Source organism: Bradyrhizobium sp. 1200_D9_N1_1, assembly GCF_052075915.1.
GTDB lineage: Bacteria > Pseudomonadota > Alphaproteobacteria > Rhizobiales > Xanthobacteraceae > Bradyrhizobium > Bradyrhizobium diazoefficiens.
Genome location: NZ_CP197226.1, coordinates 2,603,343 through 2,658,042, shown reverse-complemented (window position 1 = coordinate 2,658,042; position 54,700 = coordinate 2,603,343). Strand labels below are relative to the sequence as shown.

Genomic DNA, 54,700 nt, shown 5'->3' with positions numbered 1-54,700 from the left:
ACCGTGCTCGCCACCGCGCTGGTGTTGCAGACGGCATCTGGCCTCGTCGCCTTCAAGGTGGTCTGGCTCGCGCTGGTCGCGTTTCCCGGCACGTTGATCGGCGCATGGGCCGGTGCACGCGTCTATCACGCGCTGAGCGACAAGCACTTTGGCGATGTCGTGCTCGGCCTGCTGTTCCTGTCGGGGCTCGGCCTCGTCTGGAACAGCCTTGGTGCGCATTAGCCTTCCTTGCGTCGGCAGGTCACAAGCCGTCGCTACGCAGGGACGCGCGCAGGAGGCGTGACGGGCTCGGGCTCGACCTGCTTCGAAGCCTCGTCCTGCCGGAGCGGCGCCAGGCGTTTTTCGAACTCGCGGCGCAGCAGCCACAGGCTCAAGCCCGCCTGGAGCGTGGTCGCCGCGATCGACAGGTACCAGACGTACTCCATGCGGAAGCCCGGACGCGTCGAGAGCCAGATCGCCGGCAGCGAATAGGTGAACACGCGCGTCGCCGAGCTCAGCAGCACCGGCTTGGTATTGCCGAGACCCTGGAACATGCTCGAGCAGGTGAAGATCAGGCCCTGCGCCACCATGTTGAGCGAGATGATCCGCAGGAACAGATAGGCGATCGCCATCGTCTCCCGGTCGTTCGAGAATCCGGCGAGCAGCAGCTCCGGCTTCGTTTGCGCCAGGATCATGAAGCCGATCATCACGGCGGAGGTGATCAACGCCGACTTGACGAAGGTCTCCCGCACGCGCGCCCCGTTGGCAGCGCCGACGTTCTGGCCGGCGATCGGCCCCGCGGCCAGCGCAACGGCAAGCGCCGGCATCTGGATCAGGGCCAGCACGCGCTGGCCGATGCCGAATCCCGCCTGCGCCGCGGCGCCGAAATCGCCCAGCACGTAGTAAACCACCGCCATGAAGATGAACATCATCGCGAACTCGCCGCCGGCCGGCAGGCCGACATTGAGGATGCGCTTCAAGTGATGCGGCTGAGGACGCCACTGCACCGGGTTGAAGGCGACGTAGCGCTCGGCCTTGCGGAAATGCGCCAGCAGAATCACGACGCCGATGGCCACCGCGATCGAGCTCGCCAAGCCCGCTCCGGCGACACCAAGCGCATGGCCGGTGCCCCAGCCCGAGATCAGCACGGGCGCGAGTGCGATGTTGATGGCGACAGCGAGCACCCGCACCAGCATTGCGGGGCGCACGATGCCGGTCGCCCGCAGCGCCGATGCCAGCACTTGCATCGCGAATTCCAGAGCGAGCGCCGGCATGAACCATAGCAGATAAGTGGTCCCCGCCTCGATCGTGGGCTGGTCCGCGGCGATCGCACGCATGTAGGGGCGCGACAGCGCCGCGCCCATGACCAGGGTCAGCACGCCGAACAGCACCGACAGCGCGATCGCCTGGTTGAAGATCAGATTGGCATCCGGCCGATCCTTGCGGCCCACGGCATGCGCGATCAGCGCCACCGTGCCGACGCCGAGCACCTGCATCAGCGCGTTGATGAGAAAGCCGGCATTGCCGGCCGCGGCGACGCCCGCAACGGCGGCATCGCCCAGTCCCGACACGAAGTACAAATCGACCAGCTGGCAGATCATGATCGTGACCATGCCGACCATGATCGGGGGCGCCATGGCCAGGATGTGTCGCACGATGGAGCCGTTCGTCAGGTCTTTCATCTCATTCCATCCTTGGCGCATTCCGTGGGCGGCGTGACGGCGGGACTTTCGTCCCGCCGCCGCGCGCCTCTCATTCCGCTGCTGCGAGGTGCCCGAGGTCCACCACCTGGCGCTCGAACAGGCCGCGATAGATGCCGCCGGGCTTGCCTGCGAGCACGGCGTGGGTGCCCTGCTCGACGATCTCGCCGCGGTCGAACACCAGTATCCGATCGAGGCTGCGCACCGTCGACAGCCGGTGCGCGATCACGATCGAGGTGCGCCCCTTCATCAGACGCTCCATCGCCTGCTGGATCAGCGCTTCGGATTCCGAATCGAGGCTCGACGTCGCCTCGTCCAGGATCAGCACCGGCGCATCCGCCAGGAAGGCGCGCGCCAGCGCCACGCGCTGCCGCTCGCCGCCCGACAGCTTCACGCCGCGCTCGCCGACGAGCGTGCCGTAGCCCTTGGGCAGACGCAGGATGAAGTCGTGCGCATTGGCCAGCCGCGCCGCCTGCTCGATCGCCTCCAGGCTGGCGCCGGGCCGGCCATAGGCGATGTTCTCGGCGAGCGAGCGGTGAAACAGGATCGGGTCCTGCTGCACGATCGCGATCTGGCTGCGAAGCGATTGCTGCGTAGCGAGCGCGATGTCCTGGCCGTCGATCAGCACGCGACCACCGGAGACGTCGTAGAGCCGCTGCACCAGCTTGACGAAGGTGGTCTTGCCGGAGCCGGAGCGGCCGACCAGGCCGACCCGTTCGCCGGCGCGGATCGTGACCGACAGGCCGTCGTACAGCGGCGCGCGGTGGCCGCCATAGTGGAACGTGACGTCGTCGAACGCGATCTCGCCGCCCTCGATCGCGATCGGCCGCGCGTCCGGCGCATCGACAATCCCGATCGGCTCATCATGGATCGCCACCAGTTCGTCCATGTCGTTGACCGAGCGCTGGAGGTTGTTGATGTGCATGCCGACGTCGCGCAGATATGCGTGGATGACGTAGTAGCTCGTCAGCACATAGGTGACGTCGCCGGGCGAGGCATGCCCGCTCATCCACAGCAGCACCGAGCCGCCGATCACGGACGCACGCAAGCATAGCAGCAGCGAGAGCTGCGCCATGGCCGTGTAGTTGTAGCGAAACCAGGTCCGCCGCACCCGAACGCGCCAGCGGTTGATGACGCGGGCGAGCCGCGTATCCTCGCGCAGCTCGGCGCCGAAGGATTTCACCACGGCGTTGCAGGTCAGCGCGTCCGCCAGCGTGCCGCCGACCTTGGTGTCCCAGGCGTTGGAGATTCGCGCGGCCGGCGCGATGTAGCGCGTCGAGAACAGCACGGTGATGGCGACGTAGAAGAGCGCTCCCACCGCGATCACCGCGCCGAGCGAGGCCCAGTGCAGGCCGATCAGGACCATGGAGCCGATCAACACCAGCAGAGACGGCGCCAACGCCATCAGGATGGTGTCGTTGAGCAGGTCGAGCGCCCACATGCCGCGGGTGATCTTGCGCACCGTGGAGCCGGCAAAGGAGTTGGCGTGCCAGTCGGTCGAGAAGCGCTGCACGCGCGTGAAGGCGCCCTGGGCGACATCCGACATGATCTTGAGCGTGAACGGGACGATCGCCTGGAGACCGATCAACCTCAGCACCACGGAGGCCGCACCGAGCGCCACGATGGCGCCGAACGCAACCAGCGCCGCGTGGCGCGCGTCAGGATCGGACGAACCGCGTGTCAGCGCATCGACCAGATGTCCGGAGAAGACCGGCATGAACAGGTCGGCGACGGTCGCGCCCAGCAGGCCACCGGCCACGATCAAGCCGCGACCGGGCTGGTTCAGCCAGTGCCGGAACACGAAGGGCAACACCACGCGTATCGCCGCGGGCCTTTTTGAGAGAGAGGTCATGACATCATCCAGCCGCTTTTGGCGCGGGCCGGCTCCATCAACGGACGCAAGTCGGCCACGAAGGGCAGACGGCGTCACTCACAGGTGATTTTGACTTGGGGAAGTGGGGCGATCGGGACTCGTGACCCGATCGAATCTGGCGGAAGAGGCCTCTAACAGGCCGCCGACATACCGAACCAGAACAACGAACGCGGGCGAACGATCTGCGAATGCGACGAAATCATGCAAATCCCTCCCGGTTCGATTGAATGAGGTGCGCTTTATAGATGTGCCGTTCGCGGTTTGCAACGGGGCCCGCGCGAGATCACGAACGAGTGTTGCAATTTGGTTCGCGGCTGCCGTCGATCTCATCTTCCACTGTCATGCCCCGCGAAGGCGGGGCATCCAGTACGCCGCGGCTTCTCGGCTCAACCACTACCGTCCCGGGCGACGACAGCGTGCGTGGCGTCAGTGCGCGTCGCCGCCGCCGGTCATCGAGGCCGGCTTGTTCAGCAGCGTGACCAACAGGCTGAGGCCGAGATAGAACAGCGTCAGCATGAAGAAGGCATCGCCGAAGCTCATCACCACGGCCTGGCGGTGCACCAGCTGCGAGAGCTGCCTCATCGCCATCAGCGCGGAATCGCCGAGCCCCTGGAACTTCTGCATGAACATGGTCAGGGTTTCGGTCGCGGTCGCGTTGCCCCAGGTCACGCGCTCCTGGAGGCGCGTGATGTGCAGGTCGGTACGGTTGTTGAGCACGGTGTTGATGACGGCGAGCCCGACCGCGCCGCCGAGATTGCGCATCAGGTTGAACAGGCCCGAGGCGTTCTTCACCCTGTCAGGGGCCAGCGTGCCGAGCGCGATGTTGTTGGTCGGCACCATCGCGAACATCATGCCGACGCCGCGCAGGATCTGCGGCACCAGCAACTCGTAGAAATCGTAGTCGCGGGTGATCCAGGTCATCTGGTAGGAGCCGATCGCGAACACGACGAGGCCGAAGGCGATCATGTAGCGCATGTCGATCTTCACCATGAGACGACCGACCAGCGGCGCGACCAGGAACATGGTGATGCCCGACACGAACATGGTCTCGCCGATCATCAGCGCGCTGTAGCCGCGCACCTCGGCGAGATAGCGCGGATAGATGTAGGTCAGGCCGTAGAGGCCGATGCCGATGCAGAATTGGAGCACGCAGCCGACCGCAAAGTTGCGGTTGGAGAAGGTGCGCAGGTTGACGATCGGCTCGGCCGCCGTGAAGACGCGCCAGAAGAACGCGATCGCCGAGATGGCGCAGATCCAGGCGCAGATCGCCACTGTCGTGTCCTGCAGCCATTCATATTGCGGGCCTTCCTCCAGCACGTATTCCAGCGTGCCAAGGAAGCCGGCCATGAACAGCAGGCCCCACCAGTCGAAGCGGTCGAGCAATTCGAAATGCGGCTCGTCGAAATCGACCAGCGCCAGCACGCCCAAGGTAATGGCGATGCCGGGCACGACGTTGATGAAGAACAGCCAGTTCCACGACATCAGGTCGGTGATGTAGCCGCCGACGGTCGGCCCGATCGTGGGAGCCAGGGTCGCGACCAGCCCGATGATGGGACCGACGATGTGGAATTTCGAGCGCGGGAACACGGTGTAGGCCGAGGCGAACACGGTCGGGATCATGCCGGCGCCGAGAAAGCCCTGGAGCGCGCGCCAGAGGATCATCTCCTCGATGGTGGTGGCGAAGCCGCAGAGCAGGCTCGAGGCGGTGAAGCCCGCGGCCGAGATCGCGAACAAGAGCCGCGTGCCGAAGGCGCGCGACAGGAAACCCGACAGCGGGATCGCGATGACTTCGGCGATCAGATAGGCGGTCTGGACCCAGGAGACTTCGCTCGAGCTCGCCGACAGGCCGGCCTGGATTTCACTGAGGGACGCCGAGACGATCTGGATGTCCAGGATCGACATGAACATCCCGAACACCATGATGATGAAGGCGAACAGCCGCTTCGGCGCGATGCGCTCCGAAGCGGGGGCCGCCATCATCTCAGGTGAAGCAGTCGTGGCATTGGCCATAGTCCGACCTCGCAGCGTTTAAGGTGCTCTTACTGCGGATGGATCATTGTGGGATCGTCGAGATCGACCTCGCTGTCGGCGTCGGCCGCGCCCTTGTTGGTGTCGACGGTCGCGTAGACCGACATGCCGGCGCGGAGCAGGTTCTGCTTCGCCACCGACTTCGGCACGCGGATGCGGACCGGCACGCGTTGCACGATCTTGGTGAAGTTGCCGGTGGCGTTGTCAGGCGGAAGCAGCGTGAACACCGAGCCCGCGCCCGCCGCGATGCTGTCGACGACGCCGGAGAACTTGCGCATGCCATAGGCATCGACCTTGATCGTCACCGGCTGGCCGGGGCGGATGCGCTTGAGCTGCGTTTCCTTGAAGTTGGCGTCGATATAGACGTCGTCGAGCGGCACGACGTTGCCGAGGCGCTGGCCGACCGCGACGAAGTCGCCGGCGCTGACGAGGCGATTCGAGAACGTGCCGTTGACCGGCGCGCGCACCGCGGTGAAGGCGAGATCGCGCTCGGCCTTGGCGAGCGAGGTCTTGAGCTCCGCAAGCTGGGCCTGGGCTTCGGCCTGCTGCGCCTTGGTGACGTCGACGTTGCTGACGGCGACGTCATAGGCGGCCTGCGCGGCCTTGACCGCGGCGGCGCCCTGGTCGCGTCCGGCTTCCGAGCTCTCGAAGGTGGCGCGCGAGGCAAAGCCCTTGCTGCTCAGCGCCTGCTGGCGCTCATAATCGAGGTCGGCGCGCTTGAGGCCCGCTTCAGCCGAGACGAGCTGCGCCTTGGCCTGGGCAACCTGGCTCTCGAGCGCCGCGATCTGGCGACCGATGCGATCGATGGTGGCCTGCTGGGTCGCGATCCTGGTCGCGGCGGCATCGACCGCGATCTTGTAGTCGCCGTCGTCGATGTGGAAGATGACGTCGCCGGCGCGCACCGTCGTGTTGTCGCCAGCAAGGATCGAGGAAATGTGGCCGGCAACGCGCGCGCCGAGCATGGTGTTGTTGGCGCGGACATAGGCGTCGTCGGTGGCGATGTAGAAGCGGCCGACCAGCGTGTAATAGCCGGCATAGCCGGCTGCCGCGAGCGCCAGCACGAGACCGACGCCCATCAGGACGAATTTGCGCTTGCCGGATTTCGGCGTGCCGCTGGCAGCGGGCGCGTCTGACCCGGGTGTGGCCGGCTTGTCGGTCACGGGCTTCCCCGGCGCCTCGTTGCGGCGCTTCGCTTCCTCGGCCACATGGGAGCGCAACTGCTCGGCGAGAACGGCGGACGTCTCGGTCACAGGTTCACCGTTCGCCGAATTCGTCTCCACCGCTTCCTGGTGAAGCACGCGCGCAGCCTGGTCTCTCGATACGGCCATAAAGGCCTCCTCAAAAAAAGCGCGATGAAGGACGGCCGCTCGCGGCGTGTTCCCCTCGCTTAACTTACCTCAAATATCATTGACCGAACCGTTCGGTCAATATACATAATATCCAGCGTCGGACCCTACTGGCCCGAATCCTTTATTTGCGTTTCATAGTTCGGCACCTCGTCCAGAAACCTTCCGAGACCCTGAACCAATGGTTGTAGCTGCCAGCGAACATCTGCACGTCATCCAGGAGGAGGACAGCTCCAAGCGCCGCCAGATCCTGGACGGGGCCCGCAAGGTGTTCATGGATCTCGGCTTCGACGGCGCCAGCATGGGCGAGATCGCGCGCGCGGCGCAGGTCTCCAAGGGCACGCTCTATGTCTACTTCGCCGACAAATGCGCGCTGTTCGAAGCCATCCTCGAGCAGGAGGCGCTACAGCACGGTCAGGTCGTGTTCAATTTCGATCCCGCCCGCGATGCCGAGACCACGCTGAATGAGTTCGGCCGGGCCTACATCCATCTGCTCTGCCGGCCGGGCGGCGGATCGGCGATCCGCACCGTGATGGCGATCGCCGAGCGCATGCCCGATGTCGGCCGCCGCTACTACGCGCGGGTGCTGGACAAGACCATCAACCGCCTCTCCGATTATCTCAAAGCCCGCGCCGCCGCCGGCGATCTCACGATCGACGATTGCGACCTTGCCGCCTCGCAGTTCATGGAACTGTGCAAGGCCTCGCTCTTCCTGCCGTTCGTCTTCCAGGCCGCGCCCGCGCCGTCGGAAGAGCGCATGACCGAGGTGGTCGACAGCGCGACGCGGATGTTCCTGGCGGCGTACCGGGCGAAGTAACGGCAAGCACGCCACGCGTTGCGCATGCCGGTCTCGCGGCATTATATTTGCGGCCATGTCCCGTGATCTTCGCCCGCCTGTCGATATCCTCCATTATGAGATCGTCCAGGAACAGGCCTCAGCGCTTGGACGGATGGGCCGCACACTCGAGCAGAGCCTTGCGCGCTTGCGCGAGTTCGACGCCGCCCACGCAGCCTCGGGGACGCCGGCCTCGATGCAGGCGGCGAGGCGCAGGCTGGTGATGGAAGCCGGCCAGGCGCTCTGGATGCTCGTGGTGCAACGTGAGGCGTCCGGCTTGCGCGACAGCCGCCATATCATGCGCACCTACAACGTCCCCGGCGAGGTGCAGCTGTGCATGGGGGTGGTCCCCGCACCGTCGAAGCCCGGCGCGAAATGACTTTCTGACTGCGTAGAGCTACTGGCGAACGCGCCTAATCGTCGGCGTACTCGTCTTCTTCCTGCTTGCGCGTCGTTGCCTTGCGCGCTCCGAGCGAGCCGGTGACATAGGGATCGTGCCTGCCGGCGTAAGGCTTGCGCTGCTGCGCGCGCCCGGCGACCTCTTCGCCGGAGACGGCGGCCGGCTGGCAGATCAGCCGGCGGCTGGCCCGGCGCATCAGATCGACGTGGATGTGATCGTAGTGATAGACGTTCGAGCCCGGCGCGAGCACCGTGGTGAAATGCGCGCACGCCCCTGACTGCACGTCGCGCAGAAAGCCCTGCTCTTCCGGCATGCCGCGCCAGCCGTCCTTCACCGTGACGCGGCGGCCGTCGGCGAGCACGAAGGCGGCGATGTCGAGCGCGTTGCCGAAGGCATGCTCGGAAATGTGGGCGTGCGGATTGCCGTTCATGCCGCGGCAGGAATAGGCCGAGATCTGCTTGAGCTCGACGACGCGGGCGCCGAACCAACGCATCGCCGACGGCTGCACGGTGTCGGCGAGCCAGCGGTCGAGCTCGGACACGATCGGACAGGCCAGCGTCGCGGTCGGCTTCACCGCGACGGGGCCGACGGCGGTGACGGGATTGCCCTGCGCGGGACCGAGCCGCGGCAGCGGCTGCTGCGCGGGCGCCTGCGAATAAGGTGCGGGACCGGGCTGCCGCGCCGGATAGCTCGGCGCATTCATGTAGCGCGCCGCGCCCGCGGCATCGGTGCCCTCGGGCGGCAGGTCGATCTCGTCTTCCTCCGGCGCCACGCCGGGCGCGTTCAGTGACATCGGCCCGGACGAGGCGCCATAACCGGACGGCTGGCGCACGGCGCTCTCGGGATAGTTCGACCGCTGCGGATAGGAGGATGCCGGACTATTCTGGCTCTGCGGATAATTCGATCGCGGCTGCGCCACCGGCCAGCGCGGCTGGCTGCCGACATTGCCCGGCGGGCGCAGCTCCTCGTCGACAAAGCCGTAGCTGCTCGAGGCTTCGCCGATAGCGGCGACCTTGAGCGGAAACTCCGCGCCGCAACTGCCGGGCCCGGAGATCGGGTCGATGCGGACGATGTCCGCACTCTCTTTCACCGCGCCGGATTTCAGGCATGCGGCTTCCGCCTCGGCCCGCCACGGTTCACGTTCGGCCTGGAAGAAGCCGCGTCCGCAACCCGCTAGCGAAACAAGGACGATGGAGCCGACGAGATACAAACGAACTCCGCGCGTCATGCACGCACGTTCGGTGAATTTACTTAAAGACTCTTCAACGTGTTGATTTCAGCCTTCCTTAACCATGCCGGCCCCCGGCCGTGCGCCGGCTCCTGGGGATGAGCGACAGCAAGGCTGACTTTTTCACAACGTGACTTTCTGTTAACCATGTTGGTTGGGCGCGCGAGCGGCGGGAGCCTGCTCCAGCGGAGCATCCTCCAGCGCAGGATTCTTGGGAGCCAGGATTCTTGGAAGCCAGTATTCTTGGGAGCAACGGCATGACGTTCGCCGGGAGACTGAGCGTGATCACCGCGTACCTCGCCATGGCCTTCGTCGGCGCCATCGTACTCGGCATGATCTAGCGGCTATCGACCAACCACACAGGAGGCCGCTTACCTTCCCCTGGAGGGCGAGGTAAGCCGAGTGCATTGCTACGACCGCGCACCCCACTGCCGCGATGTCGTGGCCAACTGCTCCTGCGGCTCCTCAATGCGCATCCAGTCGTTGCCGGAGCACCAGAAGCGGCCGAGCGCGCAGGCCTCGACGTAGAGCTTGCCGGCGCTCTTCAGCGCCATTCTCGCATAATAAGTGTTGCCGGTGGAGCGGCTGTAGATGCTGCCGGTCCAGACGTCGTGCGATTTCTGCTTCATGTTGACGAGCACGCTCTCGCCCCTGCTCGACGCCTCGGTCAACGCATAGCCGCATAGCGCAGAGCCGCAGCGTTCGATGCGGACCGTGCCCTTGGCGCCGTCGCTTTCCCACTGCCCGAGCGGCATGCCGGGCGACTCGTCGTCACTGCGCTGTGCGATCGTGGTAGTCGGCTTGATCTCGAGCTTCGGCGCGACGACCGGCGGCTCCATGCGCGGCGGATCGAGCGCGATCGGCTTTGGCGGATCGACGCGCGACAGCTCGACCCGTGGCGGATTGGAGCTGAGGGCCTCGATCCTTGGTGCCTCGGATCTTGGCGCCGGCGGCAGCACAACGGGCTGCGACGTCGTCGCGGCGAGCACGGGCGGCGGCGCAGGTAGCGGCGCGACCGCAATCGCCTGTGGCGGCCGGGCCGGGGTTGCCGGATAGACCGGCAGCGGCGCCTGGACGACCGGCGGTGGGACAGGCGCAGCAGGCGTCGTGGCGACGTCCTCCGCCGGCCGAAAGCTGCGATTGGAGGAAATCGAGACGCAGGACGCGGACCGGCAATTCCTGGGCGCCTCGACATGGAACCGGTGGCCGCCGATCGAGAAGGAGTAGGAACCGGCCCGGGCTGAAGGCGCAACCGCCAGCAGCGCGATCAATATGCCAAGCGAAATCGCAAGCCGCGTCATCGGCGCCTCCCTCTCTCTGTCGCGACGAGGTTACGCGGGATGAAATGCGGCTGAGTGTGCGCTGGCTCACCCAGGCGCCACGGGTCCTTGTGATGTCCATCACGGAGGACGGGACGGGCCGGGCGTAGGGTCGAACCACGCTTCATCCACCAGCGACTTCAGTCCAGATCGGGACCACGCATTTTCCGGAGGTTGTCATGAACAAGCTCACCGTCGCCGCCACCGCACTCTTCCTCGCGTCGACCGCGGCCGCGCATGCCGGCAATTCGATCTCGTTCCAGATCGAGGGCCAGCACATCCGCATCGAGACGCCGCGCAACTGCGCCTCGCTCAACTGCGTGACCATCGTCGCACCGGGCCTGTCGGACAAGCCGATCAAGCTGAACAACATCAACCTCAAGGGCCTTGGCTCCAAGGACGATGACGTCGACACCACGCCGGCTCCGGTGCAGCCGCAGCCCGTGCAGCAGGCGCCGGTCCAGGCGAGCGCGCCGGCCGCGCCTGCGGTTGCCGCCCCCGCAGCTCCCGCCACGACGGTTGCCGCCGCTCCGTCCGTCGGCTTCGACAACACGGTGCAGCCCGCACCCGCCGCGGCTCCCGTTGCTGCGCCCGCGCCGGTCGCCGTTGCTCCCGCGCCCGCTCCGGCTCCGGTGGCCGCCGCGCCGGCGCCGGCCGCCAACACGCCGATCGGCGTCTGGGCGACCGAAGAGAACAAGGGCAATGTCCGCGTCGAGCAGTGCGGCGCTAGTGTGTGCGGCTACGCCGAGAAGACCAATGAGCGCATCCTGATCAACATGAAGCCCGAAGGCGCGAAGTGGAGCGGCCGCATCCACGACCCCGACTCAGGCCGCAACTACGACTCGACGATCGCGATGAAGGGCCCGAACGCGATGCGCGTGCAGGGCTGTGCCTTCGGCGGCATGTTCTGCGGCGGCCAGACCTGGAAGCGCGTGAGCTGACGCGCGGAGCGCGTCATCCCGGGGCGATGCGAAGCATCGAACTATGGTGCGCAATTGCGCACCTGAGGATCTCGCACCACAAACGCGCACCACAACTTCTAGATTCCGGGTTCGCGACGTTGTCGCGCCCCGGAATGACGAGCAAGAATAGACCGCCACGTCCCTGATGCGGGGACGTGGCGTTTGAACGTTCGCCCCGTCCATGCGACAGATGTTCATCCGCCATTCAGCTCAATCAGGCTGAAATCGGCCGATCTCGCCTCGCGTTTCTCACCGGGACTCCCTCGTGATTTCAATGGTGGCCTGGCGCCGCTTCGTATTCGCGCTTCCGCTGCTGGCCTTGCCGCTGGCCGGCGCGAGCGTGGCTTGTGCATCCGATGCAATCGAGCTCGCACAGGCGCAGCCGCAGGCACAGCCGGTGCCCGCCCCCTCCCCGACGCCCGCAGCTTCGCCGACACCGGCCGCGGACGCTCAATCCGCCGCCGTCGAGCCGATCGGCAACGTTGCGACCGTCACGGGGATCGCGACCGTGATCCGCGACAAGAATTCCTATCCGCTGCGCGTGCGCGACGACATCTATCTCAACGACGTCGTGCAGACCTCGTCGAACTCCTCGCTCGGCATCACCTTCAACGATGCGACCACGTTCAACCTCTCCGCCAGCGCCAGGATCACCATCGACAATTACGTCTATGAGGACGGCGGCAAGCAGAATTCGGCGATCTTCGACATCGGCAAGGGCACGGTTGCCTTCGTTGCGGCGGCGGTGGCAAAGACCGGCGACATGAAGATCGCGACGCCGACCGCGACGCTCGGCATCCGCGGCACCACCGGCGTCGTCGACGTGCCCGAGGGTGCGGCCGCGAGCAGCGCCAGCAACGTCAACATCAAGCTCTATCCCGACGCCGACGGCCGGGTCGGACACATCGAGGTCAACGACCGCACCAGCGGCACGCGGCTCGGCGCGCTGACGCAAGCCGCAAGCGGCTTTGCGATCCGGCCGGGCACCGGCGGCACAAGTGGCATGCGCTTTGCGGCCGTGCCGATCACCATTGCCCCGCAGCAGATCGCGCGCGACCGCAGCTTCGTCAGCCAGGTGCATCTGGCGCAGACCACGGGCCGCCAGATCGTCACCGAGCAGCGCGACTTCCGCCGCGCCAATCCGACCGCGATCAGCCGCATTCCACGACCGGCGCAGCCGCCGCAGCAGCAGCAATTGCGGCCGACGACGGCGCCGGGCCAACAGCCGCAGCGGCCGAACGGTCAGCCTGGCCAGAACAACCGTCCGGGTCAGCAGCAGCCGGGCACGCCAAACCGGCAAGGCGCTCAGCCGCCGCAGCGGCAGGGCCAGGGACAACAAGGACAAGGCGGCGCGGTGCAGCCGGGTACGCCGCGCGCGGGCCAGCAGCAGCAGGGTCAGCAGCAGGGTCAGCGGCAAGGTGCGGGCCGGCCCGCCGGCGCACCTCGCACCGGACCCAGCGTCCAACCCGGCGGCACGCCGCAAACCCAGCCGCCGCGCGCCGGCCAGACTCCCGCACAGCCGGGAGGAGCCGTGCCGCCGCAGCCGGGTACGACACCGCAGCCGCAAGCGCCGCGCACCGGATTGCAGCCGGGCCAGCCACCCGCAGTCCAGCAGCCCGGCGGCATCCAGCGCCAGGGCGGATTCCAGCAGCGCCCGCCCGCCGCACAACGCCCCGCAGCGCCGCGCAAGCCGGCGCCCGCTCCGAAGGAGAAGCAAGAGCGGCGGTAGGCATCGAGTGCGCCACATCGCCGGTGCGCTCCCTCGCCCCGTTCTTACGGGGGCGCGACGAGCTTCGCTCGCGCTGAGAGGGTTGAGGTGAGGGGCTGCTTCCGCGAGCTCGATTTCAATTGTCGGCGGAGCACCCAGCTCGATAATTGTCGTGCGTGTCGGATGGACTTCCATTTTTGCAACGGTGTGCCCTGACCCTCACCCGGATCGCTTGCGCGATCCGACCTCTCCCCGCTGAAGGGCGGGGAGAGGTAAGAAACGACAACTCACGCCTCGCCGCGCAGCCAGGCCTTCACCTTTTGCAACAGGCCGTGGCGCAGCTCTTCGACCGACGCAGCCTCGGCGGGCGTCAGCGTCTGCAAGGCTGCATCGACGTCGTCGCTCGCCGGCCGCGGCTCGGGTGCGGCCGAAGATGCAAGGCCGGCGGCGGCGATCGCGATCGGGCCGATCTGGATCAGGAAGGCGCGCTCGTATTCGCGCGACAGGCGCACGATCGCATCGTCCAGCGTCAACCAGTCGACCGCCTTGATGTCGTTCATCAGCTTGCGGACCGGACCGCCCTCGGCCTCCATGCGCCAGAAATGCACGACCTTGGAGCGGCCGCCCGACTGATAGACGAGCGTGCCCAGGAATTCGTGGATGGCGACCTCGTGACCGGTCTCTTCCAGCACCTCGCGGTGCGCGGCCTGTTTCGGCGTCTCGCCATCGTCGAGCTTGCCCTTCGGCAAGACCCATTCGTTGCGCTTGCGCTGGCGCACGACCGCGATCAGCGGCGGCGCGCCACGCCGCAGCACAATACCCCCCGCCGCCATCACCGGCGCCCGCGCCATCACCCAATCCGTATCGATCTATTCGTCCCCGCCGACCATATAGGCGGCGGGGACGGCGGATTGAAGGCTACTTTCTCCTGAGCAGCGCTTGACCGGCGCGAATGCGAGTGCCCTCGGCGATGCCGTCGCAAAACGCAAAATCGCCGGGCGCGAGGATGATGATGGTCGAGCCGTGCTCGAACCAGCCGAGCTCCTCGCCCTTGCTCACGTTGACGTCGCAGGGGAAGTTGACCGGGCCCTTCGTCTGCGCGTTCAGCACCATGTCGAGGAAGTGCAGGCGGATGCTCGCGACCAGAATCGCTGCGACCGGCACCAGCGTCACCGCCTCGCCGGTGGACAGATGCGTGCGGATCACCGCGCGCTCGTTCTTGCAGAACAGACGCTCGACCCGCTTCAGCGCGATCGGGTTGACGTTCCAGACGTCGCCATGGATCAGCGTGACCCGCTCGATATGCGCGTCATAGGGCGCATGGAAGCGATGATACATGCTCGAGGTCAGCCGCAGCGTGACGAAGGATCCGTTGCGGTGCTGGTCGACCAGGGCGGAATCGCCCAGCAGATCGAGCAGCGAATAGGGCGCGCCCTTGACCTGGAACAGCTCGGTATCCGCGATCCGGCCATGGGCGCCGACGATGCCGTCGGAGGGGCTGGCGACAATGGATGGGTCGGGATCAAACGGACGCAGGCCCGGCTTCAGCTCCCGGGTGAAGCAGTCGTGCAGGCTCTTGAAATGCGTTTTCCGCGCCTCGGACAGGTCGAGATCGGAGAACAGCTTCCACAGCGCGATCGAGAAATCCCGCACCAACGGATTCTCGATCTTGGAGAACCAGCCCATGAAGCGGGTCAACGCGGCGCGGGGGATGCGGTTGGTCAACAGGAAGTTGAGGTCTTCCTGCTGGGTGAAAGAGGCGATGAGGGCTTTGACTGTCATGAATCTGTCAGCTCGCAGTATTAGCGCTTGTTGTCATGGAAACGACACTCCCGATTCTCTCGATGTCCGTGGCCGCCGCAGCGTCCGCTGCCGCCGCCTTCCCGAAGCTCAAGGCGCGGATCGAACTCTCCCGCGCCAAGCACCGCTCGCTCGCCGGGCACTCCAAGATGTCGCGCCGGGTGGCCCGGCTGCTCCCGTTCTACGAGTTCGGAGAGAACGACTACTTCTCTTGCGACGGCGCGCCCGCGAACATCGCGGCCCAGCGCAAGGACGGCTTCTTCCGCCTCGCAAGCCTCTACGCCGAGCGCTACCCGAAGGGGCGCGCGATGACGAAGGAAGCCGCGGAAAAGATCTCCGACCTGAACTTCACCGAGAGCTACCGCGTGCCGTTCCAGTTCTCGCGCCTCGTCCGCGAGCATCTGGGCACCTCGACCTTCATGGAGTCTTCGCGCGGCGTCACCGTCACCGATGTCGACGGCAACACCTCCTACGATCTCACGGGGTCCTACGGCGTCAACATCTTCGGCAACGACTTCTACAAGGAGTGCATCGAGGGCTCCGAGAAGCGGGCGCACGCGCTGGGACCGGTGCTCGGCCCCTATCACCCCGTTATCCTCGAGAACGTGACCCGGCTGTGCCAGATCTCCGGCCTCGACGAGGTCTCGTTCCACATGTCCGGCACCGAGGCCGTGATGCAGGCGGTGCGGCTCGCGCGCTACCACACCAGGCGCACGCATCTCGTTCGCTTTGCGGGGGCCTATCACGGCTGGTGGGGCGACGTGCAGCCCGGCGTCGGCAATCCGATTCCCGCGCACGAGACTTATACCCTCGCCGAGATGTCGGAGAAGACGCTGCATGTCCTGCGCACGCGCAAGGACATCGCCTGCGTGCTGGTCAATCCGCTGCAGGGACTGCATCCCAACGCCAACGCGCCCGGCGATTCCTCGCTGGTCGATTCCTCCCGCGGCGGCAATTTCGATCGCGCGGCCTACACCGAGTGGCTCAAGAAGCTGCGCGAGGTCTGCACCGAGCGCGGCATCGTGCTGATCTTCGACGAGGTCTTCGTCGGCTTCCGCCTCGCCGCCGGCGGCGCCCAGGAATACTTTGGCGTGCGCGCCGACATGGTGACCTACGGCAAGAGCCTCGCCGGCGGCCTGCCGGTCGGCGTGGTGTGCGGCAAACGCGAGCTGATGCGCCGCTTCCGCGACGATCGTCCCGCCGACATCTGCTTCGCGCGCGGCACCTTCAACTCGCATCCCTACGTCATGACGGCGATGGACGAGTTCCTGAGCCGGCTCGCCAGCCCGAACTTCCGCGCCATCTACGACGGCCTGGACGCCACCTGGAACGGCCGCGCGCAAAAGCTCAACCAGATGATGGAGAGCGCCGACCTGCCGGTGCGGTTCGCCAACTTCTCGTCGATCTGGACGGTGAAATACACCACGCCGTCCCGCTACAACTGGATGCTGCAATACTATTTGCGCGCCGAGGGCCTGGCGCTGAGCTGGGTCGGCACCGGCCGGCTGATCTTCAGCCTGAACTACACCGACGCCGACTTCACCGAGGTCGCCGAACGCTTCGTCCGTGCGGCCGAGAAGATGAAGGCCGACGGCTTCTGGTGGCACGACGGCGCGCTCACCAACAAGAACATCAAGCGGCAGATTTTGAAAGAGATGCTGGCCAAGCGTTTTGGGCGCTGAGGCTTTTCGCTGCGCCCCGAACACCGCCCTATCCTCCCCCTCTCCCCGCTTGCGGGGAGAGGGTTGGGGTGAGGGGGACTCACCGCGAGCGCGGTGAGAGTTGGCGAGCGATCGGCTAGCCACGCCCCCGCGGAGAGCCCCCCTCACCCGCCGCGCTACGCGCGTCGGCCTCTCCCCGCGCGCGGGGAGAGGCGAAAAGGCCCCCAAGACGTGGATGCCCGGGACGAGCCCGGGCATGACGCAACCATCAGACATCGGAGCGTTGTGTGTACGCAGCGCGCTCAGGCGCGCTGCTCTTCGAGCGCGGGCTCGGAGATCAGGCCCAGCGTGTGCTCGGGGTTGAGGTGCAGGCCGGGGTCCATCAGCTCGCCGCGCATCAGGGCGAGCGGCGCGCTGCGATAGAGCATCAGATCGTGGAAGGGGTCGGTCAGGATCTTGGTCATCCAGACAAGGCCGGTCTCGACGTCGCGGATGAAGAACAGGTGCACGGTACGGAACAGAAGACCGCCGCCGCCGACCACGAGCCAGATCTTGGCGACCTGCCGCATGAAGTCGGTCGCGCTCGCCCAGGGCGTGAACAGGCCGAACAGCGTCGGATCGGCAAGCAACACCAGCGGCGAGGCCGCCCAGATCGCCATCAGCACCACCTTGCGCTGAAGGTTGTAGCCGACCTTGATCTCTTCCTTGTACTCGTGCGTCGCCTGGTTGATGTGGTCGTAAGTGTGCGGCTCGAAGAAGAAGTGACCGGCCTGGCGCGAGGTCATCGAGACCAGCCAGCCGACCAGCGCCGAGATCACGGGATCGACGAACAGCCAGACGTAGGCGAAGAGGAAGCTCAGTGCGCTGATGAAGTGCAGGCTCTGATTGATGCGGCTGTGGTGATAGTAGCGATGGTCGTCCCAGCGCTGGATCCGCAGCTGCTCGAGATAATTCTTGATCATGCTCTCCCCCAAAATGCTTTCGGGTACGGGATTACAGGGATTCGATGTACGCCGTGTGACATCATCATTTTGTCATGTGACGATGTGCAGCGGCGCGATGACGCACGTGTTACTCTCTCCCCTCATCCTGAGGAGCGCGGAACGCGCGTCTCGAAGGATGAAGGCCGAGGTGCGGCAGCACGGGCCTTCATTGTTCTCCGAGCGATGCGAAGCATCGTCCGGGAGACGGCGCTACGCGCCTCCTCACCATGAGGAGCAGCAGTCACGCGGCCTTGGCGACGTCGACCTTGCGGAAGCGCACCAGCGAGAAATGGCCGAGCGGCGGAATCAGGCGGCGCTCGGCGAGCTCGATGCCGGGGGCGCCGGCCAGCCACTTGGCATAGCGCGACCAGGCGAACTCGGCGGTGCGGAAGCCGAGCGGACGCACCACCGGCTGCAGCTTCTGCTCGATGAAACGGCGCATGCCGGCATCGGCGCTGACGCGGGTCAGGATGATCAGTTCGCCGCCCGGACGCAGCACGCGGGCGAATTCGTCCAGCGCCTTCTCCGGGTTCGGCACGGCGGTGACGACATATTGCGCCATTACGACGTCGAAGGAATTGTCGGGAAATTCGAGCTTCTCGGCATCCATCACCGCGAGGCCTTCGACGTTCTTCAGCTTGCCTTCGGCGACGCGCTGGCGCGCCTTGTCGAGCATCGCTTCCGAAATGTCGGTGCCGAAGATGCGCAGGTTCGGGGCGTAGAGCGGCAGCGAGATGCCGGTGCCGACGCCGACCTCGAGCACGCGGCCGCCGATCTTGTTGGTGGCTGCGATCGCGGCCTGCCGGCCCTTGGCGAACACGCCGCCGAACACGAGATCGTAGACGGGCGCCCAGCGATCGTAGGCCTGCTCGACCGTGCCGCGGGTGAGGTCGAGCTGCTGGGTGCCGTCAAGGTTCATGATCTTAGCCATCGGTGAGGTTCTCGCTGGGATTCAAAGGGTGGATCAACCGCGCACCGGCCGCCGCGCCATCACCGGCGAGGCGCGCAAGGCGCGGCTGGGCTGAAGTGAAGTGAGATTTCCGACGAACTGGCGCGCGCTGTTCTCCCAGGAGCGCTCCAGCGCAAAATTGCGGCAGGTCTCGCGCGACATGGTGAGCGCGCGGAGGCACGCGGTGCGCAGATCGTGGTCGATCGCACCGATCGGATGATCGGCGATGACGTCCTTCGGGCCCGTCACCGGGAACGCCGCAACCGGCGTGCCGCAGGCGAGCGCCTCCAACTGCACCACGCCGAACGTGTCGGTCAGGCTCGGAAACACGAAGACGTCGGCAGCCGCGAGGTGCGCCGTGAGATCCGCGCCCTTCTTCTCACCGAGGAAGACCGCGCCCGGATATTTCTTTTCGAGCGCCGCCTTCTGCGGGCCGTCGCCGACGACGACCTTGGTGCCGGGCAGATCGAGCGCGAGGAACGCTTCGAGATTCTTCTCCACCGCCACCCGGCCCATGGTCATGAAGATCGGGCGCGGCAGATCGAGCTTGGCCGGAGAGTCCGGGTGGAACAGCTCGGTGTTGACGCCGCGCGTCCAGAAGCCGAGCCGCTTGAAGCCGCGCTCGGACAGCTCCTGCCGCAGCGAGGGCGTCGCCACCATGGTCATGGCGGCGGCATCGTGGAAGTGGCGCAGCACGGCATAGCCGACGCTCGCGGGGATGCCGGTCCGCACCGAGACATATTCCGGAAAGCGCGTGGTGTAGGAGGTGGTGAAGGCGAGCCGGTTGCGGCGGCAATAGGCCCGCGCGGCCCAGCCGATCGGCCCTTCGGTCGCGATGTGCAGCGCTTCCGGTGCGGCCTTCTCGATCCGCCGCGCGATCTCCTTAGCGCTCGGCAGCGCAATACGCAGGCCCGGATAGGTCGGCAGCGGCCACGACGGAAAGCCTTCCGGCGTGAGGAAGTCGATCTCGACGTCGAGGGCCTTGGCGGCGCCCGCCAGCGAGGTGAGCGTCCGGACCACCCCGTTAACCTGCGGATGCCAGGCGTCAGTCGCGATTAATACCCGCATGGGGAAATCCCGAGAGTTTGATGATTCTCGGCTTTGGACCATCAACCACGGATATTTCAGGCGTGTGACGTCACAGAAGTGTCGGCCCGGTGTTTTGTTCGTTAACGGACCCACGCGGCCACGAAACTGTCATGAAACAATCCTTGCCGCGATGAAACCGTTTTCGGTTTTCCGCGCAAACGTCCCGAAACTTCTTTCCGTTAGTGATCCAGGCAACAGAGCACCGCAACGGTGCCGGGGTGACCACGAACACCCGCGCAAACAGGGGCGACCACATGTTCAATCTGGACACGTTCAAGACGTACTCGCGCGCCGTTGCTTTCAGCGCAGTGGCGATCTCCGCAATCGCATTCGCAGGTCCGGCCAAGGCCGCGCCGGTGCAGCTCTTCCCCTTCTTCCAGCCGCTGCCCCCGATGGCCGCGCCGCAGCCGATCCAGCCCTATCAGCCCTACCAGGCGCCGACCTATCAGAGCGCGCCCTCCGAGGACCAGGACGCGGTCGAGATGCCGGCCCGCTTCCGCCGCCAGACCGTCTCCTACGCGACGCGCGAAGCGCCGGGCACCATCATCATCGATACGCCCAACACCTATCTCTACTACGTGCTGGGCAACGGCCAGGCCGTTCGTTACGGCATCGGCGTCGGCCGCGACGGCTTCACCTGGTCCGGCATCCAGTCGGTGACCAAGAAGGCCGAGTGGCCGGATTGGACCCCGCCGCCGGAGATGATCGCCCGCCAGCCCTATCTGCCGCGCCACATGGCCGGCGGCCCCGGCAACCCGTTAGGGGCCCGCGCCATGTATCTCGGCGGCACCATCTACCGGATCCACGGCACCAACGCGCCGGACACGATCGGCAAGCACGTCTCCTCAGGCTGCATCCGCCTGACCAACGACGACGTCACCGACCTCTACTCCCGCGTCAGCGTCGGCACCAAGGTGATCGTGTTGCCGATGACCGAGCGACGCGCAGAGCTCGGCGCCGCGACCCGCTAAAGCGACAGGACATTGTGACGCAAACGGCCCCGGAACCCACCGGGGCCGTTTTCGTTGGCCCTCGACATCCCGATGCGCGCCTGTTGCGGCGCGATCCCCGATGGAGGCGCAGATGCAATCCCGCCTGCAAACATCGCCAAGCAGATGGCTGCGCCCGATCGCCCGCGCCGGGGCATTGACGCTGCTCCTGTCCGCGCCCTCTTCGCGCGCCCAGCAACCGGCGAACGACGAGGCAGCTCAGCAGGCGTTCAACAATTCCTGCCGCACCTGCCACTCGGTGAAGGAGGGCGACAATCGCCTGGGCCCCAATCTCAGCAAGATTGTGGGACGGAAGGCAGGCTCGCTGCCCGACTACAACTACTCTCCGTCGATGAAGGAAGCCGGCTTCGTCTGGGACCAGGACAAGCTCACCCGCTTCATGGTCAAGCCGGATGAAGTTGTCTCCGGCAACAAGATGCAGCCCTATGGCGGCGTCTCCGCGGACGAAGCAGCCAAGGTGATTGCGTATCTGCAGGCGGCGGGCGCGCAATAGCGGCGCCGGTGCCACGTGTTGAGGCCCGCATCGGAAATCGCAGCGCATCCTTCGAGACGCCCACCTTCGGCGGGCCCTCGGGATGAGGACTGAGTGTTTGGCTTCAAATAATTCCCGAGGCGTCCGTTAGCTCGAACAACCACGACTCATCTCTTGCACCAAGCCGCAGATGCCAGTTAGCCTCATCCTGAGGAGACCGCGAAGCGGTCGTCTCGAAGGACGAGGCGCGCACGATGACTGAAGGCGTGTGGCTCTACATTCTCAGATGCACCGATGGCAGCTACTACATCGGTACAACACGAACCGAACTCGAAATCAGGATCGCGCAGCACAACACCGGCGCGTTCGCGGGCTATACAAAGTCACGCAGGCCAGTGACGCTCGTATTCTCGCAATGGTTCGACAGGGTCACGGACGCGATCGAATGCGAACGCAAACTCAAGAAATGGAGCCGCGCCAAGAAGGAAGCCTTCATGCGCGGCGATTTTGCCGAGCTGCATGAATTGGCGAAGCGCGGATCACATCATCCTTCGAGACGCCCGCCTGCGGCGGGCCTTCAGGATGAGGGCTGAGTGTGCGGCGACACTTTGCTGAAGCACGGATGCCAGTTGATCCTCATCCTGAGGAGCCGCGTCAGCGGCGTCTCGAAGGCCGAGGCGTGCACGGGATAGCCTCTCACCCGCCTCTCACCCGCCGCCCGCCCCTCGCCGCTCCGCGATCAGCCTCAGCCACGCCGCCGAATGAAACGCGCTCATCAAGAGATACATCGGCACCATGCCGCCGAGCAGAGAGCCCTGCCCGGCACCGCACAGCATGTCCGCCGGGCCGCCGCCGAGCGCGGCGGTCAGCATGGCCATGACCGCGAAGGTCGGCGTCGCCGCCAAGGCCAGCCATCTGGCGAGGCGGCGCGCGGCAGTCACGCCATCGCAGCTGGCGGGCGCAGTTGCGCTGACGGGACTAGTCACGACCCTCCGCGGCCTCCTCGCGAAACGCCTTCTCGCCGGCGTCCGTGACCTCGACCCATCGCTTGTCGGGCGCAGCGCCCTCGACATAGCTGTCGTGCCAGTTCCACCATTTGTAGGTCGGCGTCTGCGGATAGCCCTTGGGTGAATCCTCCCAGACCTCCTGCCGGCCGAGCGGCGTGATGTCGAGATAGTTCCAGGTGCCGCCCATCTGCTCGTCGCCGCGGCTCTTGACGAAATAGGTGCGGAAGATGCGCGTCCCGTCGCGGTAGAACACGTTGGTGCCGTGCCACTCGTCCACGCCGAAATCGGCATCGAAGCTGTCGGTGATGGTGACCCACGGCATGGTCCAGCCCATCCGCTTCTTCAGCCTGGCGATATCGGCCTGCGGCGCGCGCGAGGCGAAGACCAGCGTGGTGTCGCGGGCGTTCAGGTGCGCGACATGGGCGACCTGGTCGGCGACCATCGAGCAGCCGCGGCAGGCATGATCCGGCCAGCCGAACACGCCCGGCTCGAAGAAGGCCCGGTAGACGATCAGCTGCCGCCGGCCCTGGAACAGGTCGAGCAAACTGACCTTGCCGCCGGGCCCCTCGAACGCATAGGTTTTGTCGACGACCATCCAGGGCATGCGCCGGCGCTCGGCGGCCAGCGCGTCGCGGGCGCGGGTATGCGCCTTTTCCTTCACGAGCAGTTGCTGACGGGCTGCCTCCCAGTCCTGCGGCGACACCACCGGCGGTGTTTGCATGGCGGCCTGTCCGTTACTTCCTGCTTTTTCTGCTGATGTCATCATGGCTCTCCAAACCTCTCTCCTGGGCGCTCATTCCGCGTCGCGCTATGACAGACGTGGAACCGCTCGCCCCTCACCGCACATTGTCGGCCGTCAACGATTTCTGGCACCAAGCGGTTGCGTGGTGGGAGTAACAAGTGTGGCGGGATTGAAATGGAGTCGCTGATCACGGCCGCCGCCCGCGCGCTCGAAGCCGGCGATCCGCTCGGCGCGCTGAACCGTGTCGCCTTGCGCAACGATGCCCCGTCGCTGGCGCTGCGCGGCATCGCGATGGCGCAGCTCGGCGATCTCGCCAAGGCGAAGACGCTGCTGCGGAGCGCCGCGCGTGCCTTCGGTCCGAGAGAGGCGGTCGCACGCGCAAGATGCGTCGTGGCGGAAGCCGAGATCGCGCTCGTCTCGCGCGACCTGAGCTGGCCTGCGAAGACGCTCGCGGCCGCGCGGGCGACGCTCGAAAAGCACGGCGATCTCGCCAATGCCGCCCATGCCGGCCACATCGAGGCGCGCCGTCTCCTCCTCCTCGGGCGCATCGACGAGGCCGAGCGCACGCTGGCCGAGGTCGGCAGCGCATCGCTCCCGCCTGCGTCCCAGGTCGCGCGCGAGCTGGTGATCGCGGGCATCGCGATCCGACGGCTTAGGACGGAAACCGCGCGCACGGCACTCAGCCGCGCGGCAGAAGCAGCGCGGCTGGCAGGGATCCCGGCTCTCTCTGCCGAGGTCGACAGCGCGAACCGCATCCTCGACACGCCGGCCGCGCGCCTGATCGCGCGCGGCAGCGAACACCCGCTGTTGCTCGGGGAGGTCGAAAGACTGGCGACCTCGACGGCGCTCGTCGTGGACACCTTCCATCATGTCGTGCGCAGGCAAGGCGTTGCCGTGTCGCTCGGAACGCGCCCGGTGCTGTTCGCGCTGGCCCGCCTTCTGGCGCAAGCCTGGCCCGCGGATGTCTCGCGAGAGGTGCTGATATCAGGTGCGTTCCGGGCGAAGCACGCCGATGAATCGCATCGCGCGCGATTGCGCGTCGAGATCGGGCGGCTCCGCACCCAGCTCAAGCCGCTGGCCGAAATCAGCGCGACAAAGCAGGGTTTTGTGCTGGCGCCGCGCAAGACGCGCGACGTCCTCGTGCTGGCCCGGCCCGTCGAGGAGAAGCACGCCGCCGTCCTCGCCTTCCTCTCCGATGGCGAGCCGTGGTCGAGCTCGGCGCTCGCGCTGGCGCTCCGAACGAGCGCGCGCACCGTGCAGCGCGCGCTCGAGGAGCTCGCGCGATCGAACAAGGTGCAGTCGTTCGGACACGGACGGGCGCGCCGCTGGATGACCCCGCCCGTCCCGGGCTTCCCGACAGGCTTGTTACTCCCCACGCCGCTGCTGAAGACGTAAGGTGGATCAGTTCACAGGGATCAAGCACATGAAACGTTCAGCCGCCGAGATCGTCAGGGAGTACGGGCCCTTTCCGGGCGTCGAGGCCGTGCACGGCGTGACCTATGACGGCACGCATGTCTGGTTCGCATCCGGCGACAAACTGAACGCGGTCGATCCGGCCAGCGGCAAGCTCACACGCTCGATCGATGTCGCCGCGCACGCCGGGACGGCGTTCGACGGCCGGCACCTGTTCCAGATCGCCGAGGACCGCATCCAGAAGATCGACGCAGCGACCGGCAAGGTGGTGAACACCATCCCGGCGCCCGGCGGCGGTGGCGATTCCGGACTCGCCTGGGCGGAGGGTTCGCTGTGGGTCGGCCAATATCGGGAGCGCAAGATCCATCAAATCGATCCGGAGACCGGGGCGGTGCTCCGCACCATCGAGAGCAAGCGCTTCGTGACCGGGGTGACGTGGGTCGACGGCGAGCTCTGGCACGGCACCTGGGAGGGCGATGACAGTGACATCAGGCGGATCGACCCGGAGAGCGGCAAGGTGCTGGAGCAGCTCGACCTGCCGGCGGGCACGATGGTCTCGGGCCTGGAGTCCGATGGCGGTGACCGTTTCTACTGCGGTGGCGGAGATCGCGGCAATGTGAGAGCGGTCCGCCGTCCGCGGCGCGGCTAGCCCCGCGATGACGGCCTGAATGTGCGGCAACGGCGCGCACGCGGCCGTTAACACATTCGCCCCAATTCCACCCCATCGATGCGCTCTAGCGCCCTCCTCTCCCGCCCTGTAGAATCCCTCGCGGGCGGCCTGGGGGTGAGATGCGTCTGGCGTTGAATTTCAAGACTATCCTGATTGCCGTGGCGGTGCTCGCGGCGTCGTTCTTCATCAGCCTGAAGGCGATGGACAGGCTGTCGCCGCGCGCGACCAATTCCGCGCCCCCGGTCGCACAGCTGCCGCCGCTGCCGCCGGCCTCGAAGAGCTCGATCGTGGTCGCGCCGGTCGCCATCGCGATCTCGGCGATCCGCGAGCAGGCCGAGAAGGCCGCGCCGCGCAATTTCGCCGGCAAGGCCGACAATCCGATCTCGCAGATCCTGGAGAACGCCGACATCGGTTGGTCCGCCGTGCGCGGACCGATGGCGGCTGCCGGCGACAAGGACGTGCTGACCATCTCGACGCCGCTCAGCGGCAAGCTGAACGTGACGGGCTCGCTGTCCGCCAAAGCCACGGGCGCACTCGGCGACGCGCTCGGCAGCGTGCTCGGCGGTGACGCGGCGAAACGGATCGGCGCGGTCAACATCAAGAATCTGAACGCCAGCGCCGAGATCAAGGGCAACGTCATCGTCACCTCGCGTCCGAAGCTCGCGGCCAACTGGCATCTCGAGCCCAATCTCGGTGCGCAGGTCAACCTCGGCGACACCAACCTCAACGTCTCCGGCGCCAAGGTCAACGTGCCGGCGCAGGTCAAGCCGCTGATCGACAAGAACGTCGGCGAGCAGATCAACATCGTCTCCGAGCGCATCCGCAACGATCCGTCGCTGCGGGAGAATGCCAAGCTGCAATGGGCCAGGGCCTGCCGTACGATCCCGCTGCAAGGCTCGGGCTCGTCGGCCGCGCTGCCGCCGCTCTGGCTCGAGATGAAGCCGACCCGCGCAATCGCGGCACAGCCGCGCGTCGACGCCCAGAACGTGACGCTGCTGCTTGGCCTCGAGCTGGAGACCCGCGTGACCTCGGCGCCGTCCAAGCCAGACTGCCCGTTCCCCGACAAGATCTCGATCGTGCCGCCGACCGGCACCGGCGTGAGCATCGGCGTGCCGATCGACGTGCCCTTCACCGAGATCAACAAGCTCATTGCGGCGCAGATGGTCGGCCACACCTATCCCGAGGACGGCTCGGGCCCGGTCGACGTCACCGTGAAGAGCGTCAACGTGGTTCCGTCCGGCGACCGGTTGCTGATCTCCCTTCTGGTGCGCGCGAAAGAAAAGAAGAGCTGGCTCGGCCTCGGCGCCGAGGCGACCGTGCATATCTGGGGCCGGCCGATGCTCGACCAGGCCCAGCAGACGCTGCGGCTCGCCGACATCCAGCTCGCGGTGGAATCCGAGGCCGCCTTCGGGCTGCTCGGCGCGGCGGCGCGCGCGGTGGTGCCGCAGATGCAGCAGGCGCTGGTGCAGAAGGCGACGCTCGATCTGAAGCCGATCGCCGCCAACGCCCGCGAGAAGATCGCGGCCGCGATCGCCGACTACCAGAAGAGCGAGGACGGCCTCAAGGTCGACGCGAAGATCGACAGCCTGACGCTCGCCGACATCGCCTTCGATTCCAAGACGCTGCGCGTGGTCGCGGAAGCCGGCGGCTCGCTCAACGTGTACGTGACCAAGCTGTCGGGGATGTAGCGCGTCTTCACTCACCAAGCCCGCGCGTGTCTTCGTCGCTTGCGCCGCTAGCATTCTCATCGGAGGATGCTAAGCTGTTTCTCGCAACCTCGAACGAGGTCCTGACAGCACTGTAGCCGATGACGCGAGGACAACATGGAAGCCGGCATGGTCACGCTTGCGCCGGCACTGGTGCGATTTTCCGGCATACAGAAGACCTATGATGGCGAGCACCTCGTGGTGAAGAACCTCGACCTCGACATCAGGAAGGGCGAGTTCATCACCCTGCTCGGCCCGTCGGGCTCGGGCAAGACGACCACGCTGATGATGCTGGCTGGCTTCGAGGTTCCGACCCATGGCGAGATCTATCTCGCAGACCGGCCGATCAAGAACATGCCGCCGCACAAGCGCGACATCGGCATGGTGTTCCAGAACTATGCCTTGTTTCCGCACCTGACGATCGCGGAGAATATCGCCTTCCCGCTCTCCGTCCGCAAAATCAACAAGGCGGAAGCGCAGGAGCGCGTCAGGGCGGCGCTCCGCATGATCAAGATGGAAACCCTGGCGCACCGGCGACCCGGGCAGCTGTCCGGCGGTCAACAGCAGCGCGTGGCGCTGGCCCGCGCGCTGGTTTTCAATCCGCAACTCGTACTGATGGACGAGCCCCTTGGCGCCCTCGACAAGCGCCTGCGGGAGCAGATGCAGCTGGAGATCAAGCAACTGCACGAGACGATGGGCATCACCGTCGTCTACGTCACCCACGATCAGAGTGAAGCGCTTACCATGTCGGACCGCATTGCCGTGTTCAACGACGGCATCGTGCAGCAAATCGACAGGCCCGACGCGCTGTATGAGCATCCGGTGAACAGCTTCGTCGCTCACTTCATCGGCGAAAACAACGTGCTGGCCGGCACCGTCGAGACGGTCGACAAGGACTATTGCCGCGTCGCGCTGGCGGGTGGCGGCGCCGTCACCGCACGGGCGGTCAATGTATCAGGCGCGGGCGCATCGACCTCCCTGTCGGTGCGGCCGGAGCGCGTCGCCATTGTCCCGGACGGCACCTCCAGCGAAGGACCGAACCGGCTGCCGGCCAGGGTGCAGAACACCATCTATCTCGGCGACCACGCGCTGGCCGTGCTCGATGTCGCCGGCAACGGGGAGTTCATGGTCAAGCTTCAGCCGGGGGCGCATCACAGTCTCATTCCTGGCGAAAGCGTGTTCATCACCTTCCGGCCCGAAGATTGCCTCGCCCTCGATCCCGTTTGATCCGAACCTGCAACGATCAACGTCAACGTAACGCACATGAGAAGGAACAAGGACCATGCTGAAGCGCAAAACTGGCAGGATTGCTCTGGGTTTCGTCGCGGCATTCAGCGCCAGCGCTGCGCTGGCCACGGTCGCACAGGCGCGTGATCTCACCGTCGTGTCGTGGGGCGGCGCGTATCAGGATGCGCAGAAGAAGGTCTATTTCGAGCCGTTCAAGAAGGCGGCCGGGGCTCCGATGAACGACGAGTCCTGGGACGGCGGTGTCGGCGTGCTGCGCGCCAAGGTGCAGGGTGGTGCCGCCACCTGGGACGTCGTGCAGGTCGAGAGCGATGAACTGGCGGTCGGCTGCGAGGAAGGCCTGTTCGAGAAGCTGGACTATTCCAGGATCGGCGGCGAGGCCGCCTATATCCCGCCGTCGGTCAACGCTTGCGGCGTCGGCGCCATCCTCTACGATTTCGTTCTCGGCTACGACAAGGACAAGCTGAAGCAGGCCCCGAGCGGCTGGGCCGACTTCTTCGACACCAAGAAGATTCCGGGCAAGCGCGCCTTGCGTCAGGGCCCGAAGACCACGCTGGAGATCGCCCTCATGGCCGACGGCGTCGCGCCGAAGGACGTCTACAAGGTGCTGGCGACCGACGAAGGCGTCGAGCGCGCGTTCAAGAAGCTGGACACCATCAAGGGCGACATCGTCTGGTGGAAGGCCGGCGCGCAGCCGCCGCAACTGCTCGCCTCCGGCGAGGTGGCTATGACCTCGGTCTACAATGGCCGCATCGACACCGCGAACAAGAACGAGAAGAAGAATTTCGGCATGGTGTGGGACGGCGCGCTCTTCACGCTCGACAGCTGGGTCATCCTGAAGGGTAGCCCGAACAAGGACGCGGCCTACAAGTTCCTGGACTTCGCAGGCAAGGCGGAGAACCAATCAAAACTGTCGGAGAACATTGCCTATGGCACCTCGAACAAGGACGCAGCCGCTCTGCTCGCGCCCGCCGTTCTGAAGGACCTGCCGACAGCGCCTGACAACATCAAGAACGCGGTCGAGATCAACGTTGCCTTCTGGCTCGAGAACATCGACCGTCTGACCGAGCGCTTCAACAAATGGGCCGCGAAATAGCGCGCCCTGCAAGGCTCGACCAATGACGAATGCGCTTTTAACCGGCGCCGATGCGCAGACCGAAGTGCCGCTCAAGCGCCGATTGAGGCGTGCCGAGCGGACACGCCAGGTCAAGGCATTGGCGCTGGTAGCGCCGCTTCTCGTCTTCCTGCTCTTCACCTTCGCAGGCCCGATCGCCGGCATGCTGTGGCGCGCCGTCGATGACCGGGAGGTGCGCCAGGTTCTGCCGCAGACCATAGCTGCTCTCGCCGACTGGGACGGCAAGGACCTGCCGGACGAAAAGGCCTTTGCAGCGCTGGCAAGCGACATCCAGGCGGCGCGCGCGTCCGGCACCATGGCCGTCGCGGCCAAGCGGCTCAACTACGCGCTGAACGGCTTCCGCACGATCCTGACCAGCACGGCACGCAATCTGAAGGCGGCGCCGGAGCAAGGGGCGGCCAAGGAGACCCTGGGCAAGATCAATCCGGCCTGGCGCGAACGCGCCACCTGGACGACGATCAAGGACGCCAGCGGCCCAACGACAGGCTTCTACCTTCTGGCGGCGCTCGACCTGACGCGGAACGCGGACGGCGCGATCGTCGCAGCTCCGCCGGATCAGGCGATCTACCGCGACGTGTTCGCCCGCACCTTCCTCATCAGCCTCAGCGTCACGGCACTCTGCCTGATCCTCGGCTTCCCCGTCGCGTACCTGCTGGCGACGCTGCCGCCGGGCCGGTCGAACCTGCTGATGATCTTCGTCCTGCTACCGTTCTGGACATCGCTTCTGGTCCGCACCTGTGCCTGGATCGTGCTGTTGCAGAGCAAGGGCGTCGTGAACGACAGCCTGCAGTGGCTTGGCATCATCGACCAGCCGTTGCGCCTGATCTACAATCGCTTCGGCGTCTGCGTGGCCATGACCCACGTTCTCCTGCCCTTCATGATCCTGCCGCTGTACAGCAGCATGAAGGCGATCTCGCCTGCTTACATGCGCGCCGCCGCCTCGCTCGGTGCGCCACCACTCACCGCCTTCCTGCGGATCTACCTGCCCCAGACGCTGCCCGGCATCGGCGCGGGAAGCCTGCTCGTCTTCATCCTGGCGCTCGGCTACTACATCACACCGGCACTCGTCGGGGGCGCCGCCGACCAGATGATCAGCTACTTCATTGCGCTCTACACGACCGAGACGGCCAATTGGGGCCTTGCTTCGGCGCTGGGTGCGGTGCTGCTGCTCGCCACTGTCCTGCTCGCTCTCGTCTACGGCAAGCTGGTGCAGGGCCAGCAGGTCACGGGAGGAATGAAGAATTGAGCGACAATTCCACCCTCCGCACGCCCAGCCAGCGCATCGCGTGGACCGCGACCATCATTATCTCCACGTTGGTATTCATCTTCCTGATCGCGCCGATCCTGGCGATCATGCCGCTGTCGTTCAGCTCGGGCTCGTACCTCACCTATCCGCTGCCAGGCCTCTCCTTGCGCTGGTACGACGATTTCATCAATTCGCCGCGCTGGATGAATTCGCTGAAGAACAGCATGATCATCGGCGTTGCCTCGACTCTGCTGTCGATGGTGCTTGGTACGCTGGCCGCGCTGGGGCTGGCGCAGTGGAAGAGCCGGTTCAAGCCGCTCGTGCTCGCTTTCGTGCTGTCGCCGGTCGTCGTGCCCGGCGTCATCACCGCGGTCGGCCTGTATTTCTTCTTCGCGCCGATCGGGCTGACCGGCAGTTACCTCGGCTTGATCCTGGCCCACACCGCGCTGGCAACGCCCTTTGTGGTGATCACGGTCGGCGCGACGCTGCAAAGCTTCGACACCAATCTGGCGCGCGCCGCCGCCTCGCTCGGCGCCTCGCCGCTTGACGCGTTCCGCCGCGTGATCCTGCCGCTGATCCTGCCGGGCCTCGCCTCAGGTGCGCTGTTCGCCTTCGCGACCAGCTTCGATGAGGTGGTGATCGTGCTGTTCATGGCGGGTCCGGAGCAGCGCACCCTGCCGCGCGAGATGTTCAGCGGCATCCGCGAGAACATCAGCCCGACCATCACGGCAGCGGCGGTGATTCTGACCACGGTATCGGTCATCCTCCTCGCCACCCTGGAAGGCTTGCGCCGACGCAACGAACGGCTCAAGGGCAGCAGCACCTGAAGGGCCCCCGCTGTCATTCCGGGGCGCGCGCAGCGCGAGCCCGGAATCCATCGGGCCGCAGCGACGGTGGATGAATGGATTCTCTGATGCGCAACTGCGCATCAAAGCTCGCGCCCAAGGGGGCGCGCCCCGGAATGACGACAGATCCCCCTCCATATTTCTCATCCCCCTCACGCATCTTTGGCTTAGCTGCCGCGACCGTTTGTCGCTAGAACAGTCCCCGCAACAACGCCCCAAACAACAACACACAGGGAGAAAACAACATGCAAAAACTCATCGCCGCCACAGCAGTCGGTCTCGCGCTCGCCGCTACATGCGGCACGGCGCGGGCGCAGATTTCCGACGATGTCGTCAAGATCGGCGTGCTCACGGACATGTCGAGCCTCTATGCGGACGCGACCGGCAAGGGCTCGCTCGCCGCCGTCGAGATGGCGGTCGCCGATTACGGCGCCAAGGTCGCGGGCAAGCCGGTCCAGGTGGTTGCCGCCGATCACCAGAACAAGCCCGATGTCGGCGTCAACATCGCCCGCAACTGGTACGACAACGACAAGGTCGACGCGATCTTCGACGTGCCGACCTCATCGGTCGCGCTGCCGATCTCGGCGCTGACGCGGGAAAGGAACAAGATCAACATCAATTCCGGCGGCGGCTCCTCCGATATCACCGGCGTCGCCTGCTCGCCCAACACGGTGCACTGGACCTACGACACCTATGCGCTGTCGAACGTCGCCGGCAGGGCGATGGTGAAGCGCGGCGAGGACACCTGGTTCTTCGTCACCGCCGACTACGCCTTCGGCATGGCGCTCCAGCGCGATGCCGCCAACGTGGTCAAGGAGAGCGGCGGCAAGGTGCTCGGTGAAGTCCGTCATCCGCTCAACTCGTCGGACTTCTCCTCCTTCCTGCTCCAGGCCCAGGCCTCCAAGGCCAAGGTGGTCGCGCTGGCCAATGCCGGCGGCGACACCACCAATGCGCTGAAGCAGGCCGCCGAGTTCGGCCTCACTCAGGGCGGCCAGAAGATGATCGCGCTCCTGCAGGAGATCACCGACACGCATTCGCTCGGCATCAAGGCGACGCAGGGCCTGATCGTCACCGACGCGTTCTACTGGGACATGAACGAGGAGACGCGCGCCTTCTCGAAACGCTTCAACGAGAAGGTCGGGCACATGCCGACCATGATCCAGGCCGGCCTCTATTCGGCAACCATGCACTATCTGAAGGCGATCGAGGCCATCAAGACCGACGAGGCGCCGAAGGTGATGGAGCAGATGCGCTCAACGCCGGTCAACGACTTCTTTGCAAAGAACGGAAAGATCCGCATCGACGGCCGCATGGTCCACGACATGTATCTGTTCGAGGTCAAGAAGCCCGAGGAGTCCAAGGGCGAGTGGGATCTCTACAAGCTGATCGCCACCGTGCCCGGCGACGAGGCATTCCGTCCGCTCGACAAAGGCGGCTGCCCGCTGGTGACGCACTAAACAGGGCTCTCCCTCTCCCCGCTTGCGGGGAGAGGGTTGGGGTGAGGGGGAGTCTCCACAACGACGGTGACAGTTAGACTCGCGGAGAGTCCCCCTCACCCACTTCGCATCTTCGATGCGAAGTGACCTCTCCCCGCAAGCGGGGAGAGGTGGGGAAGAGCACGACAGCGCGCCCGGCGAAAACCGGGCGCGCGTCGTTCAAATCGTCACGCGAACCGCATTACTCCGAGTACTTGAACTCGGGCATGTTCTTCAGCTCGTCCTTGCTCGCGTTGAACACGGCGTGGTCCGGATACCACTTCGACGAAGCCGTCACGGTCGTCGCGGTCTTGTCGGTGCCGGTCGCGGCACCCGTGGTTGTGGTCGTCGCCGGCTTGGCGTTCGGATTTGTGCCGGCCGCGCCGGTATAGGCGACGGCCTCATTGACGAACTTCAGCTTGTCATAGGGCACGGCAACCAGATGCTCGCCCATGCCGAGGAAGCCGCCGACGCCGATCACGGCGATCTTGATGGCGCCGCTCTTGTCCATCAGCAGATCGTTGATCGAGCCGATGTTCTCGTTGGCGTCGTTGTAGATCTTCAGGCCCGGCATCTTCGACGTGCGCCATTCACCCGAGGCCGACGTGGTCGTCGTGGTGGTGGCCGCGGTCGGCGCCTTGTCGGTGGTGGCGGTCGGCGATTGCGCAAACACAGCAGTCGCAAGCAGCGCGGTGCCGGCAAGGCCGGCGGCGATTGATTTCATCAGCATTGTTGTCCTCTCCTTCAGCAAAAACTCGTATGGAGAGAACAGCGCCGATCACGCGCAGTTCCTAAGCTGCGGCGATTTCGTCGCACAACGGTGGCGCTGCGTTGCAGTGAAAGTTCCTCACGTCACGCAGGAACGTTCCAATGCACAGTTCCCCGCCGACGATCATGCGCCCTGGGTGAAGCACGAGCGCGGCGGGGAACGCGCCGACCTGCGTCGCTCAGGTCAGCTCTTGTAGTCGATCAGGAGTGCGGAGAAATCCGAGTTGCTGGACGAGTTGCCGTTGGCACCATACGACGACGCCGACGATTGCGACTGCTGAAGCGCCTGGAGGAATTGCTGGAGAATCTCCGCCGTCGTCGAATAGCTCGACGTGCTGCTGGTGGAGTCCGTCGACGACGAATCCGAAGAACTGTCGTCCGGCGGCGGGCCGGGCGGCGGTCCGCCTGCGCCACCGGCTCCGCCCGCACCACCGGGACCGCTCGCGAAGGCGGACTGAAACACGCCCTTGAGCTGTTCGGCCTGGTCCGAGGTCAGCGTCCCGTTCGACACCTCGTTGGAGATGAGGTCGTCGATCTTCGACTTCATGTCGTCCCTGGAGGGACGCGCGCCGCTCGACTGGTCGCTCGAGCGGCTCTGCTGGAGCGCCGTGTCGATGTCGGTCAGCGCGGTCGAGAGCGCGGACTGGTCCGACGACGAGATCGTGCCGGCGGAAACTTCCGATTGCAATTCCTGCTGCAGCCGCTGGAGCGGCGACTGATGGGTACCGGCGGAGGCCGCCGAAATCGAGGTCATGATGGCTCCGTGGATCTTGCGGGGTTTCTTGTATGGCCGCGCCACGGTATGGTTAACGGCCTTAACGAGACCTTGCCGCGCCAGTGCCCGGGTGTGTCCCGGCATTGCGACGGGGCCTGCAGAAACAATCCGAAACAAAAATCTTCGCCTTTTGGCCCGAATCTTGGACAAACAAAGCGCATGGCCATTCTCAATCCCAACATCCTGGTCGTCGAGGACGACCGCGAAACGCGGACGTTGATTGCGAAGTACCTGCGCAACAACGCCTGTAACGTCACCGCCGTGAGCGATGGCCGCGAGATGTCGCGCGCCATGGCCGATCATCGCGTGGACCTCATCATCCTCGACGTCATGCTGCCGGGCGAGGACGGCCTGAGCCTCTGCCGCAAGGTGCGCTCGGAGGCGCAGACGCCGATCATCATGCTGACCGCGCGCGGCGAGGACGTCGACCGCATCGTCGGCCTCGAGATGGGCGCGGACGACTATCTGGCAAAGCCCTTCAACCCGCGCGAGCTGCTGGCGCGCATCAACGCGGTGCTGCGCCGCCAGGCCGCAGCTCAAGCGGCAAGCTCGATCGAGGGCGCCTCCACGCTCGCCTTCGAAGGCTGGCGCATCGACCTGCGGCTGCGCGAGCTGCGCAATCCGGAAGGCGCGCGCGTCGCGGTGACCAGCGCCGAGTTCGATCTGCTCAGGACATTCTGCGAGCGGCCCGGCCGCGTGTTGTCGCGCGACAGCCTGCTCGACCTGACCCAGGGCCGCAACACCGGCTCGTTCGAGCGCTCCATCGACGTGCTGGTCAGCCGCATCCGCCGCAAGATCGAGCCCAATCCGGCCGATCCCACCATGATCAAGACGGTGCGCTCCGGCGGCTATCTGTTCACGCCAAGAACTGAAGCAGCGAGAACTGAAGCAGCAAGCACCGAAGCGGTCGCGGCCCCCCTGGGCAACTGAGGGGGCGCCGACGATGAAGCCGTTCGGGTTCTTCCATCTCAAGGGTATCGGCGGGCAGATCGCAGCCCTGGTGCTGGCTTCCACCGTCGCGCTCCATCTCGTCGTCACCGCCGCCTTCCTGATCAGCCGGCCGGACCGCCCGGACACGCCGCCGGACGGCGCCCATCAATTGACCGATGCCGCGCTGCTGCTCGGCTCGGCCGAGGCCGGCGAGCGGCCGCGCCTCGTCGCCGACCTCGCGCGCGCCTTCCCCAAGCTCGGCATCGAGATGCACGCGCCCGGCACGGCGGCCATTGTCGCGGCGAGCGACAGCCAGCACCTGCGCGGGATGCGCCGTCATCTCGGGCGCGGCTACAAGGTGGTGCAGCTCGCCGCCGACGACACCGCGCACCGCGTCGGCGTCGAATTGCCAGACGGCAGCGTGATCGCCGGCCGTGTCGATGGCGGCCCGCGGCCGTGGTTCTGGGGCGCACCGTGGCTGACGGCGCTGATGACCACCTTCATCTGCGTCACCGTGCTCGGCCTGTGGGCGGCGCGCGCGCTGGCCGCGCCGCTGTCCTCCTTCGCCGAAGCCGCCGAGAATTTCAGCCTGGACGGCGAAGCCGATCCGCTGCCCGAGCGCGGCCCGGAGGAGATCCGCTCGGTGGCGCGCGCGCTCAACCGCATGCATGAGCGGATCGCGCGGCTGATGTCGGATCGCACCAGAATGCTGGCGGCGATCAGCCACGATCTGCGCACGCCGATCACGCGGCTGCGCCTGCGCGCCGAGTTCATCGAGGACGAGGTCAACCGCAAGCGCATGCTGATCGATCTCGACCAGATGCGCTCGATGCTGGAATCGGTGCTGTCGCTCCTGCGCAACGACCGCAACGTCGAGGCGGTGACGCTGGTCGACATCGCCAGCACGCTCCAGCTCATTGCCGACCAATTCGGCGACATGGGCCATGTCGTGCACTATGACGGCCCCGCTTCGGCCACCGCGGCGGCGCGTCCCGACGACCTGCATCGCGGCGTCACCAACCTCGTCGAGAACGCCGTGCGCTACGGCGCCGAGGTCACGATCCGCCTCGACATATCCGGCACCAGGCTCGTCATCGACGTCGAGGACGACGGCCCCGGCATTTCGGATGCACGCAAGCAGGAGATGCTGGAGCCGTTCGCGCGCGGCGACGATGCGCGCACGATGGACGAGTCTACCGGCTTCGGCCTCGGCCTGTCGATCGCGCACGCGATCGCGATCGCCCATGGCGGGACGCTGTCGCTGCACGACCGCAAGCCGCACGGGCTGATCGTGCGGATGGAGCTGCCGGTCTGGCAGGAGCCGCGGCTCGCCGCGTAGAGCGCCGCTTAAGCCGCGAGCGGGGTGTGCGTGACGGCGACCTCGTCGAAGATCGCCACCGCCTCGAACTGATAATTGCAGGCGCGGCACGTCCAGAGATAGGAGATGCGCCCCTCGCCCGGCTCGATCCAGTCGGGCTTCGGAATCGGCGCGCCGCATTGAGCACAGGGATTTTGCCGGGGGATGTCGCCGAAATGTGCCTTGGCCAAGTCCGCGCTGACAAAGTCCGCGTTGGCCATGTTGGTTTTTGTCATGGCACCTCTCCCGATTTGCAGCGTTTTCATCCTCGCTTTCGCGTCTGCGCGCGAATAGACAGACGTGCTGTCGCGAGCGGGGGTCGTCCGCCCCGAAGCTCAGCTACGCCAGCATTGCGTCGTAACAGCGGCTCGGCGCCGCAAAATCGTCAGCGGCGGCGTTTGGTCACATCATCGCCGTGTTCCGGAGTCCTAAAGCATGATCCGGAAAAGTGCACCGCGGTTTTCCGAACAGATCATGCTCAAACAATAACAACAGCCGGGCGCAGGTCGCTCAGGGACGTCAGGGATATCTGATGAAAATTTTACGTGTCGCCGCGCTCATCGCGGCCGGACTGGTGTCGCCGCAGGCCGCGTTCGCGGGTGAAGCCGAGTACGCCGAGATGGTCGCGGCCCATGCCCGCGCCAACGGCGTGCCGGAAGCGCTGGTGCATCGCGTCATCATGCGCGAAAGCCGCTATCAGCCCGGCCTCGTCGGCCATGGCGGCACCATCGGCCTGATGCAGATCAAGCTCGCGACCGCCCGCGGCGTCGGCTACACCGGCGATGCCGCCGGCCTGCGCGATCCCAACACCAATCTCACTTACGCGGTCAAATACCTCGCCGGCGCCTATCGCGCCGCCAATGGCGACCATGCCCGAGCCGTGCGTTATTTCGCGGGCGGCTATTACTACGTTGCAAAGCGGCAGCGCCAGGAAACGGCGCAGCAGATGGTACGAGAGGCCAGCAACGAGGCCTGGCTGGAGCCGAACGGCAACCCGCAGCCGATGTTCGGCACCACGCCGCACAAAAAGCTCGCCCAGCGCGTCCGCAACGCGCGGGCCCAGGTTCCACACTAACCGCTGTCATTCCGGCGCAGTCCGCAGGACTGAACCCGGAATCTCGAGATTCCGGGCTCGATGCTTCGCATCGCCCCGGAATGACTGCCCTGTGGCTAACGCGTTGACCACCCCGCCCCGCTGGCATACATTGGCACCGTTCCGAGGGGTGCTCCGAGGAGGAGCTGAGATACCGCTAAATGGGCAAATCCGCCCAGGACCGCGGTGACCCTTTGAACCTGATCCGGGTCATGCCGGCGAAGGGACAGGGATGTTACAGACGACCAAGCGAGCGGAATCCGCGGTATCCATCATCGGCGCAGGCATTGCGGGCGCCTGGCAGGCACTGCTGTTCGCGCAGGCCGGCCACGCCGTGACCTTGCACGAGCGCGGCGACGCTGACATGATGGACTCCACCAGCCATTGGGCCGGCGGCATGCTGGCGCCCTGGTGCGAGGCCGAGGTCGCCGAACCCATCATCAGCCGGCTGGGCCAGCGCTCCCTCGACATCTGGCGGCGCGAGCTGCCCGACACGCCCTTCAACGGTTCCCTGGTCGTCGCCCATCCGCGCGAGCGCAACGATTTCGAACGCTTTGCCCGGATGACCGAAGAGCACCGCCGGCTCGATGCCGCCGGCCTTGCCGAGCTCGAGCCGTCGCTGGAAGGCCGCTTCCGCGACGCGCTATTCTTCCCGACCGAGGGCCATGTCGAGCCGCGCCGCGTGCTGCCGAAGCTGCACGAGCGCATCCGTGCCGCCGGCGGCACCATCAAGTTCTCCAGCGACGTCAGCGCCGCCGATCTCGACGGCATCGTGATCGACTGCCGCGGCCTGTCCGCGCGCGACGAGCAGCCTGACCTGCGCGGCGTCAAGGGCGAGATGATCCTGATCGAGACGAGCGAGGTGCAGCTGGCGCGCCCGGTGCGGCTGATCCATCCGCGTTGGCCGCTCTACGTGATCCCGCGCGAGGACAACCTGTTCATGCTCGGCGCGACCTCGATCGAGGCCGAGGACACCGGCGTCAGCGTGCGCTCGGCGCTGGAGCTCTTGGGTGCGGCCTATACCGTGCACCCGGCGTTCGGCGAGGCGCGCATCGTCGAGTTCGGCTCGGGCCTTCGCCCCGCTTTCCCCGACAATCTGCCGCGTATCGGCATTCGCGGCGAAAAGATCGCCGTCAACGGGCTCTACCGCCACGGCTTCCTGATCGCGCCGGCGCTCGCCGAGCTGACCTTGCAATACGTCCAGCGCGGCCAGATCGACAACGAGGTGATGCAATGCGGGTGATCGTGCAATGCTTGTGATCATCAACGGTGAGCAGCGCGAGGTGGCTTCCGTCAGCGTGGACGCGCTGCTCTCCGAGCTCGACTACGAAGGCACCCATTTCGCGATCGCGCTGAACTACGACGTCGTGCCGAAAGGCCGCTGGGCCGAGACGAGCTTGAAGGCCGGCGACGAGATCGAGATCATCACGCCGCGGCAGGGAGGGTGATGGGATGATAGCACACTCTCTCCACTTGTCGTCCCCGCGAAGGCGGGGACCCATAACCACAGGGAGCGGTTATGGCGGCCGATCTCTCCCCGCATGCCCCAAGAGAAATCACGCGGTATGGGTCCCCGCCTTCGCGGGGACGACAGTTGAACTTGAGGAGACACCTCGCACATGGTGACCTTCTACGGCAAAACCTTCGCCTCGCGCCTCCTCATCGGCAGCGCGCTCTATCCCTCGCCGGCGATCATGCAAGGAGCGATCCGTGCCGCCGGCTCGAACATCGTCACCGTGTCGCTGCGTCGCGAATCCGCCGGCGGCAAGACCGGCGATGCGTTCTGGAATCTGATCCGCGAGCTCGACGTCACCGTGCTGCCGAACACCGCCGGCTGCCGCAGCGTGCGCGAGGCGGTGACGACCGCAAAGCTCGCGCGCGAACTGTTCGGCACAAGCTGGATCAAGCTGGAAGTGATCGCCGACAACGACACGCTCCAGCCCGACGTCGTCGGCCTGGTTGAGGCAGCAAGCCTCCTGATCAAGGACGGTTTTGAAGTGTTCCCCTATTGCACCGAGGATCTCTCGGTCGCCAACCGCCTGGTCGATGCCGGCTGCAAGGTGGTGATGCCGTGGGCCGCGCCGATCGGCTCGGCCCGGGGCATCACCAACCGCGATGCGCTGAAGCTCTTGCGCGACCGCCTGCCCGACATCACGCTGGTGGTCGACGCCGGCCTGGGCGCGCCGAGCCACGCGGCGCAGGCGCTGGAGCTCGGCTATGACGCCGTGCTGCTCAACACCGCCATCGCAAAAGCCGCCGATCCCGTCGCCATGGCCAATGCCTTCCGCCTGGGTGTCGAGGCCGGCCGCACCGCCTTTGAGGCCGGGCTGATGAACGCCCGCGACTTCGCCTCCCCCTCCACCCCTGTCGTTGGGACCCCGTTCTGGCATGCCGTATCCTGATCGCTTCTACCCTGTCGTCGACAGCCTCGCCTGGGTCGAGCGCCTGACCAAGCTCGGCGTCGGCACGATTCAACTGCGCGCGAAAGACCTGAACGACGCCGAAGCGCTGCAGATCGTCACCGACGCGCTCGCCATCACCGAGGGCACGCAGGCCAAGCTCGTGGTGAACGATTACTGGCGCGCGGCGATCGTCGCCGGCGCAAAGTATCTGCATCTCGGCCAGGAGGACCTCGCCGACGCCGATCTCAAGGCCATCCGCGAGGCCGGTCTGTCGCTCGGCATCTCCACCCATGACGACGCCGAGCTTGCGACCGCGCTCGCCGCCAAGCCGGATTACATCGCGCTGGGCCCGATTTTCTTCACCACCTTGAAGTCGATGCGCTTCGAGCCGCAGGGCATTCCGAAGATCACGGAATGGAAAAAGCGCATCGGCACCATCCCGCTGGTCGCGATCGGCGGCATCAAGTTCGAGCACGCCGCGGAGATTTTTGCCGCGGGCGCCGATTCCATCGCTGTCGTCAGCGACGTCACGCAAAATGCCGACCCCGACGCGCGGGTGCGGCAATGGCTCGGCGAGTCGAAGGAGGCGGCGTGATGCACGCTCTCTCACCCCACACTCCACTGTCATCGCCCGGCTTGACCGGGCGATCCAGTACGCCGCAGCTTCTCGACTCTAGCCGCACCGCCTCGGAATACTGGATCCCCGCCCCCCGTGCGCAATTGCGCACTAGGCGGGGATGACAGCGGTATTTGCCTCTCGCGCAGCGACATCAACGAATTAACCGGAGGATCCCATGAACATCCGCTCCAACCCCGATAAGACCGTCCCCGCCGTCACCACCGGCCCGCTGCCCTCCTCGCGCAAGATCTTTGCCTCGCCCGATGCGGCCCCCGATCTGCGGGTGCCCCTGCGCGAGATCATCCTGTCCGAAGGCGCCGGCGAGCCGAACCTGCCGGTGTACGACACCTCCGGCCCCTACACCGATCCGTCCGTGACCATCGACGTCAACGCCGGCCTTGCCCGCAACCGCAAGCAATGGGTGCTGGAGCGCGGCGGCGTCGAGGAATATGAGGGCCGCCAGGTCAAGCCGGAGGACAACGGCAACCTCTCCACCGACAAGGCCGCGCGCGCGTTCAGCGCCTATCACAAGCCGCTGCGCGGCCTCGACGGCCACAAGATCACGCAGCTCGAATTCGCCCGCGCCGGCATCATCACCAAGGAGATGATCTACGTCGCCGCGCGCGAAAATCTCGGCCGCAAGGAGCAGCTCGAGCGCGCGGAAGCAGCGCTCGCCGACGGCGAGAGTTTTGGCGCCGAGGTCCCCGCCTTCATCACCCCGGAGTTCGTCCGCTCCGAGATCGCGCGCGGCCGCGCCATCATCCCCTGCAACATCAACCACTCAGAACTCGAGCCGATGATCATCGGCCGCAACTTCCTGACCAAGATCAACGCCAATATCGGCAACTCGGCCGTCACGTCGTCGGTCGAGGAGGAGGTCGAGAAGATGGTGTGGGCGATCCGCTGGGGCGCCGACACCGTGATGGACCTCTCGACGGGGCGCAACATCCACACCACCCGCGAATGGATCCTGCGCAACGCGCCGGTGCCGATCGGCACCGTTCCCATTTATCAGGCGCTGGAGAAGTGCAACGGCGATCCGGTCAAGCTGACCTGGGAGCTCTACAAGGACACGCTGATCGAGCAGTGCGAGCAGGGCGTCGACTATTTCACCATCCACGCCGGCGTGCGCCTGTCCTACATCCACCTCACCGCCAACCGCGTCACCGGCATCGTCAGCCGCGGCGGCTCGATCATGGCGAAGTGGTGCCTGGCGCATCACAAGGAGAGCTTCCTCTATACGCATTTCGACGAGATCTGCGACCTCATGCGCAAGTATGACGTCTCGTTCTCGCTCGGCGACGGCCTGCGCCCCGGCTCGATCGCGGACGCGAACGACCGCGCCCAGTTCGCGGAGCTGGAGACGCTCGGCGAGCTGACCAAGATCGCGTGGGACAAGGGCTGCCAGGTCATGATCGAAGGCCCCGGCCACGTGCCGATGCACAAGATCAAGATCAACATGGACAAGCAGCTTAGGGAGTGCGGCGAGGCGCCGTTCTACACGCTTGGACCGCTGACCACCGACATCGCGCCGGGCTACGACCACATCACCTCAGGCATTGGCGCGGCCATGATCGGCTGGTTCGGCTGCGCGATGCTCTGCTACGTCACCCCGAAGGAGCATCTCGGCCTGCCCGATCGCAACGACGTCAAGACCGGCGTCATCACCTACAAGATCGCGGCCCACGCCTCCGATCTCGCCAAGGGCCACCCGGCCGCCCAGCTCCGCGACGACGCGCTGTCCCGCGCCCGTTTCGACTTCCGCTGGAGCGACCAGTTCAACCTCGGCCTCGACCCCGACACCGCCAAGAACTTCCACGACGAGACCCTGCCGAAGGAAGCCCACAAGGTCGCCCATTTCTGCTCGATGTGCGGCCCAAAATTCTGCTCGATGAAGATCACGCAGGATGTCCGCGACTACGCGGCGACGCTGAACGATCCGAACTCGATCGGCATGTCGATGAGCGGCACCGCCGAGGACGGCATGAAGCAGATGAGCGCGAAGTTCAAGGAGATGGGGAGCAGCGTTTATCTGGATGCGGAGAAGGTGAAGGAGAGTAACCGGGTGTTGTGAGGGGGCGTTAGTGCTCTGCATTTATTGAGACCCAGGTCGGGGCAAAGCCCCGACCTCTTCGAATGCTATTGCTACCATCGGGCCAAGATATATCATAGGTTGCATTAACAACCTGTGGGGCTCGACTTATGAATCTGTACTTGGCAAAAATTTCGGAAGAACTGGGTAGTGGCAAAGTCCCACCGCCAGTCACAACGCGAGAATTTCTATCTTGGTTTGGTGCCCAACGACGGGGCTATCGAACAGTTCAGCAAATCCGTCGGGAATTGGAAAGATACAAGCTTCAAACCGCACCAGATTTTGAAGCGAACTATATCGACTCGCCCCTACAGATCGCTCCCGATGCAAACGACGCTGAGCCTACAATCATAGTGAGTGACAGTGTTGAAGCCACGAGCGCTGAGGAAATCCCACCGCTCATAGATGCACGAGCTTCAAGCTCTGACTGGGCTCGGGAAGACCCGACATACCGGATCAGTAAATTGGCCCCAGCAAATCAACCCGTGGTCTGCATAAAGCCAGATGGATCTTTAGCCGAGGCGGTAGCTCTTCTGCTTCTGAAAAACTTCTCGCAGATTCCGGTCATGTCGAACGAGAGGGAGGTGAAAGGTGTCATCACTTGGGCAACCATCGGGTCTCGACTAGCTTTGTCAAAATCACCCAGCGAATGGGCCCGAGACTTCATGGAGCAACATCACGAAATCCGCAGCAACTTTTCCATCTTTGATGCGATTCCCATCATCGTGACACATCAATACGTATTGGTGAGAGGCGAGGACAATAAAATTAGCGGAATCATAACGGCCAGCGATCTAAGCGAACAATTTCAGTTGCTCGCTGAGCCATTTCTTCTTCTCGGAGAAATTGAGAATCTCCTCCGCAACCTAATTGCCGAGCGCTTCTCTTCCGAAGATTTGGCAGCTATTCGCAATCCTAATGACAGCTCCAGACAGATCGAAGGCCCAGATGATTTGGCATTTGGGGAGTATTTACGACTATTGGAAAATCCTGATCGTTGGAAGCAGTTTGGTCTAGCGATCGACCGAGTGAGTTTTTGCAAGGATTTGGATGGTATGCACCCCGCCAGTCGTGCGTTGAGCAACTGCTCTTGTGAGCAGCTAACCCACCTAGGACAGACTCACGGACGGTTGAAGTGCCCGCGACGCCCCCCCACCGCCTCCCCGACCAGCTCCGCCCCCACCTCCGCCTCGTCTTCGTCGGCACCGCCGCCTCTACGCGCTCGGCCGAACTCGGGCACTACTACGCCCATCCCGGCAACCGCTTCTGGCGCGCGATCCATGAGGCCGGCATCACGCCGCGGCGTTATCAGCCGGGCGAGTTCGCGTCGCTGCTCGATCTCGGGATCGGCTTCACCGATCTCTCCAAGACCGGCGCCGGGATGGATCACCAGATCGCGACTGACACGATCGACGTGCCCGGCTTCAGGGCCAAGATCGAGAAGTATCGGCCGAGGACGATTGCGTTCACGAGCAAGAAAGCGGCGAGCTTGTTTTACGGCAGGCCGTCGAGCGGGATTTCGCTGGGGCGGCAGCCGCGGGATGGAAGCTGGCCTGAGGTGTTCGTGCTGCCCTCGCCGTCCGGTGCTGCGTCCGGGCATTGGACGCTGGAGCCGTGGCGAGAACTGGCGGCGTGGATTGCTGCGCTGGACGTTCAACACCCACAGACCTCATCCTGAGGAGACCGCCACCGGGTCCGCGCAATGCGCGGCCCGATGACAGGCTCCGCAGTCGTCTCGAAGGATGGCCGCGGGCGAGATGATGGGGCCTGCATGGTTCGAGACGGCGCTTCGCGCCTCCTCACCATGAGGAATGGACACCGTCACCCGCGCATGCGCCCTAAAGATCGAAATTGGTCGGCAACATCACCACGTCTCGAATGGTCATGCCGCGCGGCCGCGTCAGCATGAACATCACGACCTCGGCCACGTCGCTGGCTTCCAGCAGGCTTCCCGAGTCCCTGGCTTCCTTCAGCTTCTCGGGCGGCCAGTCCGCGAGCAGCGCGCTGACGACCGGGCCGGGCGAGATCGAGCCCACGCGAATGCCATGCTTGAAGACCTGGCGCCGCACCGTCTGGACGAAGCAGTTGATCGCCCATTTGGACGACGCATAGACCGGCTCCCACGGCGTCGGAAAATGCGCCGCCAGCGAACTCGTGACGATGATGTCGCCGGTCCGGCGTTCGATCATGTGCGGTAGCACGTCGTGCACGTTTTTCATCACGACGTTGACATTCAGGTTCAGCATCCGGTCGATCGCCATGGTGTCGGCATCGACCAGATCGCCGCCGACATACGTGCCTGCGTTTGCATGCAGGATGTCGAGCTGGCCGGCCTTCTCCAAGACGCGCGGCAACAGCGTTGCGCAGTCTTCTGGATCGAGCAGGTCGACGACCAGCGGGATCACGGTGTCGCCGTGCTTGTTGCAGAGCGCCTTCAGCGCAGCCTCGTCGCGATCGACCATCACCACGCGCGCGCCCGCAGCCAGCATCGCCTCGGCACTCGCCAATCCGATGCCGGACGCGGCTCCGGTCACGGCGGCAACCTTGCCTTCCAATTCTCTCGCCATGGGGGCACCATCCTGCTGAGATTGGCAGTATAGCGATCCAAAGCGACCTGGCGAAGTGGATCACGTCGCAAAACGGTCAACGCGCGTAGGCAATGGGTTTCGCTTTGTTCTACCCATCCTACGCGCCAGAAAACGCGATAGGTTGTCGGAACCCACCCGGCCCGTTCGTCCTCTGGACAATACGCCACCACCCCGGAGCCCCCCGATGCCCACCATCACCGCCTTCGAAAGCTCGCCCGACCGCGGCAGGGGACAGGCGCGCGACATGCGGGTTCGCTGGGCGCTGGAGGAAGTCGGCCAGCCCTACGACGTCCGCCTCGTCTCGTTCGCGGCGATGAAGCAACCGGCGCATCTTGCGCTGCATCCGTTCGGGCAGATCCCGACCTTCGAGGACGGCGATCTCGCGCTGTTTGAATCGGGCGCGATCGTGCTCCATCTCGCCGAGCGCCATGCCGGGCTGCTGCCGCTCGAGGCAAATCCGAGGGGCCGCGCGATTGCATGGATGTTTGCCGCGCTCAATACGCTGGAGCCGCCGATCGTCGAGCTCGGAATGGCGATGCTGTTCGAGCGCGACAAGAGCTGGTACGAGGCGCGCCTGCCCATGTTGCAGGATCGCGTCCGTACCAGGCTCGGCGAGTTGTCCCGTCGCCTCGGCGATGCCGACTGGCTCGACGGAGCGTTCAGCGCCGGCGATCTCATGATGGTGACGGTGCTGCGCCGGCTCAACACCTCCGGCCTGCTGGACGAATACCCTGACATCGCCGCGTACGTCGCCCGCGGCGAAGCCCGGCCGGCGTTCAGGCGTGCGTTCGAGGCGCAGTCGGCGGTGTTCACCGCCGCGTCGCGTTCGTAGGAGCAAGGTTCGGAGCGGTGCCGCACACTCAGTCGTCGTCCCGGCGCAGGCCGGGACCCATACCCCCAGGGAGAGGTTTGGCGAAGACTCATTGTTCGGTACTACGCCCGCCCACAACACATAGATCACGCGGTATGGGTCCCGGCCTGCGCCGGGACGACACTGTGAGCTTGGCGAATTCCGCCGGCCCATTGCGTCCGTCTACCCGCCCCTGCATGCTGCCTCCGCCAACACGGAGGAGCCCGCTCATGCTGACGCTCTACTCGTACCCAAAGCTGTTCGGCGTCGCCGACAACAACGGCTACGGCCTCAAGGTCTACGCCTTCCTGAAGCTCGCCGGCGTGCCGTTCGTGCACGAGCATGTCTTCGATGCCTCCGCCGCGCCGCGCGGGCAGCTGCCCTACATCGTCGACGACGGCGAGACCATCGGCGACAGCGAGACGATCATCGCGCATGCGATCGCGAAATATCGCCTGGGCATCGATGCCGGGCTTTCGCAGGACGCACGGAGGACCAATCACTTCGTCACCCGCATGCTGGACGATCTCTACTGGGTGATGTCGTACTCGCGCTGGAAGGACGAGCGCTACTATCCGGCCTTCCGCGACGCCTTCATCGCGCAGCATCCGCAGATCAATGCGGAAGGATTCGAGAAGGCGAAGGCGTATAACGCGCAGCGCTATCATTACCAGGGCATCGGCCGCTACACGCCGGAGCAGGCCTATGCGCGAGGCCTTGCGGACCTCGAGGTGCTGGCCGAGATCGTCCCCACTGCGGGTTTCGTGCACGGCGAAGCGCCAACCAGCGTCGATGCCGGCATCTACGGCTTCATCGCCAACATCCACTACTTCCCGATCCCGACGCCGCTGAAGGCGTTCGTCGATGCACACGCCAATCTCGTCGCGCATTGCGAGCGGATCCATGCGGCGGTGACGGGAGCGTAGGGAGCCGTAGGGTGGGCAAAGCGAAGCGTGCCCACCAACTCTTTCGTCCGAGCTGACACCGATGGTGGGCACGGCGCTTACGCGCCTTTGCCCACCCTACGCACCTACCGCATCGTGATCGCGAGACCGCTGAGATCCGCGTTCGCCATCAGGCCGGTCTGGTAGCCCGACAGTTCCAGCACCGCGCCCTTCTGGTTGGTGAGCACGATGGCGCGGGCGCCGCGGCCGACGGCAAGGCCGGCGCCGGCGGCACCGTAGACGCCGGCAACGTCGGAGGGACGGTTGATGTTGGAGACGCGGCCGCGCAGCACGGTCTTGGAGCCGCCGAAGACGAGGCCGTAGTCGAGCCCGCCGGTCGAGAGCCCATAGGAGCGGCCGCGGAAGTTCAGCACGCCGGAGCCGCCGGAGCCGCCGATGATCCAGCCCGCCTTGTAGATCGTCAGCACCACGGTGCCGCCGTCGGCCATCGCCGAGGTCGAGAGCCCGGCAAGCGCCGCGATGGCGACCAGCGCGGCGCGAAGGGTGGAAGCGATCTTCATGGGGCGTCTCCGGGGGCTATTTTTCAAGGGAGGGATCGAATCAGACGGTCGAATCTATCCGATGGATCGCGGCGGGAACATGATGGGGCGGACGTGAGGCGCAAGGTGCAGCATCGCATTCAACTGTCATCGCCCGCGCAGGCGGGCGATCCAGTATTCCAGAGACGGCGGTGGCTGAACGGGGAAGCCGCGGCGTACTGGATGCCCCGGTCAAGCCGGGGCATGACGGCGGAGCTTGGTGCCGCAGGACGGGCAACTTCATGATGCCATTCTGCCCCTGTTTTGCCCGACGGAGCAAGCGATTGCTTCGGCGTTACCGAATTCAAAAAAGCCCAATGATTTCGGCGTGATCCCTACTATGCATGGGGTTGTTTTCGCGGTTTTCGTTTTTGCCCCCTGCGCCGCCTCCCTCATGGCGATTGCAACTCCCCCGCATGTCGCTACGCTGATGGGCCCTGCACGACCCCCGAGGTGATCCCATGCCGATCCAGCATTTCGCGCCCCCGCCGCATGTGAAGGCACCGCCGCTGTCCTTTGCGACGCGCGTCGGCGATCTCCTGTTCGTCTCCGGCATTCCCGGCTTCGACGGCAATGGCGCGCTGCCCGACGGCTTCGAGGCGCAGTTCGCCAACGTCGCCATCAACATCAAGCGCGTGCTGGCCGAGGCCGGCGCAACCGTCCGCGATCTCGTCAAGGTCAGCGTGCTTCTGACGCGTGCCTCCGACGTTGCCGCCATGAACGCGCTCTATGCCGGCGCCTTCGGTCCGCCGCCCTATCCGGCACGCACCACCTGCGTGGTGCACGCGCTGCCCGATCCGCGGATGCTGATCGAGATCGAGGCGGTGGCGTCGCTTTCGAAGTGAGCAGTGTGACTTGCCGGGCACGCGGCCAAACCAAGTGCCCTGCATCGCCTGACATGTCCGTGAACGGCGGCTCCCCGGCTTGCAAAGGGCCGGCTTTTACCGCACGAATTTTCGGGTCACACTTCCCCACAAGGAGATATTTCATGCGTCGCGTTCTCGCCCTCTGTGCCGTTGCCGGCATCGCCACCTCCGTGTTCGCCGTGCCCGCATCCGCGGCGCCCGGGTATTACGTGATCCGCTGGGACAACACCGGCATCTGCCAGGTCTGGAACGAGGACCTGAAGTACAAGCCGTTCCAGTGGGGCGCTTCGACCTACAAGGTCGTCAGCAAGCCGCTCCCGACCTTCACGGCCGCCTCCGACCTCCAGATCAAGCTGCGCGGGGAGCGCCGCTGCACGCTCTGAGCCTGACGCGACAGACGGGATTTGCAGGGCGGATCGCGCGAGCGATCCGCCCTCTTCTTTGGGCGCGCGGCCCCACATTTTCCGGCCAAAATCCCGCATTTCCGGCGCACGCGCCTTGAACCTGATCAACAGGCGGAACTACTCACATCTTGTCCGGGGCGCGCCCCCCAAAAGCGCTCCGCACCACCCCTCCCGTCATTGTCGGGAGGCGCATCACATCTTTCATTTGAGGAGCTGATCATGCGTCGTATTTCCGTGCTGTGCGCTGCCGCCGGTCTTGCCGTCACTGCCTTCGTCGCCGCGAGCCCCGCGGAGGCCAGCTATCACCTGATCCGCTGGCAGGACACCGGCTTCTGCCAGATCTGGGACGAGAGCATCCCGACCACGCCGTGGCCCTCCGACTACGCCCGCGTCAGCGCTACCGTGCCGACCTTCGTCGACGCACTCGCGCTGAAGGACCACGCGTTGAGAAACGGCCACTGCACCTGGTAGGATTCGATCGGCGGACGACAAGGGTCGGGCAAGGATGCGCTGCTAGCATCCTTGCCCGTTCGCGTTTCTATCCAGCGTTTCTACTCAGCTCCCGCGGGATCAATCGATGCGCAGGCTCACCACGACGGCAGCGATCCTCGCTGCATCGCTCGCACTCGTCTCCACATCGCCGGCGCAGGCGCCGCAATCCTTCCGCGTGATCTCGCCGATCTTCGGCCAGCTTGTCAGCTTCGCGATGCCGTCGAACTTCGTCGCGGTGTTCGAGAACACCAAGGGCGGCCACTACATCCGCGAAGCCGTGCTGAGGGGCGAGACGCCGGAACGCTGGACGCAGATGATCACGGTCACCGGCGAGAAGGGCATGACGCTGACTCAAGGCGCCTCGCCCGAGGCACTCGCAGGCTCCATCGCCGGCGGCTTCAAATCGGCCTGCCCCGACAGCTTTGCGGCACAGCCGCTCGGCGCCACGAATTTCGGCCGCTTCGAGGGTTTTGTCGCGGTGATCGGCTGCGGCCGCGTCGACAGCGGCCCGACCCGCCACAGCGAGACCGCCCTGCTGGTCACGCTGAAGGGCACGACCGACTACTACACCATCCAATGGGCCGAACGCGGCCCCGAGAGCGACGAGCCGCCGGTCAATGACGAACGCTGGCAAACCCGCCTGCGCGAACTCGGCCCGATCGAGCTCTGCCCGATCGTACCAGGTGAAGCCGCACCCTATCCGAGCTGCGTGAGCAAGAGCTGAGATTAGAAACAGCGCAGACGCCGTAGGGTGGGCAAAGCGAAGCGTGCCCACCATTCCATCCATCGCGAAGATGGTGGTCACGGCGCAAATGCGTCTTTGCCCACCCTACGAGATCTCGTCTGAGCGCTCTCACGCGTCCTTGTGCGCGCCGGGATGGATCAGGAGGTCGCGCGCGGCGGCGAGGTCGATGAAGGCTTCCGCGCTGCCGCCGCGGTCGGGATGCATGCCCTTGGCGGCGCGACGATAGGCCTGGTTGATGTCCTCGCAGGTGAGCTGCACCGCGAGCGGCAGGCCGAGCACCTTGCGGGCGCGATCCTCGCTCGAGAGTTTCTTCGGCGTCGCGTTGCGGCGGCCGAAGCGCGGCGCGGTCAGACCATGGACGACATCGAGGACCACGCCGAGGCGGCGCTGGGCCGCCAGCATGACGCTGCGATCGTCATTGTCCACAGCCTGGCGCAGCACCGGAAGCGCCTGCTCGGCGGCCTGTCGCAGCGTGACATCGGGGCTCATCCGCGCGATCTCGGCCACGAGCCGGCCCGCCTCGGCCCAATCGGCCGGCTCCGCCGACCGCAGGCGCTCGAGCGCCAATTTCCAGGATTCAAGCCGTTCCATCATGCGCGCAACGTTTAGCAATGAGAATCAGTATGCCAAGGCCGCCGTTTCCGACCCCTTAATTTCGAGTTAGCCTTTCATGAAATTTCGAAACGAATCCGGGAGGAAAATGTCATGGCATTGCTTGCAAACCACATCGCCGTCGTCACCGGCGCCGGTTCCGGCATCGGCCGGGCGATCGCGGCCGGCTACGCGCGCGAAGGCGCACAAGTGGTGCTGCTCGACGTCAACGCCGACACCGTCGCGGAAGGGGCGCAGAAGATCCGCAAGGCGGGCGGCAGGGCCGAGAGCTTCGCGCTCGACGTGACCAGGCGCGACGACTGCTTTGCTCTGGCCAGGCAAGTCGCCGACAAGGTCGGGCAGGTCTCGATCCTCGTCAACAATGCCGGCATCACCCGCCGCAACGCCTTCACCGCGGAGACGGAGACGGTGGCGAAGGACTGGAACGACATCATCTCGCTCAACCTCAACGGCGTCTTCAACATGACGCAGGCCTTCCTCGCTCCCTTGCGCGCAGCCAAGGGCCGCATCGTCAATATCGGCTCGATCCAGTCCTTCGTGCATCTGCGCACGCCGAGCTCGGCGGCCTACACCACCTCCAAGCACGGCGTACTCGGCTTCACCAAGGCGCTCGCGGCCGAGCTCGGCAAGGAAGGCGTGCGCGTCAACGCGATCGGGCCGGGCTTCATCGAGACCAACATCAACGCCAATGTGCGCGCCACCAATCCGGCGCTGGTGCAGGCCTTCGTCGATCACACCCCGCTGGCGCGCACCGGCAAGCCCGAGGACATCGTGGGTCCCGCGATCTTCCTTGCGTCGGATATGTCGGCCTACGTCACGGGAACGATCGTGATGGTGGACGGCGGATATCGGACGGTGTGAGGAGGACGCTTTCACCACCCGCTCAGTGTCATCGTCCGCCTTGTGCGCAATTGCGCACTGGGGCGGGGCATGACAGCGAATGTGCGGCGCAAGATACGTCCGCATCACCACGCATCTCGAGCCAATCGCGGCGGCTTCGCGGCAATCCCAAGGTCAATTGGTGCGATCGCCCGCGGTTAACCTTTCATTAACCAAACCCGCCCACCGTGGATTTACGGCTTGGGGGTCGTTTGTTCTCGATCCGCTTCCAACGATGGAAGCGGGCGTTGGTCGGGAGGTGTATTGATGACCACTGTTCATGTCGCCGCGCCGCAGGGCGCAGAATTCCTTGCTCCAAACCAGATCGTTCCGCTGCTGATCGGTGCGACCGTCGACGAGGTCGAGCGCGAGCTCGTGCTCCAGACGCTCGCCCGCTGTGACGGCAATCGCACACGCGCCGCGCGCGTGCTCGGCCTGTCGGTACGCACGCTGCGCAACAAGATCAGGCTCTATGCCGCCTCCGGCATCGTCGTGCCGGCCTATCAGGACTAACCAGCGCGTGGCCGCGCGGAGGTCGATCAGTCCGCCGGCGGCGGCGCGCGGCGCGACGATGTGCTGCGAAACAGCCGGCGCAGCTCCTGCTGCAGGTACGCGCCGGCGAGAACCGCGAGCGCGATGATCGCGACCGCGGCCGCGATCAGCTCGATCGCGCGGAGAACGAAGGCCGTCATGACAGCCCATGACCCCTGCGGCTCTTCGGCGAAAGCAACCGGCACGATATCGGGCACCAACAGCTGGGCAAGGCCGAGCGCAGCGGCAAAAGTGACTGCAGGCAAGCAGAACATTTTCCACGCTTCGCGCATCGGTCGCTCCTCGTGAGGTTGTGGCCGCGCGCCCTTCAGTGACACGCCGTCGCGTGCCGCCGGTTGATGTTGATCAAGCGGGGGGCGATGCGCGGACAGAATTGCTGCTGTCGTCAAACGACGCTAAGTAGCTTGCTTCCGGTCAAGGGAGCAGTGGCGTGGCAGACGATCAGAAACGGCAGGGACCCCAGGGTCCGCGCGGGCGGCAAGGCGAACCGGGACGGCCGGGACCGCAGGGTCATCCGGGCCGGCGCGGCCCGGACGGCGCGCGCGGCAAGCCGGGACCGCAAGGCAAGCCGGGACCGATCGGAAAGGCTGGCCCCGCAGGCAAGCCCGGCCCGCAAGGCAAGCAGGGCGAGGCCGGTCCGCGTGGCGCTGCCGGGGCGCAGGGACCTGTCGGACCGCAAGGCCCAGTGGGTCCGCAGGGCCCGCGCGGCGAGGCCGGCCCGCCCGGCCAGTTGCCGTCGATCGAGCAGGTATTGCCCTGGCTCGAACAGCTCTTCGACGCCTGGGACGAGCGCCGCCGCCAGCGCGAGCGTGAAGCCGCCGAGCGCGAGGCGCTGGAGGCCGCCGTGCAGGAAACCGACGAGCCGATCGCCGGTGACGAGAGCGACGACGGCGAAGACGACGACCACAAGAAAAAGAAGAAAAAGAAGAAGCACGGCAACAGGGATTAGCAGCCCCGGCTCAGCAAGAGATCCGCTCACGATTCCGGGTCCCGGCTCTGCGGCGCACCGCTGAAGAAGCGCCGCGTCCGGGACACGAGCCTGGATCAGGAAGCCCTTGAGGAATCATCCTTACGTGGCAGCATGCCCATGCGCTCGAACTGCCAGCGCATGGCGCGATACCAGAGATAGCCGACCGCCGCGCCGCACAGCGCCAGGATGACGACGCTCGCGCTCGAGAACGAACCGCCCCACCACATCATCCACGCGGTCCACAGCAGCGTGAAGATGATGGCACCTGCTTTGAGCGGAAGAAGGGGGCGGGTCATGGCGTGCTCCGGGTTGGCAAAACCCCGGCAGACATCATCGCAAGTCGCGACGTTCCAAACCGTGAGCCAGATCACGGAACGGGACAGTGGATCCGCTAGCCAAAGCGCAGCCGCGAGCGCTCCTTGGCCCTTTCCGCCTCGACCTCGCGGTCGCGCGCCGGCGCAAGGGTGTGCAGCGAGGTGAGGAGCTTTCGCGCCGCCTCCGAGACCTCGGCCACGGCGCGGTCGAACGCCGCCTCGTTGGCCTGCGACGGCCTGTTGAAGCCCGACAATTTGCGCACGAACTGCAAGGCCGAGGCATGGATCTCGTCCTCCGTCGCCGGCGGCTCGAAGTTGAACAGCGTCTTGATGTTGCGGCACATGCAGTCTCTCCCGATGTTTTCCTCGAGGACGATCGGCGGAACCAAAATCCTACATCCTTCCGGAGAGTTTTGCTAAGATCCGCCGCAACGCGGCCGCCGGATACGAGCCGCATGGGGAGAGAAACATGAAGACTTCTTGCGCGGCGCTGTCGGCCATCCTGCTGTCCATCTCGGCGGCGGCGATGGCTGCCGATTATCCTGCACCGAAACAGGGCGACTGGATCGCCAGGGATTTCAAGTTCCACACCGGCGAGGTCATGCCGGAGTTGCGGCTGCATTACACCACCGTCGGCGAGCCGAGCGGGCAACCGGTGCTGGTGCTGCATGGCACCGGCGGCTCGGGCGCAAGCATGCTGACGCCAAGCTTTGCCGGCGAGCTGTTCGGCGCGGGCCAGTCGCTCGACGCCACCAAATACTACATCATCATTCCCGACGGCATCGGCCATGGCAAATCGTCAAAACCGTCCGACGGCATGAAGACCGGCTTTCCGAAATACGACTACGACGACATGGTCGCGGCGCAGTACCGCCTCGTGACGGAAGGACTCGGCGTCAAGCATCTGCGGCTCGTCATCGGCAATTCGATGGGCGGCATGCACACCTGGCTGTGGGGCGAGAAATATCCAAGGGCGATGGACGCGCTGATCCCGATGGCCTCGCAACCGACCGAGATGGCATCGCGCAACTGGATGCTGCGGCGGATCATGCTCGACACCATCCGCAACGACCCCGACTACAA

58 protein-coding genes, 1 pseudogene and 1 riboswitch (2 of these 60 only partly in view) are annotated in these 54,700 nt (G+C 65.6%); of the genes and pseudogenes, 37 read left to right on the top strand and 22 right to left on the bottom strand.

Annotation, left to right across the window (positions count from 1 at the left end; genetic code table 11):
* Positions 1-222: the 3' end of a sulfite exporter TauE/SafE family protein gene (locus tag AB5K84_RS12845; protein ID WP_441232442.1), read on the top strand. Its footprint begins 522 nt before the window's first position; 222 of the gene's 744 nt are visible here — the last part of the coding sequence; the start codon falls outside the window, past its left edge; it ends in the stop codon at positions 220-222.
* Between the two features lie 32 nt (positions 223-254).
* Here the strand turns inward: AB5K84_RS12845 and AB5K84_RS12840 are convergent, their stop codons facing one another.
* The 4 genes from AB5K84_RS12840 to AB5K84_RS12825 form a co-directional block, all read right to left on the bottom strand.
* Entirely contained in the window at positions 255-1,661 is a 1,407-nt protein-coding gene (locus AB5K84_RS12840) for an MATE family efflux transporter (protein ID WP_441232441.1), read from the bottom strand.
* A gap of 70 nt (positions 1,662-1,731) precedes the next feature.
* Positions 1,732-3,531 carry an ABC transporter ATP-binding protein gene (locus tag AB5K84_RS12835; RefSeq protein WP_441232440.1) on the bottom strand — a complete coding sequence of 600 codons (1,800 nt, stop codon included), beginning with the start codon at positions 3,529-3,531 and terminating at the stop codon, positions 1,732-1,734.
* Positions 3,532-3,978: 447 nt separating this feature from the next.
* Complete coding sequence (locus AB5K84_RS12830) at positions 3,979-5,562, bottom strand: DHA2 family efflux MFS transporter permease subunit (RefSeq protein ID WP_304567412.1); 1,584 nt, start codon at positions 5,560-5,562, stop codon at positions 3,979-3,981.
* Between the two features lie 29 nt (positions 5,563-5,591).
* A complete protein-coding gene (locus AB5K84_RS12825; RefSeq protein WP_441232439.1) occupies positions 5,592-6,908 on the bottom strand; it encodes an efflux RND transporter periplasmic adaptor subunit in 1,317 nt (438 codons plus the stop codon).
* A gap of 199 nt (positions 6,909-7,107) precedes the next feature.
* Here AB5K84_RS12825 and AB5K84_RS12820 point away from each other — a divergent pair, with 199 nt between their 5' ends.
* Positions 7,108-7,743 (top strand): TetR/AcrR family transcriptional regulator, encoded by a 636-nt coding sequence (locus AB5K84_RS12820; protein ID WP_028176262.1) that lies wholly within the window; start codon positions 7,108-7,110, stop codon positions 7,741-7,743.
* 55 nt (positions 7,744-7,798) lie between these two features.
* Entirely contained in the window at positions 7,799-8,140 is a 342-nt protein-coding gene (locus tag AB5K84_RS12815; protein WP_161533683.1) for a DUF6665 family protein, read from the top strand.
* 34 nt (positions 8,141-8,174) lie between these two features.
* Here the strand turns inward: AB5K84_RS12815 and AB5K84_RS12810 are convergent, their stop codons facing one another.
* Together AB5K84_RS12810 and AB5K84_RS12805 are read right to left on the bottom strand one after the other, a co-directional pair.
* Positions 8,175-9,389: an extensin family protein gene (locus AB5K84_RS12810; protein WP_441232438.1), complete on the bottom strand. Its 1,215-nt coding sequence runs from the start codon at positions 9,387-9,389 to the stop codon at positions 8,175-8,177.
* Positions 9,390-9,799: 410 nt separating this feature from the next.
* Positions 9,800-10,690, bottom strand: a complete 891-nt coding sequence (locus tag AB5K84_RS12805; RefSeq protein WP_441232437.1) for a DUF2147 domain-containing protein — start codon at positions 10,688-10,690, stop codon at positions 9,800-9,802.
* Positions 10,691-10,887: 197 nt separating this feature from the next.
* Between AB5K84_RS12805 and AB5K84_RS12800 the strand changes: the two genes are divergently transcribed.
* Both AB5K84_RS12800 and AB5K84_RS12795 read left to right on the top strand, forming a co-directional pair.
* Positions 10,888-11,649, top strand: coding sequence for a DUF2147 domain-containing protein (locus AB5K84_RS12800; protein ID WP_441232436.1), 762 nt, complete (start codon positions 10,888-10,890; stop codon positions 11,647-11,649).
* A 295-nt stretch (positions 11,650-11,944) separates the two neighbouring features.
* A complete protein-coding gene (locus AB5K84_RS12795; protein ID WP_441232788.1) occupies positions 11,945-13,399 on the top strand; it encodes a FecR domain-containing protein in 1,455 nt (484 codons plus the stop codon).
* 266 nt (positions 13,400-13,665) lie between these two features.
* Here the strand turns inward: AB5K84_RS12795 and AB5K84_RS12790 are convergent, their stop codons facing one another.
* Together AB5K84_RS12790 and asd are read right to left on the bottom strand one after the other, a co-directional pair.
* Entirely contained in the window at positions 13,666-14,229 is a 564-nt protein-coding gene (locus AB5K84_RS12790) for an NUDIX hydrolase (RefSeq protein WP_441232435.1), read from the bottom strand.
* Between the two features lie 67 nt (positions 14,230-14,296).
* Positions 14,297-15,160, bottom strand: a complete 864-nt coding sequence (gene asd, locus AB5K84_RS12785; RefSeq protein WP_441232434.1) for an archaetidylserine decarboxylase — start codon at positions 15,158-15,160, stop codon at positions 14,297-14,299.
* A 35-nt stretch (positions 15,161-15,195) separates the two neighbouring features.
* Here asd and AB5K84_RS12780 point away from each other — a divergent pair, with 35 nt between their 5' ends.
* Positions 15,196-16,860: an aminotransferase class III-fold pyridoxal phosphate-dependent enzyme gene (locus AB5K84_RS12780; protein WP_441232433.1), complete on the top strand. Its 1,665-nt coding sequence runs from the start codon at positions 15,196-15,198 to the stop codon at positions 16,858-16,860.
* 281 nt (positions 16,861-17,141) lie between these two features.
* Here AB5K84_RS12780 and AB5K84_RS12775 read toward each other — a convergent pair whose 3' ends face one another.
* From AB5K84_RS12775 to AB5K84_RS12765, 3 genes are all read right to left on the bottom strand, one after another.
* Positions 17,142-17,801 (bottom strand): hypothetical protein, encoded by a 660-nt coding sequence (locus AB5K84_RS12775; RefSeq protein ID WP_441232432.1) that lies wholly within the window; start codon positions 17,799-17,801, stop codon positions 17,142-17,144.
* A 262-nt stretch (positions 17,802-18,063) separates the two neighbouring features.
* The gene (locus tag AB5K84_RS12770) at positions 18,064-18,753 is read right to left on the bottom strand and encodes a class I SAM-dependent methyltransferase (RefSeq protein ID WP_011089374.1); all 690 of its coding nucleotides are present in this window, start codon (positions 18,751-18,753) and stop codon (positions 18,064-18,066) included.
* Positions 18,754-18,786: 33 nt separating this feature from the next.
* On the bottom strand, positions 18,787-19,839 hold the full coding sequence (locus AB5K84_RS12765; protein ID WP_060908623.1) for a glycosyltransferase family 4 protein: 1,053 nt from the start codon (positions 19,837-19,839) through the stop codon (positions 18,787-18,789).
* Between the two features lie 275 nt (positions 19,840-20,114).
* Here AB5K84_RS12765 and AB5K84_RS12760 point away from each other — a divergent pair, with 275 nt between their 5' ends.
* The 3 genes from AB5K84_RS12760 to AB5K84_RS12750 all read left to right on the top strand — a co-directional run bounded on the left by AB5K84_RS12760 (position 20,115) and on the right by AB5K84_RS12750 (position 21,935).
* Complete coding sequence (locus AB5K84_RS12760) at positions 20,115-20,831, top strand: L,D-transpeptidase (protein WP_161533674.1); 717 nt, start codon at positions 20,115-20,117, stop codon at positions 20,829-20,831.
* 112 nt (positions 20,832-20,943) lie between these two features.
* The gene (locus tag AB5K84_RS12755; protein WP_441232431.1) at positions 20,944-21,363 is read left to right on the top strand and encodes a c-type cytochrome; all 420 of its coding nucleotides are present in this window, start codon (positions 20,944-20,946) and stop codon (positions 21,361-21,363) included.
* Positions 21,364-21,596: 233 nt separating this feature from the next.
* Entirely contained in the window at positions 21,597-21,935 is a 339-nt protein-coding gene (locus AB5K84_RS12750) for a GIY-YIG nuclease family protein (RefSeq protein ID WP_011089378.1), read from the top strand.
* Positions 21,936-22,049: 114 nt separating this feature from the next.
* Here AB5K84_RS12750 and AB5K84_RS12745 read toward each other — a convergent pair whose 3' ends face one another.
* Positions 22,050-22,328, bottom strand: a complete 279-nt coding sequence (locus AB5K84_RS12745) for a hypothetical protein (RefSeq protein ID WP_271551353.1) — start codon at positions 22,326-22,328, stop codon at positions 22,050-22,052.
* Complete coding sequence (locus AB5K84_RS12740) at positions 22,321-23,115, bottom strand: DUF899 domain-containing protein (RefSeq protein ID WP_271551354.1); 795 nt, start codon at positions 23,113-23,115, stop codon at positions 22,321-22,323. The genes AB5K84_RS12745 and AB5K84_RS12740 overlap by 8 nt, the downstream gene beginning before the upstream one ends.
* Before the next feature lie 150 nt (positions 23,116-23,265).
* Here AB5K84_RS12740 and AB5K84_RS12735 point away from each other — a divergent pair, with 150 nt between their 5' ends.
* The 8 genes from AB5K84_RS12735 (at position 23,266) to AB5K84_RS12700 (ending at position 32,808) form a co-directional block, all read left to right on the top strand.
* On the top strand, positions 23,266-24,486 hold the full coding sequence (locus AB5K84_RS12735) for a helix-turn-helix domain-containing protein (protein ID WP_441232430.1): 1,221 nt from the start codon (positions 23,266-23,268) through the stop codon (positions 24,484-24,486).
* Positions 24,487-24,514: 28 nt separating this feature from the next.
* The gene (locus AB5K84_RS12730) at positions 24,515-25,153 is read left to right on the top strand and encodes a Vgb family protein (protein WP_038966417.1); all 639 of its coding nucleotides are present in this window, start codon (positions 24,515-24,517) and stop codon (positions 25,151-25,153) included.
* A 140-nt stretch (positions 25,154-25,293) separates the two neighbouring features.
* Complete coding sequence (locus AB5K84_RS12725; protein WP_441232429.1) at positions 25,294-26,862, top strand: DUF4403 family protein; 1,569 nt, start codon at positions 25,294-25,296, stop codon at positions 26,860-26,862.
* A gap of 135 nt (positions 26,863-26,997) precedes the next feature.
* Positions 26,998-28,107: an ABC transporter ATP-binding protein gene (locus AB5K84_RS12720; protein ID WP_011089384.1), complete on the top strand. Its 1,110-nt coding sequence runs from the start codon at positions 26,998-27,000 to the stop codon at positions 28,105-28,107.
* 55 nt (positions 28,108-28,162) lie between these two features.
* The gene (locus tag AB5K84_RS12715; protein WP_011089385.1) at positions 28,163-29,221 is read left to right on the top strand and encodes an ABC transporter substrate-binding protein; all 1,059 of its coding nucleotides are present in this window, start codon (positions 28,163-28,165) and stop codon (positions 29,219-29,221) included.
* A 22-nt stretch (positions 29,222-29,243) separates the two neighbouring features.
* Complete coding sequence (locus AB5K84_RS12710; protein ID WP_375762332.1) at positions 29,244-30,506, top strand: ABC transporter permease; 1,263 nt, start codon at positions 29,244-29,246, stop codon at positions 30,504-30,506.
* On the top strand, positions 30,503-31,333 hold the full coding sequence (locus AB5K84_RS12705; protein ID WP_441232428.1) for an ABC transporter permease: 831 nt from the start codon (positions 30,503-30,505) through the stop codon (positions 31,331-31,333). Before AB5K84_RS12710 ends, AB5K84_RS12705 begins: the two co-directional genes overlap by 4 nt.
* 263 nt (positions 31,334-31,596) lie before the next feature.
* Positions 31,597-32,808 carry an ABC transporter substrate-binding protein gene (locus AB5K84_RS12700; protein WP_441232427.1) on the top strand — a complete coding sequence of 404 codons (1,212 nt, stop codon included), beginning with the start codon at positions 31,597-31,599 and terminating at the stop codon, positions 32,806-32,808.
* A 220-nt stretch (positions 32,809-33,028) separates the two neighbouring features.
* On the opposite strand, the gene AB5K84_RS12695 is transcribed toward AB5K84_RS12700, so the two are convergent.
* Entirely contained in the window at positions 33,029-33,556 is a 528-nt protein-coding gene (locus AB5K84_RS12695; protein ID WP_028176286.1) for a PRC-barrel domain-containing protein, read from the bottom strand.
* A gap of 222 nt (positions 33,557-33,778) precedes the next feature.
* Complete coding sequence (locus AB5K84_RS12690; RefSeq protein WP_441232426.1) at positions 33,779-34,348, bottom strand: hypothetical protein; 570 nt, start codon at positions 34,346-34,348, stop codon at positions 33,779-33,781.
* A 180-nt stretch (positions 34,349-34,528) separates the two neighbouring features.
* Between AB5K84_RS12690 and AB5K84_RS12685 the strand changes: the two genes are divergently transcribed.
* Both AB5K84_RS12685 and AB5K84_RS12680 read left to right on the top strand, forming a co-directional pair.
* Positions 34,529-35,299 carry a response regulator gene (locus AB5K84_RS12685; RefSeq protein WP_441232425.1) on the top strand — a complete coding sequence of 257 codons (771 nt, stop codon included), beginning with the start codon at positions 34,529-34,531 and terminating at the stop codon, positions 35,297-35,299.
* Positions 35,300-35,312: 13 nt separating this feature from the next.
* Entirely contained in the window at positions 35,313-36,638 is a 1,326-nt protein-coding gene (locus tag AB5K84_RS12680; protein WP_441232424.1) for an ATP-binding protein, read from the top strand.
* Positions 36,639-36,646: 8 nt separating this feature from the next.
* Here the strand turns inward: AB5K84_RS12680 and AB5K84_RS12675 are convergent, their stop codons facing one another.
* A complete protein-coding gene (locus AB5K84_RS12675) occupies positions 36,647-36,892 on the bottom strand; it encodes a hypothetical protein (protein ID WP_161533660.1) in 246 nt (81 codons plus the stop codon).
* Positions 36,893-37,188: 296 nt separating this feature from the next.
* On the opposite strand from AB5K84_RS12675, the gene AB5K84_RS12670 reads away from it, so the two are divergent.
* From AB5K84_RS12670 to AB5K84_RS12635, 8 genes and pseudogenes are all read left to right on the top strand, one after another.
* Positions 37,189-37,731: a lytic transglycosylase domain-containing protein gene (locus AB5K84_RS12670; protein ID WP_060908634.1), complete on the top strand. Its 543-nt coding sequence runs from the start codon at positions 37,189-37,191 to the stop codon at positions 37,729-37,731.
* A gap of 134 nt (positions 37,732-37,865) precedes the next feature.
* A riboswitch (TPP riboswitch) is annotated at positions 37,866-37,993 on the top strand.
* Positions 37,982-38,992: an FAD-dependent oxidoreductase gene (locus tag AB5K84_RS12665; protein ID WP_441232423.1), complete on the top strand. Its 1,011-nt coding sequence runs from the start codon at positions 37,982-37,984 to the stop codon at positions 38,990-38,992. It overlaps the preceding riboswitch by 12 nt.
* Positions 38,993-38,999: 7 nt before the next feature.
* The gene (thiS, locus tag AB5K84_RS12660; RefSeq protein ID WP_441232422.1) at positions 39,000-39,197 is read left to right on the top strand and encodes a sulfur carrier protein ThiS; all 198 of its coding nucleotides are present in this window, start codon (positions 39,000-39,002) and stop codon (positions 39,195-39,197) included.
* Between the two features lie 171 nt (positions 39,198-39,368).
* The gene (locus tag AB5K84_RS12655) at positions 39,369-40,151 is read left to right on the top strand and encodes a thiazole synthase (protein WP_441232421.1); all 783 of its coding nucleotides are present in this window, start codon (positions 39,369-39,371) and stop codon (positions 40,149-40,151) included.
* Positions 40,138-40,746, top strand: coding sequence for a thiamine phosphate synthase (locus tag AB5K84_RS12650; protein ID WP_028176293.1), 609 nt, complete (start codon positions 40,138-40,140; stop codon positions 40,744-40,746). The genes AB5K84_RS12655 and AB5K84_RS12650 overlap by 14 nt, the downstream gene beginning before the upstream one ends.
* Positions 40,747-40,945: 199 nt before the next feature.
* Entirely contained in the window at positions 40,946-42,844 is a 1,899-nt protein-coding gene (gene thiC / locus AB5K84_RS12645) for a phosphomethylpyrimidine synthase ThiC (RefSeq protein ID WP_441232420.1), read from the top strand.
* A 128-nt stretch (positions 42,845-42,972) separates the two neighbouring features.
* Positions 42,973-43,653: pseudogene (locus AB5K84_RS12640) on the top strand (CBS domain-containing protein); the annotation flags it as partial.
* Between the two features lie 344 nt (positions 43,654-43,997).
* On the top strand, positions 43,998-44,540 hold the full coding sequence (locus AB5K84_RS12635) for a mismatch-specific DNA-glycosylase (protein ID WP_441232419.1): 543 nt from the start codon (positions 43,998-44,000) through the stop codon (positions 44,538-44,540).
* A 160-nt stretch (positions 44,541-44,700) separates the two neighbouring features.
* Here the strand turns inward: AB5K84_RS12635 and AB5K84_RS12630 are convergent, their stop codons facing one another.
* A complete protein-coding gene (locus AB5K84_RS12630; RefSeq protein WP_028176297.1) occupies positions 44,701-45,429 on the bottom strand; it encodes an SDR family oxidoreductase in 729 nt (242 codons plus the stop codon).
* A 205-nt stretch (positions 45,430-45,634) separates the two neighbouring features.
* Here AB5K84_RS12630 and AB5K84_RS12625 point away from each other — a divergent pair, with 205 nt between their 5' ends.
* On the top strand, positions 45,635-46,282 hold the full coding sequence (locus AB5K84_RS12625) for a glutathione S-transferase family protein (RefSeq protein ID WP_028176298.1): 648 nt from the start codon (positions 45,635-45,637) through the stop codon (positions 46,280-46,282).
* 248 nt (positions 46,283-46,530) lie between these two features.
* Positions 46,531-47,226: a glutathione S-transferase family protein gene (locus AB5K84_RS12620; protein ID WP_028176299.1), complete on the top strand. Its 696-nt coding sequence runs from the start codon at positions 46,531-46,533 to the stop codon at positions 47,224-47,226.
* 104 nt (positions 47,227-47,330) lie between these two features.
* On the opposite strand, the gene AB5K84_RS12615 is transcribed toward AB5K84_RS12620, so the two are convergent.
* Positions 47,331-47,765, bottom strand: coding sequence for a hypothetical protein (locus tag AB5K84_RS12615; protein ID WP_028176300.1), 435 nt, complete (start codon positions 47,763-47,765; stop codon positions 47,331-47,333).
* A 479-nt stretch (positions 47,766-48,244) separates the two neighbouring features.
* Between AB5K84_RS12615 and AB5K84_RS12610 the strand changes: the two genes are divergently transcribed.
* From AB5K84_RS12610 to AB5K84_RS12595, 4 genes are all read left to right on the top strand, one after another.
* Entirely contained in the window at positions 48,245-48,628 is a 384-nt protein-coding gene (locus tag AB5K84_RS12610; protein ID WP_028176301.1) for a RidA family protein, read from the top strand.
* Between the two features lie 143 nt (positions 48,629-48,771).
* Positions 48,772-49,032: a hypothetical protein gene (locus AB5K84_RS12605; protein WP_028176302.1), complete on the top strand. Its 261-nt coding sequence runs from the start codon at positions 48,772-48,774 to the stop codon at positions 49,030-49,032.
* A gap of 240 nt (positions 49,033-49,272) precedes the next feature.
* A complete protein-coding gene (locus AB5K84_RS12600) occupies positions 49,273-49,524 on the top strand; it encodes a hypothetical protein (RefSeq protein WP_028176303.1) in 252 nt (83 codons plus the stop codon).
* Positions 49,525-49,630: 106 nt separating this feature from the next.
* Entirely contained in the window at positions 49,631-50,269 is a 639-nt protein-coding gene (locus tag AB5K84_RS12595; protein ID WP_028176304.1) for a hypothetical protein, read from the top strand.
* 129 nt (positions 50,270-50,398) lie between these two features.
* On the opposite strand, the gene AB5K84_RS12590 is transcribed toward AB5K84_RS12595, so the two are convergent.
* Positions 50,399-50,884, bottom strand: a complete 486-nt coding sequence (locus AB5K84_RS12590; protein WP_028176305.1) for a molecular chaperone DnaJ — start codon at positions 50,882-50,884, stop codon at positions 50,399-50,401.
* A gap of 111 nt (positions 50,885-50,995) precedes the next feature.
* On the opposite strand from AB5K84_RS12590, the gene AB5K84_RS12585 reads away from it, so the two are divergent.
* Both AB5K84_RS12585 and AB5K84_RS12580 read left to right on the top strand, forming a co-directional pair.
* Positions 50,996-51,763 carry an SDR family NAD(P)-dependent oxidoreductase gene (locus AB5K84_RS12585; RefSeq protein ID WP_028176306.1) on the top strand — a complete coding sequence of 256 codons (768 nt, stop codon included), beginning with the start codon at positions 50,996-50,998 and terminating at the stop codon, positions 51,761-51,763.
* 285 nt (positions 51,764-52,048) lie between these two features.
* Positions 52,049-52,294 (top strand): helix-turn-helix domain-containing protein, encoded by a 246-nt coding sequence (locus AB5K84_RS12580; RefSeq protein WP_011089412.1) that lies wholly within the window; start codon positions 52,049-52,051, stop codon positions 52,292-52,294.
* Between the two features lie 26 nt (positions 52,295-52,320).
* Here AB5K84_RS12580 and AB5K84_RS12575 read toward each other — a convergent pair whose 3' ends face one another.
* Entirely contained in the window at positions 52,321-52,605 is a 285-nt protein-coding gene (locus AB5K84_RS12575; RefSeq protein ID WP_441232418.1) for a hypothetical protein, read from the bottom strand.
* 158 nt (positions 52,606-52,763) lie between these two features.
* Here AB5K84_RS12575 and AB5K84_RS12570 point away from each other — a divergent pair, with 158 nt between their 5' ends.
* Positions 52,764-53,282 (top strand): collagen-like protein, encoded by a 519-nt coding sequence (locus AB5K84_RS12570; RefSeq protein WP_441232417.1) that lies wholly within the window; start codon positions 52,764-52,766, stop codon positions 53,280-53,282.
* Between the two features lie 95 nt (positions 53,283-53,377).
* On the opposite strand, the gene AB5K84_RS12565 is transcribed toward AB5K84_RS12570, so the two are convergent.
* On the bottom strand, positions 53,378-53,599 hold the full coding sequence (locus tag AB5K84_RS12565) for a hypothetical protein (protein WP_028176308.1): 222 nt from the start codon (positions 53,597-53,599) through the stop codon (positions 53,378-53,380).
* 95 nt (positions 53,600-53,694) lie between these two features.
* Positions 53,695-53,961: a DUF2277 domain-containing protein gene (locus AB5K84_RS12560; RefSeq protein WP_060912679.1), complete on the bottom strand. Its 267-nt coding sequence runs from the start codon at positions 53,959-53,961 to the stop codon at positions 53,695-53,697.
* Positions 53,962-54,086: 125 nt separating this feature from the next.
* Between AB5K84_RS12560 and AB5K84_RS12555 the strand changes: the two genes are divergently transcribed.
* On the top strand, positions 54,087-54,700 hold the 5' portion of the coding sequence (locus AB5K84_RS12555; protein WP_441232416.1) for an alpha/beta fold hydrolase. The gene runs 448 nt beyond the window's last position; 614 of the gene's 1,062 nt are visible here — the first part of the coding sequence; it begins with the start codon at positions 54,087-54,089; its stop codon lies off the right edge, out of view.

Bases quoted from the DNA above. Each gene is read 5' to 3' on its own strand.
- AB5K84_RS12775 (WP_441232432.1), bottom strand. From the start codon at position 17,801: ATGATCAAGAATTATCTCGAGCAGCTGCGGATCCAGCGCTGGGACGAC.
- AB5K84_RS12655 (WP_441232421.1), top strand. From the start codon at position 39,369: ATGGTGACCTTCTACGGCAAAACCTTCGCCTCGCGCCTCCTCATCGGC.
- AB5K84_RS12755 (WP_441232431.1), top strand. From the start codon at position 20,944: ATGCAATCCCGCCTGCAAACATCGCCAAGCAGATGGCTGCGCCCGATC.
- AB5K84_RS12725 (WP_441232429.1), top strand. From the start codon at position 25,294: ATGCGTCTGGCGTTGAATTTCAAGACTATCCTGATTGCCGTGGCGGTG.
- AB5K84_RS12665 (WP_441232423.1), top strand. From the start codon at position 37,982: ATGTTACAGACGACCAAGCGAGCGGAATCCGCGGTATCCATCATCGGC.
- AB5K84_RS12585 (WP_028176306.1), top strand. From the start codon at position 50,996: ATGGCATTGCTTGCAAACCACATCGCCGTCGTCACCGGCGCCGGTTCC.
- AB5K84_RS12630 (WP_028176297.1), bottom strand. From the start codon at position 45,429: ATGGCGAGAGAATTGGAAGGCAAGGTTGCCGCCGTGACCGGAGCCGCG.
- AB5K84_RS12680 (WP_441232424.1), top strand. From the start codon at position 35,313: ATGAAGCCGTTCGGGTTCTTCCATCTCAAGGGTATCGGCGGGCAGATC.
- AB5K84_RS12600 (WP_028176303.1), top strand. From the start codon at position 49,273: ATGCGTCGTATTTCCGTGCTGTGCGCTGCCGCCGGTCTTGCCGTCACT.
- AB5K84_RS12825 (WP_441232439.1), bottom strand. From the start codon at position 6,908: ATGGCCGTATCGAGAGACCAGGCTGCGCGCGTGCTTCACCAGGAAGCG.
- AB5K84_RS12750 (WP_011089378.1), top strand. From the start codon at position 21,597: ATGACTGAAGGCGTGTGGCTCTACATTCTCAGATGCACCGATGGCAGC.
- AB5K84_RS12840 (WP_441232441.1), bottom strand. From the start codon at position 1,661: ATGAAAGACCTGACGAACGGCTCCATCGTGCGACACATCCTGGCCATG.
- AB5K84_RS12615 (WP_028176300.1), bottom strand. From the start codon at position 47,765: ATGAAGATCGCTTCCACCCTTCGCGCCGCGCTGGTCGCCATCGCGGCG.
- AB5K84_RS12670 (WP_060908634.1), top strand. From the start codon at position 37,189: ATGAAAATTTTACGTGTCGCCGCGCTCATCGCGGCCGGACTGGTGTCG.
- thiS (WP_441232422.1), top strand. From the start codon at position 39,000: ATGCTTGTGATCATCAACGGTGAGCAGCGCGAGGTGGCTTCCGTCAGC.
- AB5K84_RS12720 (WP_011089384.1), top strand. From the start codon at position 26,998: ATGGAAGCCGGCATGGTCACGCTTGCGCCGGCACTGGTGCGATTTTCC.
- thiC (WP_441232420.1), top strand. From the start codon at position 40,946: ATGAACATCCGCTCCAACCCCGATAAGACCGTCCCCGCCGTCACCACC.
- AB5K84_RS12830 (WP_304567412.1), bottom strand. From the start codon at position 5,562: ATGGCCAATGCCACGACTGCTTCACCTGAGATGATGGCGGCCCCCGCT.
- AB5K84_RS12815 (WP_161533683.1), top strand. From the start codon at position 7,799: ATGTCCCGTGATCTTCGCCCGCCTGTCGATATCCTCCATTATGAGATC.
- asd (WP_441232434.1), bottom strand. From the start codon at position 15,160: ATGACAGTCAAAGCCCTCATCGCCTCTTTCACCCAGCAGGAAGACCTC.
- AB5K84_RS12800 (WP_441232436.1), top strand. From the start codon at position 10,888: ATGAACAAGCTCACCGTCGCCGCCACCGCACTCTTCCTCGCGTCGACC.
- AB5K84_RS12770 (WP_011089374.1), bottom strand. From the start codon at position 18,753: ATGGCTAAGATCATGAACCTTGACGGCACCCAGCAGCTCGACCTCACC.
- AB5K84_RS12790 (WP_441232435.1), bottom strand. From the start codon at position 14,229: ATGGCGCGGGCGCCGGTGATGGCGGCGGGGGGTATTGTGCTGCGGCGT.
- AB5K84_RS12795 (WP_441232788.1), top strand. From the start codon at position 11,945: ATGGTGGCCTGGCGCCGCTTCGTATTCGCGCTTCCGCTGCTGGCCTTG.
- AB5K84_RS12715 (WP_011089385.1), top strand. From the start codon at position 28,163: ATGCTGAAGCGCAAAACTGGCAGGATTGCTCTGGGTTTCGTCGCGGCA.
- AB5K84_RS12765 (WP_060908623.1), bottom strand. From the start codon at position 19,839: ATGCGGGTATTAATCGCGACTGACGCCTGGCATCCGCAGGTTAACGGG.
- AB5K84_RS12695 (WP_028176286.1), bottom strand. From the start codon at position 33,556: ATGCTGATGAAATCAATCGCCGCCGGCCTTGCCGGCACCGCGCTGCTT.
- AB5K84_RS12805 (WP_441232437.1), bottom strand. From the start codon at position 10,690: ATGACGCGGCTTGCGATTTCGCTTGGCATATTGATCGCGCTGCTGGCG.
- AB5K84_RS12575 (WP_441232418.1), bottom strand. From the start codon at position 52,605: ATGCGCGAAGCGTGGAAAATGTTCTGCTTGCCTGCAGTCACTTTTGCC.
- AB5K84_RS12590 (WP_028176305.1), bottom strand. From the start codon at position 50,884: ATGATGGAACGGCTTGAATCCTGGAAATTGGCGCTCGAGCGCCTGCGG.
- AB5K84_RS12710 (WP_375762332.1), top strand. From the start codon at position 29,244: ATGACGAATGCGCTTTTAACCGGCGCCGATGCGCAGACCGAAGTGCCG.
- AB5K84_RS12625 (WP_028176298.1), top strand. From the start codon at position 45,635: ATGCCCACCATCACCGCCTTCGAAAGCTCGCCCGACCGCGGCAGGGGA.
- AB5K84_RS12610 (WP_028176301.1), top strand. From the start codon at position 48,245: ATGCCGATCCAGCATTTCGCGCCCCCGCCGCATGTGAAGGCACCGCCG.
- AB5K84_RS12605 (WP_028176302.1), top strand. From the start codon at position 48,772: ATGCGTCGCGTTCTCGCCCTCTGTGCCGTTGCCGGCATCGCCACCTCC.
- AB5K84_RS12620 (WP_028176299.1), top strand. From the start codon at position 46,531: ATGCTGACGCTCTACTCGTACCCAAAGCTGTTCGGCGTCGCCGACAAC.
- AB5K84_RS12780 (WP_441232433.1), top strand. From the start codon at position 15,196: ATGGAAACGACACTCCCGATTCTCTCGATGTCCGTGGCCGCCGCAGCG.
- AB5K84_RS12580 (WP_011089412.1), top strand. From the start codon at position 52,049: ATGACCACTGTTCATGTCGCCGCGCCGCAGGGCGCAGAATTCCTTGCT.
- AB5K84_RS12690 (WP_441232426.1), bottom strand. From the start codon at position 34,348: ATGACCTCGATTTCGGCGGCCTCCGCCGGTACCCATCAGTCGCCGCTC.
- AB5K84_RS12760 (WP_161533674.1), top strand. From the start codon at position 20,115: ATGTTCAATCTGGACACGTTCAAGACGTACTCGCGCGCCGTTGCTTTC.
- AB5K84_RS12675 (WP_161533660.1), bottom strand. From the start codon at position 36,892: ATGACAAAAACCAACATGGCCAACGCGGACTTTGTCAGCGCGGACTTG.
- AB5K84_RS12700 (WP_441232427.1), top strand. From the start codon at position 31,597: ATGCAAAAACTCATCGCCGCCACAGCAGTCGGTCTCGCGCTCGCCGCT.
- AB5K84_RS12835 (WP_441232440.1), bottom strand. From the start codon at position 3,531: ATGACCTCTCTCTCAAAAAGGCCCGCGGCGATACGCGTGGTGTTGCCC.
- AB5K84_RS12730 (WP_038966417.1), top strand. From the start codon at position 24,515: ATGAAACGTTCAGCCGCCGAGATCGTCAGGGAGTACGGGCCCTTTCCG.
- AB5K84_RS12810 (WP_441232438.1), bottom strand. From the start codon at position 9,389: ATGACGCGCGGAGTTCGTTTGTATCTCGTCGGCTCCATCGTCCTTGTT.
- AB5K84_RS12820 (WP_028176262.1), top strand. From the start codon at position 7,108: ATGGTTGTAGCTGCCAGCGAACATCTGCACGTCATCCAGGAGGAGGAC.
- AB5K84_RS12565 (WP_028176308.1), bottom strand. From the start codon at position 53,599: ATGACCCGCCCCCTTCTTCCGCTCAAAGCAGGTGCCATCATCTTCACG.
- AB5K84_RS12740 (WP_271551354.1), bottom strand. From the start codon at position 23,115: ATGATGACATCAGCAGAAAAAGCAGGAAGTAACGGACAGGCCGCCATG.
- AB5K84_RS12735 (WP_441232430.1), top strand. From the start codon at position 23,266: ATGGAGTCGCTGATCACGGCCGCCGCCCGCGCGCTCGAAGCCGGCGAT.
- AB5K84_RS12685 (WP_441232425.1), top strand. From the start codon at position 34,529: ATGGCCATTCTCAATCCCAACATCCTGGTCGTCGAGGACGACCGCGAA.
- AB5K84_RS12650 (WP_028176293.1), top strand. From the start codon at position 40,138: ATGCCGTATCCTGATCGCTTCTACCCTGTCGTCGACAGCCTCGCCTGG.
- AB5K84_RS12595 (WP_028176304.1), top strand. From the start codon at position 49,631: ATGCGCAGGCTCACCACGACGGCAGCGATCCTCGCTGCATCGCTCGCA.
- AB5K84_RS12560 (WP_060912679.1), bottom strand. From the start codon at position 53,961: ATGTGCCGCAACATCAAGACGCTGTTCAACTTCGAGCCGCCGGCGACG.